Raw genomic sequence first — 54,644 nt, 5'->3', positions numbered from 1 at the left:
AACCAGTGACCCCCGCCTTGTAAGGGCGGTGCTCTCCCAGCTGAGCTAACAATCCGCTGGATAATCAATAAAAACGTTATGGTGGATTGTACTGGGTTCGAACCAGTGACCCCCGCCTTGTAAGGGCGATGCTCTCCCAGCTGAGCTAACAATCCGCTGCAACGTTCGGCCGTCATTATAGGGGGCAAGCAAATGCTGTCAATGATATTTTTTCATTTTGCAACTGTATGCTGTAAAAGTAAGCATTTTTGCCATTTTGCTGATAATTGGCGTGGATCTGTGGCTCAAGAGCAGTGCAAGAGCCGCCCCGGATTGTTACAATAGCGCCATTATTTGTTGCCTCAGATCTGGATGTATTATGTCGATTGTTACCCGTTTTGCGCCAAGCCCAACAGGTTATCTGCATGTTGGTGGTGCCCGTACTGCGTTATTCAGCTGGTTATATGCCAGAAAAACCGGTGGTACTTTTATTCTGCGTATTGAAGACACTGATTTAGAACGTTCAACACAAGAGTCCGTGGATGCCATTTTAGATGGCATGAACTGGCTGGGGCTGGACTGGGATCAGGGCCCGTTTTATCAAACCAAACGTTTTGATTTGTATAAAGAAGTGGTAGCTCAGCTGCTGGCTGAAGGCAAAGCTTATAAGTGTTTTTGCACAGTGGAAGAAGTAGACGCCATGCGTGAAGCACAAATGGCGGCTGGCGAAAAACCCAAATATAACGGTATGTGGCGTGATCGCACTGACCATCCAACCGACAAACCTTATGTGATCCGGTTTAAAAACCCACAAGAGGGTGTGGTGGTCATTGACGACCTGATCAAAGGCCGGATTGAAGTTGCCAACGCGGAACTGGACGATTTAATTATTGCCCGCAGTGACGGCACCCCAACTTACAACCTGACAGTCGTTGTTGACGACTGGAAAATGGGTGTGACCCACGTGATCCGTGGTGATGACCATGTGAACAATACACCACGTCAGATGAATATTCTGTCGGCGCTGGGCGCAGAGCTGCCAAAATACGCCCATGTGCCGATGATTTTGGGTGACGACGGTAAACGTTTATCCAAACGTCATGGTGCAGTGGGGGTGATGCAATACCGCGACAACGGTTATCTGCCACAGGCGCTGTTAAATTATCTGGTACGTTTAGGCTGGTCGCATGGCGATCAGGAAATTTTCAGCCTGGACGAGCTGGTGGAAATTTTTGATTTATCCGCCTGTAACCGTGCGCCTTCAGCTTTTAACACTGAAAAACTGCAATGGTTAAACCAGCATTACATCCGTACTCTGCCTGCTGCTGAAGTGGCAAAACATTTAGCGTGGCATATTCACGAGCAGAAGCTGGATATCAGCAAAGGGCCAAGCCTGGAGCAGGTGATTGCAGTGCAGGGCGAGCGGGTCAAAACCTTAAAAGAGCTGGTGGAAGTCAGCCGCTATTTTTATGAAGACTTCAGTGACTTTGAAGAAAATGCGGCGAAAAAACACTTACGCCCTGTGGCGGCTGAGCCACTGCAGGCAGTTGCTGCGCATTTAGCGGCGCTGACGGACTGGAATGCTGAAACTGTGCACGCAGCCATTAACGCAGCGGCTGAAAGCCTGGGCCTTGGCATGGGCAAAGTGGGTATGCCACTGCGGGTTGCGGTGACGGGCGGTGGTAATTCACCTTCGCTGGATGTAACCCTGGCGCTCATTGGCAAAGAGCGCAGCCTGGCCCGTATTGAGCAGGCGCTTGCCTTTATCAAAGCGCGCGGTGATGCCGCTTAAGTTGTAGTTTGCGACAAAAAAGCCAGTCGCTGACTGGCTTTTTTATATACCGAATCTCCTGTATGGCAAGCAATGCAGCAACATATGCTGCGCTGGCACAGGATGTTGGGCTATCAAAATAGCTGATTTGAAAGAAAAATTTGTAGTGTTGCTTTTACAAAGCAGCAAGCTGTGGTTCAGATGTGGTGGTTAAACTGCCCATCTTTGTCTGGATGTAAAAGGAAATGGGTATGTCGTTGCGCATGTGGGGAGCAACTTTGTGGTTGGGGGTGAGTGCCGTTTTTACGCTGCCGGCACAGGCTGCAACAGCAGTTTTATTCGATAATGTGGTGGCTTTGCCTTATGGTCAGAGTCAGTTGCCGCCGGAGCGGTTAAAGTCGGGGCAAACTTATCAGCAGTTAAAACAAGTTGATAACTTTGATGTTGGTTCCGCGGACGACTTTAAACCCTGGGCCGGTGATGTTGAGCTGGGCTTAGTGCTGAACAGCGGTAATACCGAATCAACAGCGATCCGTGTTAATACTGAACTGCTGCACGAAATGAAAGATTTCCGGAACAAATACCTGATCCAGACTTTATTACAGCGTAACAGCCAGTTTGATGATAAAACCAATACCAAAACCCGTTACACCACAGGCCAGCGGATCAATCTGGTGGGCCAGAGTAACTATAAGTTTTATCGCAGCGAACACAGTATCTTCGGCCGTGCAGCGTATTTAAATGACCGTTTTGGTGCTTTCCATGAGCAAGCTTCTGTGGCTGCAGGTTATGCCAAAAGGTTGTATGAACAAGGGGACAGCTATTGGGACTTTGAAACAGGCCCAGGTTTTGCCCATCAGGAAACCTCGGATGGCCAGCGCAGCACTGGTATTATCTGGTTTGTCGCAACAAACCTCGATTATGCCTTTAGCGAAACCAATAGTTTCCGCCAGGCATTGGAATGGTCGGTGTCCCTGGATGGTAAAAACTCCAGCTGGCAAAGCCGCAGTGTCTTAACCTCACAGGTTAGTGGTCAGCTGTCGATGCGGTTAAGTTTTGTGGTGAAATACGACTCCAGCCCCGGTGAATTCCGCCAAAAAACCGATACTGAAACCTCGGCCACTCTGGTGTATTCGTTCTGACCAGGTGGTTTGAAACTGAGTATAAAAAAAGGAGCTGAGATCAGCTCCTTTTTACTTGCTGTGACTCCAGCACCTGACTGCGTGCCAAGCCCAGCGTTAATTAATGCAACACCCGCGCTTTTAAAGTGCCAGGAATAGCTTTCAGTTCATTCAGCGCCAGCTCGTGATCCAGGCTGTCGATGTCGATCACGACATAACCAATTTCCGCATTGGTTTGCAGATACTGACCCGAAATGTTGATGCCATGTTTGGCAAAAGCTTCGTTAATTTTGGTCAGCATACCAGGCTGGTTTTTGTGGATATGCAATAAGCGTGAACGACCTTTGTGCTCTGGCAACGACACTTCCGGGAAATTGACCGCCGACAGGGTAGAGCCATTGTCGGAGTATTTCACCAGTTTACCTGCAACTTCATAACCGATGTTTTCCTGTGCTTCCTGAGTCGAACCACCGATATGCGGTGTTAAAATCACATTGTCAAAAGCACGCAGTGGCGATTCAAACTCTTCGTCATTGCCGGTAGGTTCAACCGGGAATACATCAATGGCAGCACCGGCCAGTTTTTTCTCGGCCAGAGCACGGGCTAAAGCGTCAATATCCACCACAGTGCCGCGGGAGGCGTTAATTAAAATAGCGCCGGCTTTCATCAGATCCAGCTCAGCTTCACCAATCATATTCTGGGTTTGTGGAGTTTCAGGCACGTGTAACGTAACAACGTCTGATGTTTTTAATAATGTAGATAAATCAACCTGAGTGGCGTTGCCCAGTACTAATTTGTCTTCAATATCATAGAATTGCACCCGCATGCCGATGTTCTCAGCCATAATCGACAGCTGAGTTCCAATGTGGCCATATCCAATAATACCCAGGGTTTTGCCACGGGCTTCATAAGACTGGGTGGCGGTTTTTTGCCATTCACCACGGTGGGCAGCAGCGTTACGTTGCGGAATACCGCGTAACAACATAATAATTTGCCCCAGCACCAGCTCAGCGACAGAGCGGGTATTGGAGAAAGGGGCGTTAAAAACCGGAATGGCACGTTTTAAAGCGGCGTCTAAGTCCACCTGATTGGTGCCGATACAAAAACAACCAATAGCCACCAGTTTACCGGCTTCTTCCAGCACTTTTTCAGTCAGCTGGGTGCGTGAGCGGATGCCAATAAAATGCACATCTTTGATTTTTTCAATCAGCTCTGCCTCAGACAAAGACGTCTTCAGATATTCGATATTGCTGTAACCCTGATTTTTAAAAGTTTGCACTGCACTCTGGTGCAGGCCTTCTAATAACAGGATTTTTATTTTGTCTTTGGGCAGTGAATATTTTTCCATTTTTCCTATCTCTTCAATGTTGCAAAATTTGGTGCAGCACAGGCGCTTTAAATAATTTTAATAAATCAGCGTCCTGCTTATTGTTATCGGGTGGACCCTGTTGTTGCTGCAAAAAGCCGGTCGCAATGACCGGCTTGGTCTGGCTATCTGATAAAAAATCCGCCTCAGGATAATACCTGAGTGCCTTCGGCAGTACCGACCAGCACCAGATCGGCGCGGCGCATCGCAAAAATACCATTACAAACCACACCGGTGATTTGATTAATTTGTTGCTCCAGTGCAATAGGGTCAACAATCTTTAAATCAAACACATCCAGAATAATATTGCCGTTGTCGGTAACGACTTTGTCACGCCACACCGGACGGCCGCCGAGCTTGGCAAGCTCACGCGCCACATAGTTGCGCGCCATTGGAATGACTTCGACCGGCAGTGGGAATTTACCCAGCACATCCACCTGTTTGCTGGCATCCACAATACAGATAAATTTATCCGCCACTGCAGCAACAATTTTTTCGCGGGTTAAAGCGGCGCCACCGCCTTTGATCATATGGTGCTGTGGGTTAATTTCGTCCGCACCGTCCACATACACACTAAAACTGTCGACATCGTTTAAGTCCAGTACTTCAATACCAAGGGCGCGCATTTTTTCGGTGGATTGTACTGAGCTCGACACCGCACCTTGGATCTCATCTTTGATGGTGGCTAAAGCGTCGATAAAATGATTGACGGTAGACCCGGTTCCAACACCCACCACAGTGTGGCGTGGCACGTAATCCAGCGCAGCCCAGGCTGCATTTTTTTTCATTTCATCCTGCGTCATTGGTACACCTGAAAGATTTAGCCATAAAGACGGATATTATATCGAAAGGGGGCTGTGACAAAAGCGCAATTTGGCTTGCTGCTGAGAAAAAAAACGCTGCCCTTGGAACAGTACTGGTAGAACCAGTAAATTGCAGCTGTTTTATGCTGATGAAGCATTCTGGTGCATAAAAAACGCTTCCGAAGAAGCGTTTTTAAAGCAGATGATCAATCAGGCGGCCTGACGTTTTTTCCTGAAGTCCCAGGCAAGGCTAACCAGCACATAAGCGATCACCAGCGGCACCAGACCATATAAAATACCGTCCTGCAGCTGTGCAAGGTAAGGTTTTTGTAGTGCAACAGCCACCAGATACCAGGTGTAAGCCACATAAAGCACCAGGAACATCGCACCTTCAATACGGTGTAACACCGCGCCAACAAAAAACAGCGGCACACAAAGAGCGGCAACAGCCACCATGACCGGTATATCAATACTGGCCAGTTGTTCGCCGGCCAGCAATGGCATAGGTGAGGCCAAACCGGACAAGCCAAGTACACAGAGAATATTAAAAATATTGCTGCCGACCACATTGCCAACGGCAATATCACGTTCGCCTTTAATGGCTGCAACAATAGAGGTGACCATTTCCGGCATTGAGGTGCCAACAGCCACTATCGTCAGGCCAATCACTGCTTCGCTGACGCCCCAGGCGCTGGCCAGTTGCACAGCACTGTCCACCAGTAAACCTGAGCCGTACACCAGCAAAGCTAAGCCTGCCACCACAAAAAGTGCGCTCTGCCAAGCCGGGTGCGGCTGATGCAGCATTTCTTCAACTTCTTCATCAATACATTCCACCCCTTGTTTTTTGCCTTGCCAGAACAAAAACCAGGTGTAAGCGAGTAAACCAACGGCCAGTACAGCTGCTTCAGTTTTATCCAGTGAGCCATCCTGTACCAGCCACATCACCAGCACCGACAATGCCACCATAATGGGCACATCCTGACGGATCAGCTGGCGGGAAATCGCCAGCGGCAGAATAATGGCCGATGCGCCGAGGATCAGCAGTATATTCGCAATATTACTGCCAACCACGTTCGCAATCGCAAGCTCGGCTTCACCGGAAAAAGCAGCCTTTACACTAACTGCCAGCTCAGGCGCGCTGGTGCCAAAAGCCACCACTGTTAAACCAATTACTAGGGTTGGGATACCAAAACTGGCGGCGAGACGGGCAGCACCCTTGACCAGCAAGTCGGCACCAACGATCAACAGCACCAGACCTGCGGCTAATAACAACCAAGTCATCATTGTTGTGTACTCACTCTGTTAAATAAATTGCGCACAGCCTACTGATTTGATGCCAAAAAAACAACGCTTAGCTGCGGTTGTACGGCTTCTGTTTTTAGCAGTTCCGGGCCTGCCTTATTAACACCAATGCTGGTTATCTGCCGGCAAGTCCGTTGAGATGCTTCCGTAACCCAAAACAAAAACCGCAACTTTGGCAACTGTTTAGCCTTCTGCTGTTGTACGCTGTTGCAGATGCTGTTTTTGCTGCAAAGCCCAAAGCCTGGCGTAATAACCGCCGAGCGCCAGCAATTGTTGATGTTGGCCTTGTTCCACCACTTTGCCTTGATCCAGCACCACAATATTGTCTGCATCTATCACTGTTGATAAACGGTGGGCGATCACCAGCGAGGTGTGGCCTGTCGCCACTTCACGCATCGCCTGCAAAATTGCGGCTTCACTCTGTGAGTCAAGCGCCGAGGTGGCTTCATCAAACACCAGAATTGGCGAGCGTTTAAGCAGCACCCTGGCAATGGCAATGCGCTGTTTTTCACCACCCGATACTTTTAAACCCCTCTCACCCACTATTGTGGCGTCTCCTTGTGGCAGGCTGTTAATAAAGCTGCGTAAATGTGCCATATCAATGGCTTGTTCTATGTCAGCATCAGTGGCGTTTGGGTTGCCATAAGCAATATTGTCGCGAATGCTGCTGTTAAACAGCACTGTGTCCTGCGGCACTATCGCAATGGCGCGGCGTAGGCTGTCCAGCGTCAATTCTTTGATATCCTGACCATCAAGCAAAATGTGCCCCTGCTGGATGTCGTAAAAACGATATAACAAACGCGCCAATGTGCTTTTGCCGGCGCCTGAGCTGCCGACCACTGCAACTTTCTGGCCCGGCAAAATAGTCAGGGTAAAATCCTGCAATATGGCTCTTTCGGTCTGGTAGCTAAAATGCACGTTTTGAAACTCAATTTTACCTTGTTGCAGTTGCAGCTTTTGGGCGTTGGCAGCTTCAGTGATTTGCGACTGACGATTCAAAAGCCCCAGCATATTTTCAAGGTCGGTCAGAGCCCTGCGGATTTCCCGGTAAACAAAACCCAAAAAGTTGAGCGGAATAAACAGCTGCAACATATAGGCATTCACCATAGCCACATCACCGAGCGTTAAGTCTTTGGTCACAGCGCCCTGTGCTGCCATCAGCATCATCAGCGTAATGGCCGCAGCAATAATCAGCGCCTGTCCTGAGTTTAATAACAGCAGCGACATGCGGTTTTTGAGTTTGGCTGTTTCCCATTTTTGTAAAAACTCATCATAAATCCGCGCTTCATAAGCTTCGTTATTAAAATATTTAACGGTTTCATAGTTGAGCAGACTATCTACAGCACGGCCGTTGGTGGCTGAGTCGGCCTGATTGGCGTCGCGGATAAACTGATTACGCCATTCGGTCACCTTCACGGTAAACCAGATATAACAAGCCACGGCAATAGCGGTGATTAGCGCATACCAGAACGAAAACAACCCCCAGAAAATAATGGCCACCAGCACAATTTCCAGCAGTGTTGGCACTATGTTAAACATTAAAAACCGCATTAAAAAACTCAGGCCATTGGTGCCCCGTTCAATATCGCGGCTGATGCCACCGGTATTACGCTCCAGATGAAAACTCAGCTCCTGCTGATGCAGATGGTTAAAAACCTTCAGGCCAATTTGCCGCATCGCATGTTCAGTGACCCGGCTAAAAAGCGCATCGCGCACCTCGCCAAAAAAGACCGAGCCAAAACGCATCAGACCATAAGCCAGTAATAACAACAGCGGTAGTACCACCACGGGTTGCAGGCTGCTGTCGAGGCTGTCGACAATCAGTTTCAGTAAATAAGGCAATAGCAGGGTAGCGGCTTTGGCTGCGACCAAAGCCAGCAAGGCCAAGATCACCCGGCCTTTAAAGGTCAACAGATAAGGCAACATGTACCGGATGGTTTGTTGCAGATTAAATGCCTGTGCCGAACGGCTGGCGTCGGGTCTTTTGGCTGCAGTGCCCATACCACGCATCACATATCCTCTGGCAGGGCTGTATCAGGTACGTTAAAACAAGGCCGCATCCTGAGGTTGCTGCGGCCTGGTAATTAAGCGTAGGTGCACAGATAAGCCGTGTCCTGTGTTACTTTTAACTGAAATTTTTGCTCTGCCGCCACTTCAAAGGATTGGCCGGCGCGAAATTGCTGCCAGTCTGACTGGCCCGGTAATTTGACTGTTAGTGCACCGCTGATGACGGTCAAAGTTTCGTGCTGGTTGGTGCCAAATTCATAATCACCTGGTGCCATCACGCCGACTGTGGCAGGAAGCTGTTCACCGGCAAAGGCAATAGAAGTTACTTTACCATCAAAATACTGATTTACTTTAAACATTGATCACTCCGTGCTGGGTTATGCAAAACAAAATCAGCCCAGTAAAACGGATTTTGGCAGTTTTGCCCAGCAAATTTTGGCTATTTAGATGGCTACTTTATGCGGCGTTCAGGCTCACTGCGGCTAAGATACAGATAACAAAGTAAAATCAGCGCCAATCAACTATGATTGGCCTGTATATTTGCCGGTGCCGTATACAATGATCACAGCAGCAGAGGTAAGGGTTTATCATCAGCATGAAAGGTAAACAATATCAGTCGCTTGTAAACTATATCGACTTATTGCTTGATATGGTTTGTGTGGTCGATCAACAAGGACGATTTGTGTTTGTCAGTGCCGGCGTGGAGCAGATCCTCGGTTATCAAAGTGGAGCGCTCATAGGCAAGCGCATGATTGATTATGTCTGGCCGGAAGACAAAGAAAAAACCCTGCAGCAGGCACAGCGTGTAATGGCGGGCGAGAGTGTCACTCATTTTGAAAACAGATACCGCCATCAGAACGGCCGGCCTGTCTGTTTGTCCTGGTCGGCACGTTGGTCTGAAACTGACGGGGTGCGGGTGGCTGTGGCCCGTGATATCAGCACCATCAAACAGGCACAGGCGCGACAGCACGCTGTGTACGCTATTTCAGAAGCCGCCCATCAAAGTCAGGATCCGGTGCAGTTATATCAGCAAATTGCGGTCATAGTAGCGGCGTTGTTGCCGGTACAGCATTTTATGATTGTAATGCTGGATCAGCATGCCAGATGGCAATGTATTTTTCAGCAACAACGACTGGCTGGTGCTGATGCTGAGCCTATCGTTTTACCTGATATTCATGCGCTTTGCAGCGAAGTGGCGCAAAAACAAGATGTTCAGCAATGGGAGCAGCAAAGTGCTGCTGGCTGGCTGGGGTTACCGCTGCAGGCAGGTGCAGTGCTGCAAGGGGTCTTGTTGTTACATCCGGGGCCGGATTTGCATTACAACGCCGATGATATTGCGTTATTAACTTTTGTCACAGCGCAAATTTCAACCGCTGTTGAGCGCAGCACTATGCTGGCGCGGTTGGAGCAACTGGCATTGCATGACAGCCTGACTGGCCTTGCCAACCGCACCCTATTGCACGACAGGCTGCAACTGGCGCTGCAAAGAGCAGGGCGAGAACATCGCTTGCTGGCGCTGTTGTATCTGGATCTGGATCGTTTTAAGCAGGTCAACGATACGGTCGGCCATCAGGCCGGTGATTTGTTATTACAACAAACAGCACAGCGGATTGTGCATGCTGTCAGGCAAACCGACACTGTGGCGCGCTTTGGCGGTGATGAATTTGTGATTTTGCTGGAACAGATTGATCAGAGTGGCACAGTACTGAAAATAGCCGAAAAAGTGCGTCAGGCCTTGCTGGCGCCTTTTATGCTGGCTGGTCAGCAATTTTATGTGTATCCCAGTATCGGCATTGCCATTTATCCTGAACATGGTGAAGACAGCAGGCAGTTGTTATTAAGCTCAGACGTTGCCATGTACAGCGCCAAACATAATGGTGGCAATCAAATCAAGCTGGCGGCTCCTCCCTCACCATAGGGCTACACAGGCTGACAGGTCGCTATACCTTAACTTTGCAGCATAAAAAAGCCCGCAGTTTAAAGCGGGCTTTGCATCTTAAAAACCACCTGCATTTCAGGTGGTTTTTACACTTGGACTATTAAGGTCTGTTGATGGTGATCACAGGTGAAGTCCAGGTATCCCAGTGAGCGGCATTGTTTGGATCACCCAGTGCTTTTAACACTTTCAGTTCCAGCACATAGCTGCCGTTTGGCACTTCTTTCACTTTACCTTTGCCACCATTGCTGTGGATACGGGTACCATCCCAGCCAAAGCTAAAGAAGCCAGTGGCAGTGCTGTTCCGTGGAATATATTCTTCCACATTGGTTTTATGGAACACAGGGTGCACAGGCATCATATTACCGGCATGCAGGATGTTCATTTCCATATACTGAGCCTGGTGTTCAAAATGCACCAGGAAGAATGGCATGTCATTGCCTTGCATGCTGAAGCTGCAATCAGCCACACACTTGGTGTACGACGCGCCGTTCAGTTTGGCCAGCCATGGGAAACCATTGGCAGTGGCAGTGACAGTCGGAATGGCCTGATAGTCCCCAACGTAACCGGCGAATGGGACGCGGTATACCTGACCTGCTGTGGTTGGTGTCAACACAACATAACCACCATACTGGCCATAAACAGGAGCTGTTGCAGGGGTAATGGTTACATCCACAGTAGCGCTGCCACCTGGTGCCACTTCAACTGAAGGACTGCTAAAGGTAACAGTGGCGTTGCTGAGATTCGCAGCAGGTGTCACTACACCACCGGTAGACAAGGCATTGACTGAACTCAGGTTATAAGTCACAGCTTCAGTGCCGTTGTTCTGAATGGTCAGACGTTGGGTATAGGGACCAGACTCACCTTCACCTGTGGCAATTTTGCCTGGTGTCACCAGTGTTGTTGCCTGAATACTGCCTGCGATATCCAGCATACCGGCACCTTGGCGATGCACGTGATCCAGGTAGCCTAAACCAGGGTTACCAAACCAGTTTTTCGGATCAGCACTGTTTTGCAGTATGTCACGCACCTGGGCAGGAGCTGTGTCAGGTTTAGCCTGCAGTAATAAAGCCACAGAACCAGCTACATGCGGAGATGACATTGAGGTGCCGCCTAAAGTGGCAAAAGCACCGCTTTCCAGTGGGTAAGTTGAATAAATATTGCCACCTGGTGCGCCAATATCCGGTTTTAACGCCAGGTCAGGCGACAAGCCATAAGAGCTGAAGCTGGAGATCAAACCACCTGTTGGGGAAGGGAAGCTACCGCTGCGATCAGTCCAGGTTAACACCGGAGATGCCATAGCACGGATGGCATTGCCATCGGCCAGCGAAATACCCACCACAGGTTTACCATTTGGAATTGCGGCGCCCAATGTGCCGCTCAGTGGGCCTGCTACGTTGTTTGATACCAGTACTGCATCAGCGCCGGCATTAATGGCATTGGTAGCCTTAATGCCAAAGGCACAGGTGCCGCGGGCTGCCAGCGCAATTTTACCTGTCAGCGAACCAGCTGGCAGTGCCGAACAAGCTTCACCTACAGCCACAACTTCACCACCGCCTGTGGTTGGAATTGGCGGAGAAAAGGTCATTGGGGCATAACCTATGTCACGACCGTTTACTGTGGCCACAGCTTGCAGCACATGGCTGTTGTCAAAAGATGCAACACCAATCACATCTTTACCAAGGCCTGGTGCGCCTGCTGAATATAAGCCGCTGGCACCGCTGTTACCTATAGAAGCCACCACCACCATGCCTTTGGCAACCATTCGGTCGGCCGCCTGAGCTGTTGGGTATTGTGGCCACTGGAAGGCGGAACCAATACTCATATTTAATACATGCATACCGTCGGTATAAGCACGTTCCATTGCCGCTATCATCACATCTGCTGTGGTGCTGCCGTTACAACCAAAGACGCGGTAAGCACCAAAAGTGACAGCAGGTGCCACCCCTTTGACAGTGCCATTGGCACCGACAATACCGGCAACGTGGGTACCGTGGCCACCACAGTCATCCGGGTTGTTATCTGGTGTGGTGACAGGGTTGTAGCTTGGGCTGCTGGAATCGGCGTTAAAGGCATCACCGACAAAGTCGTAACCATATTGCACCCGTGCTGTGGGGAAGGTGGTGCTGCCATTGGCACCGTTCCCACCAAAATCTGGGTGATCAATATCAATACCTGTGTCCATCACTGCCACTTTAATGCCGCTGCCGTCCAGACCTAAATTGTTTTGGGCAATATTGGCGCCTGTCATCGACAGCGCTGTGGCCATATCACCGACAATGCCGGTGCCAAGCACATCGGCTTTAGGGGCCTGGATCACTTCCACCGGATAAATGGCTTTTACCCCATCAATCTGCATTAACTTGGCGCGTTCGCCCGGGCTGATTTCAATGGAAAAACCGTTAAACAGGGTGTCAAAAGCGCGGCGTTCTTTAAAACGCACACCCGCTTCTGCTGCAGCTTGACGAAAAGCAGTTTTTGCTGCCTGAACATTTTTTTTGCTGTTGCCGGATGCAACAGGCTGGCTATTGAGTTCAACAAACCACAGGTTGCCGCCTTCAGCTTCAGTGACGCTGACGCTGTCGTTGGCCTGAGCCTGACCTAAGCTAAGACCGACCAGTAAGGCCAGGGCGCTGAGTTTTGTGAAGGTTTTATGGTGCTGGTTGTTTGAGGTATTGATATGACGCTGATTCAAAGTGCATTCCTCTATTGTTATGTTTTTATCGGCAGACGATGAACCCAACGGACCACAAGAATGGGCGGGCGCCCGATCCTTACCTGCTGAGTACATGAAGCGAAACGCTTGTGCATAAAATAAGCCATTTTCGCTTTATTAGACTTTTATAAAATACAAAACAATAAGTTAGCCTGTAACACTTTTTAAAAGCGTGATCACTTTGTCGGTATAACGCTGCTTAGTGTAAAAAAAACAGACAAATCAATATGTTATATTTGTTTTTATTTGGTTTTTAATGAGTTAAAAAAAGATTAAATATAATGATTGTGGGCGTAAAAACTGACCAAACGCCCATCACACTCAATGTTCAGTGGCGATCTAGCGGCAGGGGACATGACCAATAAAAAAGGCGCTGTGAACAGCGCCTTTATTCCTGTCACTACTTTGAATCGTGAACTTTTCCAACTGTGTTTTTTAGAACTGGGATTTTTTAAAACGACTGCGTCTGCGTTACAGCGGGCAGACAGCGGTCAATAACTCCGCTGTCTTATTGTTTTTAGGCCACACAGTCCACGTAATACACTTTTTTGCCGTCGATTTCGGTAGATGCCAGGCCGTGAATATAAGTTTCAAAACCAGGGAACTTGCCGTTAAATTCGCGGGCAAATTTTAAGTAGCTGACGATGGTGTCGTTAAATACTTCACCCGGTACCAACAGCGGAATTCCAGGTGGGTAAGGGGTTAACATTACAGCGGTAATGCGGCCGGTCAGTTCATCCAGTGGCACCCGTTCAATCTTTTTATGCGCCATTTTGGCAAAAGCATCGGCCGGTTTCATCGCTGGCACCATTTCTGACAGGTACATTTCTGTGGTCAGTTTGGCAATGTTATTGGCACGGTAAATGTCGTGGATTTGATCACACAAGTCTTTTAAGCCAATACGTTCATATTGTGGGAAAGCCTGAATAAATTCCGGCAATACCCGCCATAAAGGCGCGTTTTTGTCGTAGTCGTCTTTAAACTGCTGCAGCGCTGTCACCATGGTATTCCAGCGGCCTTTGGTAATGCCGATGGTAAACATAATAAAAAAGCTGTACAGACCGGTTTTTTCGATGACGACCCCATGTTCGGCCAGGTATTTGGCAACAATAGCCGCCGGAATACCAGAGTCGGAGAAGTCGCCGTCAACATTCAGGCCAGGCGTTAGAATAGTGGCTTTAATCGGATCCAGCAGGTTAAAACCTTCAGCGATAGGGCCAAAACCATGCCAGTTTTCATCGGCATGTAACATCCAGGCATCACGTTCATCCAAACCTTCAGCCGTTAAATCATCCGGGCCCCAGACTTTAAACCACCAGTCGTCACCGTATTCGTCGTCCACTTTGCGCATGGCACGGCGAAACTCCAAAGCTTCATCCAGCGATTCTTCCACCAGCGCAGTGCCGCCCGGTGCTTCCATCATGGCCGCAGCCACATCACAGGAAGCAATAATGGCGTATTGCGGGCTGGTGGAGGTGTGCATCAGATAAGCTTCGTTAAACAAATTGGTGTCGAGTTTATTCTGATTGGCGTCCTGCACCAGAATTTGCGACGCCTGCGAAATACCGGCTAAAAGTTTATGGGTTGATTGTGTTGAAAACACCATTGACGTGTCACAACGCGGACGGCCTTCACCAATGGCGTGGTAGTCGCCATAAAAGTCGTGGAAAGCGGCATGCGGCAACCAGGCTTCGTCAAAATGCAGGGTTTCAATTTCACCATCGAGTAAAGACTTAATTTCTTCAACGTTATATAAAATACCGTCATAAGTACTTTGGGTAATGGTCAGCACCCTTGGTTTTACGTCCGGGTTGGTTTTTAACACTTCGCGGATAAAAGGGTTGGCTGCCATTTTTTTACGGATGGTGGCGGGTTCAAATTCGCTGCGCGGAATAGGGCCGATAATGCCGTAGTGGTTGCGTGTTGGCATTAAAAACACCGGCAGCGCACCTGTCATCATAATGGCGTGCAAAATAGATTTATGACAGTTACGGTCTACCACCACAATGTCACCCGGCGCTACTGTGCTGTTCCAGACAATTTTGTTGGACGTTGAAGTACCGTTGGTAACAAAAAACAAATGGTCGGCATTAAAAATACGGGCAGCATTACGCTCAGATGCCGCCACCGGGCCTGTGTGATCCAGCAATTGGCCAAGCTCATCCACCGCATTACACACATCGGCACGCAGCATATTTTCACCAAAAAACTGGTGGAACATGCGGCCAACCGGCGATTTTAAAAAGGCAACACCACCAGAGTGACCCGGGCAGTGCCAGCTGTAAGAGCCGTCCTGTGCATAGTGGGTCAGGGCGCGGAAGAACGGTGGTGCCAGCGAATCTAAATAACTTTTGGCTTCGCGGATAATATGGCGCGCCACAAACTCCGGTGTGTCTTCATGCATATGAATAAAACCATGCAGCTCACGCAGAATGTCGTTCGGAATATGGCGGGCGGTGCGGGTTTCACCGTACAGGTAAATTGGAATATCCGGGTTACGGTGGCGGATTTGTTCAACAAAACTACGCAGCTGCGCCAGCACCGACTGACTTTCTTCTTTACTGCCGCTGCCAAATTCTTCGTCGTCAATCGACAAAATAAAACCTGCTGCACGGCTTTGTTGTTGGGCGAATGAGGTTAAATCACCATAACTGGTGTAACCCACCACATCCATACCGGCCTTTTCAATGGCAGACGCCAGTTCGCGAATGCCGGAGCCGCTGGTGTTTTCCGAGCGGAAATCTTCGTCAATAATGACCAGAGGAAAATAAAAACGCATGGTGGTGTTTCCTTAATGAAGGAGCAAAAATAACGGCAACAACAACAGACTAGCAGCTTTGCCAAAGCAAATATCCAGGCTGCATTGCTATGCAGTCCGGCAACAAACTTCAGCTGGGTTTTAGTCTTGTGTGCCCCCGGCAGTTCTGGGGCTAAAAAAGCCTGCACACCATACCTGAAATCTGAGTTTTTTCCAGTAAAAATCTACTGAAATCGGCAAATTTCCGTCACGTTGCTTTGATAGGCAAGGCGCTGAAACTCCGCTTTGCTGATGGTTTTGGTGGCAACATAGATATGCCAGAATTATGACTTGGCATGCAATTTTGTTTCAAAACTCCCGTTGCTCTGCAGTTTGCGGCTAACCATTCGGCGCGCTGCCGCTTACGCGGCGAGTGTCGCCCTACGAATCGCAGATGCTTTTGCAATTTAATTAATGGAATAAGCAACTAAAAACAGGACTGTTACATGTTGCTATTGATAGCTAAAGCCGGATGCTGCGACTGTATCGACCAGAACCCGCAGACGATAGTGATTCGACATCAACGCAAAAGCGGCGATATCAATAGCAAATATCTGCGTGAGCAGATGTAACCGCTCTAAAATCCAGCCGCGCGGTGCTCAAAGTTATAAGTCTCTGTACTGCCGAATAAAAATGCTCGCCGGACACAGCTGCTAATCAGGAGGCAATAAGGTGATTCTTTGATCGCGATTTCTTGCTTCCGTGGTTTAGGCATGATGTCATCCTGACAGTCAAAAATCCCCAAGCTTTAAATTTGGTTGCAAAAAGGTTAATGTCAAGAAGGTGTTTTAAATTGGTGGGTGTCTGGTTATACCTCATTAATGCAGTTACACCAGCCAGTGTCCCCGGTACTCAAATTAATTTGGGAATTGCAGGTTGGAATAACATCGGGAACATGTGCAAGGCAATGGGAGCATCATGTTAAATAAAATCATTTACAGACTTGTTTTTTCTTGTGTGGCGTTTACCGCTGGATGTAGCGCTGAAAATAATTTGTCGGGCACAAAACAGAATTACGAAAAAAAAGTGACAGAAACCATTTTAATTCACATGGATTTAGAAACAATGTTTCCATCGGACAAACTTCGAGAGTTAGCGAAAGCAGCTGGGAAAGGGCAGCTAGCTACTGTTGATAAGCTGGTTCAAGACGGTGTCGATGTGAATGCCAAAGGCAGAGAAAATGCGACTGCTCTTTTCTGGTCGATGAGAAATGAAAAAGGTTTTAATCATTTACTAAAATTGGGTGCCAATCCAAATGTTGTTTTTGGTGACGGAAGCAGTGTAATGCATTGGGCTGCCAGAAAGTCAGAGTGCAGCCTTCTGAAAACTGCGCTTTCGTACGGCGGTAATCCGAATCTAAAAGCTGGTCTGTTTGGGGGCTCTCCGGCATTTAACACCATAACTGCGGGTAAAAATACAGGGGTTCCTGATTGTTTAAAATTACTTCTTGTTAATCATGCAGATATTGAATTTCGGGATGAGAATGGGAAAACATTATTGTTACGTGCTGCTGCACTAGGTCGCTATGATATTGTCCTATTTTTGTTGGGGGAAGGTGCAAGTTCAAATGTGAAGGATTTAAAAGGTCGGACACTAAGAACGATTCTGAGCGAAGACAAGGATGCCTTTCTTAAAGGAAGTGTTACACAGATAAATTGGTTTAAAGTTAAAGAATGGCTCGACAAGAATAATCAGGAGCAATAGTGGAAGAAAAACAGAACTAAACAACAGGGTCGCGTCTTGTGTTTTGCCTTTTTAATAAAACAAATAAAATCAATGAGAAAAAAGCAGGACAGCCAAAATACGCTGTGATACGCAGCTTAGCTGTGAACTAAGTTTTGGCTTCGGTAGAGTTTTTTACAGCGACGGCAGCAAGTGGCTGCATCAGAAGCCACTTTGCCCGAATCGTCAGTCGAAAAAAGAACCGTCACTTTGCTGTTTTATGCTGAAGCACCACAGAGCCCAACGGCGCTAACTCGATTGTCAACAACGCCTGCTGTGAATTGGCTTCACCTTGCACTTTTATAGGCCAGTTCTGACCTGTTAACGCGTCGGTCAGTTGATAATCACCTTGTTGCCAGCCCCATTGTTGGAGCAGCTCACCTGGCAGCTTTAGTTCGACATTGGCAGCAGTATCAGCGAAGTTCGCCACAATTATGAGTTTTTCTGTTTGATTCCAGCGGGCGAAACTGAGTTGTTGTTCAGAGTAATAGTTTTTGCGGGTTGAGTCCTGCTGGGTATTGTTTTGTGCTGCCACGCCGCCCACTAAATTAACCTGATGCAGGTTATAAAACTCCCCCTGAAGTGCCGTACTGGTGCTACTAAAACTAAGCAGTTTTTGGTAAAAATCCCGCAGCTGTTGTTGTTCTGCTGTTAAGCCGCCACCGTCATATTTGCCGCCATTAAGCCAGCCCTGATGGGCAGGTACACCAACATAATCAAAAATGCTGGTGCGGCTGGCTTTGCCAAAACCTGCATCCAGCGCCGCTGCTTCACCAACTTCCTGGCCAAAATAAATCAGGGTAGGGGCTTTACCTATCAGGGTAGACACCACCATGGCCGGTTTGCCTTTGTCGGCAGCACCTGCAAACTCCGGGCTCGCGATACGCTGCTCGTCGTGGTTTTCTAAAAATTTCAGCATATGCTGGTCAATATCGGCCACTTCGGCTTGTTTGCTGAGTACATCCGATGCCGTGCCTTTGCCTTGCATCAACAGTTTCAGGCTGTCGTAAACACCCACTTTGTCGTACAGATAATCCATTTTGCCAAGGCCAACATAATCGCGGTACAGTGCGGGCTGATACACTTCGGCCAGCAGCACTGCATCCGGGTTTTTCAGTTTGATCTGGCTGTTTAAATAACTCCAGAATTCGACCGGCACCATTTCGGCCATATCATAACGAAAACCATCCACACCCAAATCCAGCCAGAACTGGGTGATATCCCGAAACTTCAGCCAGGAATCCGGCAGCTCTTTGCCTTGCCAGAAAGCGGCGTGTTCGGCATAACTTTTTGTGTTGTATGCAGCGGGGAGGCGGTCAAAATCGTAGCTGCCGTCTGGCTTCACACCGTAGTTAATTTTCACCGTTTCATACCAGTCGTTTTGATCAGGTTTTGCCGAACGTGCGCCATTGCCTGTCCATTTGGCCGGCATTTCGGCAAATTTGCCATCAGCAAGCGGGTGAGGCTCACCGCCAAGTGGCTTCACATCTGTGTCGGGCACCACAAAAGCCTGACCCGGCACATAATAAAAATTGTTGTGTTTGTGATATTCCAAAGACGTGTTGTCGTCGGCGCCAAAATCACGCACCCCCTCTGGTTTACCTAAAGACTGATAATGGCGCGCCACATGGTTGGGCACTATGTCGATCATCACTTTGATGCCGTGCTGGTGGGCGCGGTTGAGCAAAGCTTTAAATTCGTCCATTCGTTTGGCGGGATCCACCGCCAGGTCCGGGTTCACGCTGTAATAATCTTTCACCGCATAAGGCGAGCCGGCGCGGCCTTTGACCACATCAGGGTCGTCATGGCTGATGCCATAAGCGCTGTAGTCGGCCACCAAAGCATGGTGTGGCACGCCGGTTAACCATAAATGGCTGACGCCCATGGCTTTTAATGACAACAGGGCTGCGTCATTAATGTCATTTAATTTACCCACACCATTTTGCGCCACTGTGCCCCAGGGCAAATTGTGACTGTTGCTGTTGCCAAACAACCGGGTAAAGGCCTGATAAATCACTATTTTGCCTTGTGGTTTTTCAGCTGTTTGATTTTTATTTTGCTGAACCTGCTGTGGCTTAGTCATTTGCGCTTCGGCCTGTGGTTCTAGAGCCGGCTGACAGCCCAGCAGCAATAAAGTGGCAAGTGTTGATTTTAAGTGTTTGAATTTGTTCATTTATATAGTTCATTCGGCTAACCTGAGCTCCATGCTAGCACAAAGGTTGTTGCCGGCGTTGTTCCTGCAAACGTATGCAGGCCACCAGAGCGGTGAGGTGCCTTTAGGCCGGGTTTAACTGGTAAAACGCCGGTCTATGGCGCTGATTTTGTCCAGTAGCGGGCTATTTTGCCAGTGCTCCGGCTCTGCAAAACTCAGTTGAGTGTCACTTTCCAACACCAGCACAGCACCCTGATAACCAAAATAGACATGGTGGCCAAAAAACTAACCGCCACCTGCAAATCATCCAGCTGATAACCCACCCCAAAGGGGGGGTCGGCAATTTGACCAAAAGTTTCCACTTTGGCAAATACACTCAGCAGCAGTTGCGGCGCGGGCATGATCAGCATAAAAACAGGTTCTTTGCGTCAGTAAGCTTTGAGTATGGGTGACAGCAAGATCCCTTGCCAATACCCGTGAGTGGGAACAAAGGCTTGATCCGGCGATCGTTTTGGCGTGCTGACCGCTTTTATTTGCAGCCTAAAAATGCACTTTGTATAGTCGGTGCAACTAAACAGGAGTATTTATGATTTTTTCCCGCTTTTTTAACCACAAAGTTTTACTCAGTTCGCTGCTGTTAAGCTGCAGCGCCACAGCGCTTGCCGACACTGCCGCGGCACAACAACAATTTTTTCAGCAGCTTAGCACCCTCTGTGGCAAAGCTTTTGCTGGCAAGGTGGTGAAAGGCAACGCCAGTGACGACAAAATGCGTAGCCAGCAGTTGCTGATGCATGTACGTGAATGCAGCGACACTGAAATTAAAGTGCCGTTTCATGTGGGTGAAGACAGATCCCGCACCTGGGTGATCACCAAAACCAACACTGGCCTTAGATTAAAACATGACCACCGCCATAAAGATGGCAGCTCAGATAAAGTCACTATGTATGGTGGCGACACTCAAAGTGCTGGCACAGCGCAGCAGCAACTGTTTCCGGCCGATCAATACTCCAAAGAGATGTTCACCGCTAACAATATGGCGGTGTCCAACGGCAATACCTGGCTGGTGGAAATTCTGCCAGGTAAAAGTTACCGCTACGGTTTAAGCCGGCAAGGCCGCGAATTTATGGTGGAATTTGATTTAACCAAAGAAGTCACACCACCACCGGCGCCCTGGGGGCATCCATAACAACGCTGGTTGCAGCTAAACACTGCCATCAGCCGCCCGTTATCACTGTGGTTGCGTTGGATGACCTAGCCAGCCACCAGTGAGCTTTGTTAACATCAGGCAGCCTGTGTTGAGCCTTGCCGATTTTTAGCCGGTATATTTTTGCTTCTGCAAAAACACCCCTAAACATCAGCAGCTTTTGCCAGAGCTTATTCTAATAACAATCCACCGGAGCTTTTATGAAAGCGAATTTTTGGTTATCAGGAACATCGCTGGCGCTTTCTGCCTGCCTTGGCCTGGCTGCTTGTTCCAAGCCGCCAACGCCTGCAGAAGAAAACAAAGCCGCACCAGCAGTTGCCACAGCAGAGCAGGCTGCTGCGCCTGCAGACAGCAAGGCAGCCGCTGCGACAACGGCGCTGCCAGACACTTTAATGAACCCAAAACTGGGTGAATATATTAAAACTTTGTCGTCAGATGAATTTCAGGGCCGTGCCCCCGCCACCAAAGGTGAAGAACTCACTCTGGCTTATATTTCTGAGCATTTTAAAAATATCGGTTTAAAACCGCTGGTGGGTGACAGTTTTGTGCAACCGGTACAACTGGTGCAAATTGACCCGAAAGAAGTGTCAGCCATGACCTTCAGCGGTGACAAAGCGCCGGCAGCTTTTAAATACCGTGACCAGATGTTTACCTGGACCACCCGTGTGACTGAGCTTTCTGAAGTGAAAGGATCTGACATGGTGTTTGTCGGTTACGGTATTGTCGCGCCTGAATACAACTGGAACGACTATGAAGGCCTGGACGTCAAAGGCAAAACAGTGGTGATGTTTGTTAACGATCCTGGTTTTGCCACTAAAGATCCGGCGCTTTTTACCGGCGAAGCCATGACTTATTACGGTCGTTGGACTTACAAGTTTGAAGAAGCAGCCCGTCAGGGCGCGGCGATGGCACTGATAGTGCACGAAACCGATGCTGCTTCTTATGGCTGGCATGTAGTAGCAGGTGGTTCAGCCACCAAGTTTGACTTAATTAACCCGAACAAAAACGCCGACCGCGCTGCAGTGGAAGGTTGGGTAACCACTGAGTCTGCCAATACGTTGTTTGCCACTATTGGCGAAGATATTGAGTCTATGCGTAAAAAAGCGCTGAGCAAAGACTTTGCACCAATTCCGCTGAATATCAAAGCTTCAGTGTCGGTGAAAAACAACGTGCGTGAGCTGACTTCAGGCAACGTGGCGGGTTTTATCGAAGGCACAGAAAAACCGGATGAAGTGGTGCTGTATATGGCGCACTGGGACCATCTGGGTGTGGATTTTTCCAATCCGAAAAACAAAGTCTTTAACGGCGCCGTGGATAACGCTTCTGGCACCGGTGGTTTAATGGCGCTGGCTGAATATTATGCCTCTCAGCCAAAACCAAAACGCAGTGTGGCTTTTGTGGCTGTGACAGCCGAAGAGCGTGGTTTATTAGGCTCGGCCTGGTATGCGAAAAACCCCTTGTTCCCGCTGAATAAAACTATCGCCGGTATCAATATGGACGTGATGAACGTCAATGGTCCGATGAAAGATATGGTGGTGGTTGGCCATGGCAACTCTGAGCTTGAAGTGATTTTAGAAAAATACACCAAAGAGCAGGGCCGTTATATTGCGCCTGAGCCAAATCCGGCAGCTGGCTCTTATTACCGTTCAGACCACTTTAACCTGGCCAAAGCCGGTGTACCTATGTTGTACGCCAAAGGTGGTGTGGATAGTGTGGCGCACGGCAAAGAGTGGGGGTTGGAGCAAGCGAAAAACTTTAACACCTGCTGTTACCACAAAGTGGAAGATGAATATAACGACAGCTGGGATTTAAGCGGTGCGCAGCAGGATTTATTCCTGTACTACCGTGTAGGCCGTGAGCTGGCTGACTCCAACGCCTGGCCAAACTGGTATCAAGGCAAAGAGTTTAAAGCGGCGCGTGATGCCTCTTTAGCGGGTAAATAACAGCCTCATCAGGTGTAAAACCGAAAGTTGGATAAAAAAACGCGCTTTTAAGCGCGTTTTTTTTTCGCTGATGCAAAGCCCTGAAGTTGATGTTTAGGGTGACGGCCTGTTTGGCCGGTTTTGGCCGTCGCTCCCTGGTTTATATTGCACCCTGATAATCTCCAGGATCTGAAAATACAGCTGCTTGCCAAACAGCTGAACCTTTACCACATCACCACATTCTTTCCCAGGCAAGGCGGCACCAAGTGGTGACAACAGCGAAATTAAACCCTGTTCAGGTTGCTCCGCTTCGCCTGGCAGCACCAGTTTGATCCAGCTTTGTTGTGCCGTGGCAAGGTCAAGTAGCAACACTGAGCAGCCGGGCTGAATGCCGGACTGGCTTAATCTGCTGGTTTTTTTCTGCTTTTCAAGCTGACTAAAAAGCTGCAGCAGCTGCCAGGCTTTAAGCGGCTGCAAATTACGTTCAGCCAGTTTATGCAACAGACGGTTGTGTTTGGTAAAAGCCATAAGCTCAGCACCCGGCAGGGCGGGTGGTTCGGTATTTTTGGGAGTCATCACTGTTCCTGTAAAGTTTGATGCTGAAATAACAAACAATAACAAGGCCGGCCCTGAGCTTTCAGGACCGGCTTAGTGATGGAAGGCGGTAACGGAATTCCGCTTGGAGAAGGCAATAAGTGGCAAGGCAAATTTAAACAAAATAAACCTCCCACACAGGAGTTGGCTAAAGTTGGCCGCACCATAGCCCATTTTGCCGCGAAGTTCAAATCCTGGGCGCTGCTGTCCCAATATAGTTGTCCGACTTATGGCATCACCTTCAACAGCGGCCAAAGTTCAAGCCAGCCTTTGTCTTTGATTCTCTGCCGGAAAAGTTCTGGTCTTGGATAAAGTGGATTTACACGAAGCGACAAAGACCAGTTTTCCGCCAACCCAAAGGTACTGTAAAAATCAAAGTGGCCGCTGTGATCAAGTCGTACTCCAACACAGGTGGGAACCTCCACCCAACGTGAAATGCCATCAGCACAGTTTTGGTAAGGTGCATGCTGATGAAACAGATGCATTCTGGCCTGATTTTTTACTTCCCATTGCACTTGTGGCACCAGAGCGCTGAGCTGCTGTACATAACGCTGCTCTGTGTTGCGGTTGAGATCTGTGTTGTCAAAATACACCAGATCCACATCATTCAGCGGTGTCGGCTTTGGGTATTGGTGCAGTGCATCCCAAATCAGGTTTCGCAAAAATCCAGCGCCCAGATACCAGTCGTGAAGACCGAGCGACAATGCCGCCTGCAGGCAGCGCAGGCGAAGTGCATCCTGTTGCAACAATGCCGAGGTGGCGGCCTGATGATCCATCTGTCCATCATCTTTATTCCATCTGTGCATCATCTTTACTCTGGCTGGGGCGCGCTTGGCAAGAGGCGGATTGTAATAACGGCTGGCGTTTCAGTGCAAGGCCGCTGTGGCTGTTTGCGCCCGGATCAGCTACACCTATGCCAGCACAGGTACAGTCAGAGCGACAGGAGGCGGGATGTCAACAACAGACTTATTTGTAGAACTGATAGTTGTCGGTTGTGGTGCTTTTACCGCCTTGTTGCTGTTATTGCTGGCGATCTTTGGGGTGGACAGCAGCTTGCTGCAACAACTGACAGCCATGCCGGTACTGGCCTTGCCGGCGCTGGTGCTGATTTATCTGCTGGGTATTCTGACCGACCGTTTTGCCGACCGGCTCTTTAATCTGTATTGGGTGAATCAAAAACAACAGCAACAATATCCGGGCGGGCAGGCCCGCTTTCATCAGGACAAAACCCTGGTGCTGGCAAAGTCGGAGCGTTTTGCCGCTCTTTATGAATACAGCCGCAGCCGTCAGCGTATTTGCCGTGGTTGGGCGCTGAATTCGCTACTGCTGTTATTCAGTGCTGAACTGTTGTTATTCAGCAGGTTTTGGCATTGGCCGCAATCGTGGCTGCTGGCTGTCACCTTGCTGCTGTTGCTGGTGCTACTTTGCTGCTGTTGCTGCTATGCCTGGCTGCAGATGCTGGACACTGAACTGCGCCGGGTGCAGGAACAGGCCACTTTGTTACGATCTACAGAAGGCCCTGACTGAGTCGGCTCAGCAACAGCTCATTTTTATCGATGCACTTTGGCTGAAAAATAAGCAAACAGTTATTTTTCGTTAAAAATCAGACTTTATCAGCAAAATCAGAACTATCTTTACAACATCAGAAAACCGCTGTGACTTGGTGTTGTGTTTTATGTTGGAAAAATTGGCTGAACCTGCAGAGACTGCAAATCCATTGCAGCAACTTGATGGTTTTCGTTTAAAGCGCCTGCTGCAGATTATTGCCGTCTCTTTTGTTGGCCTGGTGCTGGCCATGGCCGTGGCTTCTGGCACCACTAAATTTTGGCTGCTTGGTGGCAGCCTGGCGCTGGCGCTGGCCGGCGTGGTGGCCTGTTATCATAAAACCCTGCTGGCGGCTTATATTCTGCTCTGGTCGCTGGCGCTGATGTTGTCTGGCCTGGCTTATAGCAATGGCGGTCTGCACGACATTGCCATCTTTGGTTTTCCCTGTGTACTGGTCTATGCCGCTATTCTGGGCAGCAACGGGCTGTTTTTATCGTTATTGCTGTATTGCCTTGGCTTTTGTGGTGTGCTGGCATTTTTAAGTATGCAGGGACTGCTGGTGCAGCAAATCCCCGCTGTTGGCTGGAACAGCGTGGTTTATGTGGCCGTCATTCTGCTGGTGACAGGTTTTAGTGTGTTTTTGCTGACCAAAGATCTGCGCCGGTTATTACATTCATTGCAGCGGGAAAACGAAAGAGTCAGGCAAAGTCAGCTGGAAATTGAACGGCTGGCGCATCATGACAGGTTAACTACTTTACCCAACCGCATTCTGGCGGAGCTGAGTTATCAGCAGTTGTTAAAACAATGCCGCGAGCAGCAGCAGCGCCTGGCCGTGTTGTTTTTGGATTTGGATAACTTTAAGCCGGTCAATGATTCTTTGGGCCATTCGGCCGGTGATTTGGTGCTGCAGCAACTGGCGCAGCGGCTGTTGTCGGTGATGCCGGAAGATGCGGTGTTAAGCCGGTTTGGCGGTGATGAATTTCTGGTGCTGGTGCCCGCCTGTAGCGACGACGGCAAGCTGGCGCTGTTGGCCAAGGCCATGATCAACCAAACCTGCAGCCCTTTTTATGTGATGCAAACCCATATTGAAATTTCCGGCTCTGTCGGCATTGCAGTGGTACCGCGTGATGGCGTTGAATTTAATATGCTGTGCAAAAAAGCCGACCTTGCCATGTACAAAGCCAAAGATGATGGCCGCAATACCTGGCGTTTTTATGATGAGGAAATCGACAAAGCCAATATCGACAAATTTAACCTGTTGCAGGGCATTCGCCAGGCACTGAAAGAACAACAATTCCAGTTGTATTACCAACCCAAAGTGGATTTAACCACGGGCCAGATCGTCGGTGCTGAGGCGCTGGTGCGCTGGCCTCAGGCCGATGGTTCTATGATAAGCCCAATGCAGTTTATTCCGCTTTGTGAAGAAAGTGGTTTAATTCTGGAACTGGGCGCTTTTGTGATCCACGAAGCCTGTCAGGCCTGCCGGCGCTGGCAACGTTTGGGTTATGCCGATATCAGCGTGGCGGTGAATTTGTCTTTTGTGCAGTTTCGCGATAATTCACTCGAAGGCCTGGTGCGCCAGGCTCTGAAAGACGCTGAGCTCAGTCCATCAGCGCTGGAGCTGGAACTGACCGAGTCTTTGTTAATTGGGGAAGGTGACCATGTGCAGCAGCAGCTGGATGCTTTAAGTAGTTTAGGCCTGACCTTTGCTATTGACGATTTTGGCACTGGTTATTCTAACCTCGGCTATTTGCGCCGTTTTAATGCCACCACCTTAAAAATTGATAAATCTTTTATCAGCTCTTTGTATCTGTCCAGCCGCGATGAACCGCTGGTGCGCGCCATTATTCAGTTGGCGAAAAGTCTGGGTTTAATCACAGTGGCCGAAGGAGTAGAGGATGCACAGACCATGCAGCTACTCAAAGACATTGGCTGTGAACAGGCGCAGGGTTATTTTTGGTCAGCACCGGTCACTGAGCAGAAATTTGTCAGTTTATTGCCACTGCAACAGCAGGCGCCGGGGGAAGATGTATATTAAGTCGCAGTGTTTTGTTTTTTCAGCTCGGCCGCCAGTGGGGCGACTAACGCCTGATGTTTTTTATGCAAAAAATGAAATAACTGCTCTGTTGCCAGCACCTGGGGCAAACGACGCAGTTTTGCCTCTGCCAGACTTGGCTCTACCTGTAATACCGAAGCCACATCATCCAGCATCAGATCCACTTTGCCTTGTTTGAGCATCTCTATGGCTTGCCTGGTGGTGGTGACCGCCACTCTGCTGCCTTTTAACGGATATTGTTCGGCCATTTTAAACCCCCGCACATAACCAATACGCAGTTTGGGGTTTTGCTGCCATCCGCCATCATCATCCGGGTTTTGCACCTCGTCCCTGACAAAAGCATAAAGCGCCAGCGAAGTCAGCGGCTCAGGCACCAGCAGCAGGTTAGGGTAGTTGGCGGCCACTGTTTTAATCCGGAACAGCTCACCGTCATAGTCGCCTTTATTGCTCATTAATAAAGAGCGGCCGGCCGGTAAATGTTCAACCTGCAGCTGATAACCCAGGGCCAGATAAGCTTTCGCCAGTCGGTTTTCAATCATCCGGGTGAGTGCCGACTGATTCACACTGCTGGCGATCCGCATTGGCGTTAACGGTGCTGCGGTTGATTGAGTTGGCAGTAACGGAGCTGTAGTGAAAGGCGCGGCGGTGAAAGACGTAGCGGTGAAAGACGCGCTGTTTAATTGATCCGGGGTGAATGGCGTCGGGGTTGCCGGCCATTGCTGCGCTGCAGCGCTGTTGCCAAGCCAAAACAGGCTCAACAGCAACAGTCTAAGGTATTGCTGGTGCAGTATAAACTGCAGATGAGTCCACAACATCAGAACCAGCTCCCTGATCTGCCTTAAGTGCAACTTAGCACAGCTTCCCTGATTGCGCTGTAGCCAGAGCAGCTACAGCGCGGACTTTATTTACTGATGATTTGATTATGGTTTTTCCTGCTGCGGATAAGTCACCACAGGCCAGCCTGATTTTTGCAGTTGTGGTGTTAAGGTTTTGGCATCTCCTACCACCAAAATCAGCATAGAGGACGGATCCAGATGTTTGGCCGCCAGAGCGTTGATCTCCTGCGCGCTGATGTTTTGCACTATATGATTGCGGGTTTTTACAAAATCAGGGCTTAACTGATATTCCAGAATTTGGCTCATAAAACCCAGCTTGGCCTGAGGTGTTTCATATTGCAGTGCGTCCGACTGATGAATGGCCTGGCGCATAAACTCCAGTTCATCGTTTTGGATCCCCAAAGTGCGGTATTTGTTCAGCTCAGCTAAAAACTGCTCAATGGCAGCACCGGCCACATCAGTGCGCACCGCAGCAGAGGCAATAAAGGTACCGGCAAACTTGTCGCCGCTAAAGCCGGTAAAGGCCCCATAGGTGTAACCTTTGTCTTCCCGCAGGTTCAGGTTAATACGGCTGTTAAAATTGCCACCCAGCACAAAGTTCATCAGGTTGGCGCGGAAAAACTCGCCGCTGATATCCATCGGCAGACTGCGTTTGGCAATGCGGATCTCGGCCTGCGGCGCATCGGCTTTATCCACCAGATAAATCACGCCATGTTGAGCTTTGGCAGGCGGAATTTGCGTGTTCAGCACCTTGGCTTCACCTTGCCAGCCCTGAAATAACGACGACAGTTGCTGTTCGACTGTTTCTTTGGGTAAATCCGACGCCACTATTAACATGCTTCCTTTGGGTTTAACCTGCTGCTGGTAATAGGCTTTTAATTGTGCCGGAGTCAGCTTGCTCAGGGTCTCAATGCTGCCTTCAGACGGATAAGCGCGGATATGGTCGGCAAACAATAAACGGCGAAGGTGTTTACGCGCCAGGTAGGCCGCACTTTTTTCGGCATGTTGCAAACCCTGCAGGCTTTGTTGTTGTAGCCGGCTAAAGTCATCGCTGGCAAAAGCCGGACGCAGCAGTTTTTCTTCCAGCAGTGTCAGGGTCTGTTGCAGGTTTTTGCTTAAGGTCGACACAAACACCGTCATATATTGATCACCTGCGCTAAAACTGATGCTGCTGCCCAGTTTTTCAAGCGCCAGACTCATTTCTTCAGTGCTGTAGTTTTGCGTGCTTTCATTGAGCATGGCGGCCAATAACGACGAAATGCCAAGCTGCTCTGGCGTCTCAAAATACAGCCCCAGCGGAATTTTTAACATCAGTGCCGTGGTTGGGGTTTCTGTAGTTTGCGCACCCAGTACTTTGATGCCATTGCCAAGCTCGGTTTGCCAGGTTTGTGGCAAAGTCACCGCCGGGTTGGTGCCCGCTTTGGGCATCTGGCTGCGGTCAAAGTTGTCTGTGGCTTTACGCTCAACCAGATCGGCCGCGCTGGTGGTCGATTTTTCAGTAAAATCCGGCCTTTTAAACACAAAATTGTCGGCTTTGGCGCATAGCTGAGCAGCACCTTTTGGCACCACACTCATCACTACGGCGTGTTTATCTTTTAAATATTGTTGATAGACCCTAAGCACATCGGCTTTGGTCACGCTTTGATAACGCTGAATATCAGCCGCAACTAAATCTGGTTTGGCAAAAAAGGTTTCGTTATGCGCCAGCTGAGTCACTTTGCCCTGCACCGATTGCAAACCAAACACACTTTGGGCCTCAATTTGCGCTTTGACTTTGGCCAAATCGTCGTCTGTGACACCGCGTTTTTCAAAATCAAGCAGGCTCTGGCGGATGAGCTTCTCAATATCCGCCAGCGTCTTGCCGGACGCCGGATGGGGCAGCGCCAGCAAGGTAAATTCACAGGCCAGCTCCATACAGCTGTGGCTGGCCTGGGCCTGCACTGCCAGCTGGTTTTTCAGCAGGTTCTGGTATAGCAGCGAGCTATTGGAGCCCCCTAAAATTTCCGCCAGAATATCCAGTGCCGCTTCGTCCGGATGACGGGCATACACAGTTGGCAACGCCAGATACAACAATGGCAGATGGACATTGTCTTCAAAAGACACATATCTGTCTTCCGTTAAGCTAAACAGCTGTTTTGGCGCCGGTGCTACATCCGGTCCTTTGGGAATAGCACCAAAGTACTTTTGTACCAGAGGTAAAATCTGTTCTGCTGTTACCGCACCACCTATGGTCAGGGTGGCGTTATTCGGGCCATACCAGCGCAGGAAAAAGGCTTTAACATCATTCACATTGGCGCGGTTTAAATCGTCCATATAACCAATGACCGGCCAGGAATAAGGATGACCGGCCGGGTATAAAGCTTCGGCCACTTTTTCCGATAAACGGCCATAAGGCTGATTATCAATACGCTGGCCACGTTCGTTTTTCACCGTTTCACGTTGTACTTCAAACTTTTTCTCGGTAACTGCGTCCAGCAAAAAGCCCATCCGGTCGGCTTCCAGCCACAACACTTTTTCCAGCTGATTGACCGGAACTGTCTGGTAATAATTAGTGCGGTCGTTGTCTGTGGTGCCGTTTAGTTCACCACCTGCGGCTGTAATGATCTGAAAGTGCTGCTCGTCTGCCACATGCTCAGAGCCCTGAAACATCATGTGCTCAAAAAAATGGGCAAAACCGGATTTACCTGCTTCTTCGCGGGCTGAACCAACATGATAGGTGACGTCCACATGCACCAGTGGGTCTGAATTGTCTTCATGCACCAATACAGTTAAACCATTGGCCAGTCTGTATTTTTTATAAGGAATGGCCGGCGTGCCCAAAGCTGGATTGTGAGTTTCTACCAGTTGAATGCCAGCTGGCAAACTGCTTTGTTGTTTGCTATCTGGGCTGCTGTTGCAGGCAGCAAGCAACAGGGCAACAGCAACAGATAAGGCTGTGGGCAGAAAAGTTTTGTAGGCAGCGAACCTGCTTTTGCCGTTGTTTCGGAAGAATGTCTGCATAAAGTTCTCATCTATCAGGGCAGCCAGAGGCTGCAGAATATAACAACACTAGTGTTTAGCTAAGCCTGCAGCGGCCAGACGACATAGTGAGGGCAATCATTGAACACAACTTTTTATCACAATTTTTGATCGTATTGGCTTAACGCACAGGCGTGGCTGCACTTTCCCCGGCCACTGTATGCCAGGGCAAAATACGGTAACTTTTGACCAGGCCTTGGATAACATAAGGATCGGCTTTGGCAAAAGCATCTACTTTGGCAATATCGTCAACGTTAAATAACAACAGCGCACTTTCCACCGGATCTCCAACAGCCCCTCCCAGAATCAGCTCGCCCTGTTCCACAGCGCGCCAGGCTAATGCCAGATGGCTACTACGAAATTCGGCACGCCTTGTCAGGTAATCATCGGCCAATTGGTAACTTAATAAATAATGCATCAAAACCCCCGGGGCAGTGGTGAACCAAAGGCCGAGCTTAGAGCCATTTTCACCGGCTTGCCAGTTGTTTAGCCTTGTTGTTTTGCACTCTGGTCTTTTGCCTGCTCTGTTGTTGCATTGTGGTTTTGTTTGTCTTGTGGTCTTGGCTGCGTGGGCGGCTTAAGTTGTGATACGGACATTTATTCGGCTGTCCGCAGGCCCCTGGCGGACAGTTTTTCTGTCCGCGGACAGGTGGCTATTATAAAGGATTTATAAAAATATCATTGAAAACAGATGCTTAATAAAAATTTTTTGCTGGCACGGCTCCTGCTATACAGAGGGCAGTTCAGTGATACAGATTTGTCAGCATAAGGAATCACCATGATCCAGGGCACCGAAAATCAGGACATTCAGCGCAAACAAAGTTCAGGCTCCCGTTTTGGTCACAAAAGTAAAGCTGTGGTGGCTTTTGCTGCCATCAGCCTGATGCTGTGGGGCAGTTATCAGCTGATGTTTAATCAGGCGCAGGCCAGTTTAGTGATGCCAAGAGCCGGGGTGCAGCTTGGCACTGTCAGCCGTGGTGATTTTGTGCGGGATTTGGCGGTGCAGGGCAAAGTAGTGGCCGCCAATGCGCCCACTTTATTCAGCCAGCAAGCCGGTCAAATCCGGTTGTTAAAACAACCGGGTGAGCCTGTCACCATTGGCGATCTGCTGGCGGTGATTGCAAGCCCAAGCCTGGAAAACGACTTAAAACAGCAGCAGGCGCTGCTGTCCAGCATGCAGTCTGAAGTGGAGCGCTCCGCGCTGCAGGCACGCGAGCAGCAACTGGATATGGAACAAATTCAGAACAGTGCTCAGGTTAATTTACTGGCCGCCAAACGTGAGCTGGCTCGCGCCAAACAGTCGCTGCAATTGGGGGTGTTGCGCCAGATTGATTTAGATATGGCCAACGACAAGCTCAGCCAGGCTGAACTGGAGTTCAGTCATGCCAAACGCAAAGTGGCGCTGGCGGCAGACAAACTGAGCTTTGAGCAAAAATCCGGTGCCCAGGCGCTGGAACGTCAGCAGCTGGTGGTGGCAGAGCTCAGCCGCAAGCTCGAAGCGCTGCAAATTAAAGCACCGGTAACAGGCCAGGTGGGCAGCTGGCTGGTGGAGCAGCAAAACCATGTGCTGGAAGGTCAGGGGTTACTCACAGTGATTGATTTAAGCCGTTATGAAGCTGAGCTCAGTGTGCCGGAGAACTATGCCGGTGAGCTGACGCCTGGTCAGCTGGTGGATGTCAGTGTCAATGGTCAGCAGCTTAAAGGTGAGCTGAGCCATGTCGCGCCTGAAGTGGTGGAAGGTAATGTGCGGGCCAGGGTGCGCTTTAACAGCCAGGACGCGGCCAGTTTAAGGCAGAACCAGCGGTTGTCGGCCCGTATTGTGTTTGAAGAACGCCACAATGTGCTCAAAGTGGCACGTGGTGATTTTATTGCGTCCGGTGGTGGCCGTCAGGCTTATCGGCTTGAGGACAATGTGGCGGTGAAAACCCCGGTGCAGTTGGGTGCTTTGTCAGTGCAGTGGGTAGAAATTTTATCCGGTGCCAAAGAAGGGGATCAGCTGGTGATTTCCAATACCAGCGAATTTAAAGATGCGGCGCGGGTGCGGCTGAATTAACAGTGGCAGCAACACCCCACAGAGCAGCCAGGCAACAACTGAAAAGGCACAGCTGCAAAGGTACAACAGCAACGGTTTGGCCGTTTAAAAAAAGGAATAAATAAATGATTCAACTGAAAAATTTAAGCAAAGTGTTTCGCACCGAGCTGATTGAAACCCATGCCCTGCGTCAGATTGAGTTGCAGGTCAGTGAAGGGGAGTTTGTGGCTTTAACAGGGCCATCCGGCTCGGGAAAGTCGACTTTGCTCAATGTGCTGGGCACGCTGGAGCATTTTGACGAAGGGGATTATCTGCTGGACGGTCAGTCGGTCAGAGGTTTGTCAGACCGGCAGTTGTCGGCGCTGAGAAATGAAAAAATTGGTTTTATTTTTCAGGGCTTTAACCTGATTAAAGATTACAGCCTGCTCGATAATATCGAACTGCCGCTGCGCTACCGGGGCATCAGTGCCAGTGAGCGTAAACGCCGTGCTTTAGAGGCGCTGGAGCTGGTGGGCCTGGCGGCGCGCAAAGATTATCACCCAAGCCAGTTGTCCGGTGGTCAGCAGCAACGCGTGGCCATAGCCCGGGCCATTGCCGGTCAGCCGCGTATTCTGCTGGCGGATGAACCCACAGGGAACCTGGATTCTTTAATGGCCAGGCAGGTGATGGAGCTCTTGGAGCAAATTAACCGCCAGGGCTGCACCATTCTCATGGTAACCCATGACCCGGATCAGGCACGCCGCGCCAGCCGTCAGGTACAGATAGTAGACGGCCAGTTGAGTGACGCCGCCATGTACGACCCGCTTGCGGTGAAGCTGGCTTAAGGAGAGCGCACATGGAACAGATTTTATACTATGTCAAAGTGAGCTGGGTCAGCATTAAAAGAGCGCCGCTGCCTTATGCCCTGACAGTGTTTATTTTAAGCCTGGGGCTTGGCGTATTTTTTGCCAATGCCACTTTTTATTACCAGATGAACTCGGATCCTCTGCCGCATAAAAGCGACAAGCTGTTTTACCCCATGACGCTGATGGTGCCTTATGAGTGCACTGACTGTCTGCCGCCCAGAATTTTAAGTTACGCCAATGTGCAAAAACTCAGCCAAAGTGATATTCCAAGCGCCAAAGTGGCGATGTATAGCAGCGATGGGTATTTACGGTTAAACAGCAATTCGGAACCAACTCCGGTCTGGGTCCGTATTACCCAGCCTGAGTTTTTCCGCATGTTTGAAGTGCCGCTGTTACACGGCAGTATCTGGAGCGATGATAAAGCGCGGCAGGAGCTTATTTTAGGCAAACAAATGGCGGAAAAAATCTTTGGCCGCAGCGATGTGGTGGGCGAAAACATTCTGCTGGATGACCGTCACTACACAGTGATTGGCGTGCTGGATAACTGGCAGATGTTGCCAAGGTTATATGACGCTAATAACCGCAACTACACGGCCGACACTGAGCAGGTGTTTATGCCGCTGGAAACAGGTTATGACTATAACTATTTGTCGAATAGTCAGTCCCATACTTTTGATGATGCCGACTACCGGAAGCTGGCAACGGATGGCCGCACTATGGCCATCCATCAGTTGCAGTATTGGGTGCAGCTGGATACTGAAGCACAACAAAAAGCCTATCGGCAGTTTATGGACAATCTGGTGGCCGATGAAAAGAAAGCTGGCCGCCACCCAAGTACCCCCAATAACCAGCTGGTTGCTATGCGCGACATAGTACGGTTTTTTGGTGGTGAATCGGCCGATATCAAAGCTTTTGCTTTAGTGACTTTGTTGTTTTTAGGCGTTTGTTTATTTAATGCCAGCCATTTGTCGCTCAACCGTTATTTAAGCAATCAATATGAATTTAGTTTGCGCCGTGCTTTGGGTGCCAGCAGGTTACAGCTACAACAACAGATGTTGGCTGATGTGCTGCTGATGACGTTGTTTTGTACTCTGTGCGGATTGTTGATTGCCTGGGGCGGCGTTGAATTATTGAATTATTTATGGCCTGCCAACCGCTTGTTTGGCCGTTGGGATCCAACACTATTATTGTTGCTGCTTGGCCTGACGCTGAGCTCCAGTTATTTGGTGACTTTATATCCGTCTTTGCGTGCCTCATTTGGCGGCTTAAATCAGCAACTCAAGGAATAACTTTATGTCATTGCATTTATTACTGAAATCTTTGTTGCGCCGCAAAGTGGTAACTTTATTGCTGTTGGTGCAACTGGCGTTAACACTGGCGTTGCTGGTGAATAGCTTGTTGTTGGCAAGCCAGACCAGAGACAAATTAAATGAGCCGACCGGCCTTGATTTACCGCATATTTTGCAGGTGCAGTTAAAACCAACCACCACGGATTTACGGGCGCAGCCGTTATTGGCTGACTTGCTGGAGCGGCAACTGGCGGCAGTGCGCACTTTGCCAGGAGTGAAGGCTGTGGCTTATGCCAATCAGGGGCCGGTGCGTCAGGGCGGAAACCAGGGCAATTTATATGACCCCGATGACGAAGCCAGAACCAATGTGCCTTCTATTCCATCTTACATGGTGTCGCCGGATTTTTTTGCCGCCCTTGGTTTAACCCTGCTGGAAGGGCAATTACCACAAACGGCAGTGCCACTGGATGGTAATGTCAGATCGCCTATGGTGTTAACCCGCAGTCTGGCAGCAAAAATATTTCCAAACCGTTCAGCTGTGGGTTTAGAGACGAACTACGCACCTGTTGCCGCTGTGGTGGAAGACTTTTTTGGCCATAGTATGGCAACGCATATGATGTATAACCGCATTCAGGTCTCGCCTTTGCTGGGGGTTGACTGGGGTTATGCCTTGCTCATTAACACTGAACCTTCAGCCACGGAAAATATCAGGCAACAGCTGCCGGATTTGTTGCGCAAAGTAGATGCCAATATCGAAGTTTTTTTTGTGCGTACACTGAAAGAACAACATCAGCGGCTTTATCGCAATGAGTTTGGCCTTGCTACTTTGCTTGGCATTTTAAGTGCGTTAATGCTGCTGGTGGCTATGGTGTCGAGTTACAGCAACGCGCATTTTCATGCGTTAAAACAACAGCAGGAAATTGGCATTAAACGCGCATTGGGTGCCAGTAAATGGCTGATATTTATCGAGCTTCTAAGTGAAAATTGGTTAACAACAGTCTTGGGAGCCCTGTTGGGGGTTGTGGCTGCGCTGGTGCTGAATGAAGCCTTGGCCAGTGTGATTAGCCTTGATGCGCTCAACTGGTGGTTACCGCTGCTGGTGAGTCTGGTGTTGCTGGTTTGTGTCACAGTTGCAACATGGTATCCTGCCCGTATTGCAACCTCGGTATCGCCGGCTACAGCCACTAAGACTTTATAAAATATGGCAAATATTCTGATTATTGATGACAACGACGCTGTCTGTACCGCCTTAAAAACCCTGTTTATGTTGCAGGGTTACCAGGCGCACAGTGTGGCTTCTGAGACGCAGGCGCTGGCTTATCTGGCCACTGCGCAGGTGGATTTAATTTTGCAGGATATGAATTTTGCCAAAGGCGAAATGACAGGCAGCCAGGGCAAGGCGCTGTTTTATCAGCTGCGTGCGCTGCTGCCCGATACCGCCATTATTCTGATGACGGCCTGGACTTCGATTGACATGGTGGTGGAGCTGGTGAAAGCCGGTGCCTGCGACTATATCGCCAAACCCTGGGATGACGAGCGGTTACTCACCACTGTTGCCAAAGCGCTGCAGCTGAGTCAGTTGCAGCAGTCTCAGCAGCGGCTGGCGCAAAAACAACAGGCTCGCTTAAGTGCTTTTGCCGGCAAGGATCTCTGTGGTTTGGTGTTTGCCAGCAGCGCCATGGAGCAGTTGCTGCAGATGGCGCTGCAGTTGGCGCCGTCCAATGCGGCAGTGCTTATCACCGGCGAAAACGGCACCGGCAAAGAAGGCATAGCCCAGGTGCTGCATGCCAATTCACCACGTAAACACAAAGCGCTGGTGAAAGTGAATATGGGCGCTTTACCAAGCGACTTAATGGAAGCTGAGCTATTTGGTGCCGAAGCCGGTGCTTACAGTGGCCTTGGCAAAACCCGTATTGGCCGGTTTGAAGCGGCCGATGGGGGTACTATTTTCCTTGATGAAATTGGCAATCTGTCGTTATCAGGCCAGATGAAACTGCTGCGGGTGTTACAAACCGGCGAGTTTGAACGTTTAGGCTCCAGCCAGACACGCAAAGTGGATGTGCGGGTGCTCAGTGCCACCAATGCAGATTTAACCAAGGCGATTAGCAGCGGTGCCTTTCGGCAGGATTTGTATTACCGGCTGAATGTGGTAGAGCTGCATCTGCAGGAACTGAAAAACCGGCGTGACGATATTCTGCCATTGGCGCGGCTGTTTTTACGGGGTGAAAAAACGCTGAGTAAAGAGGCTGAACAGGCACTGCTGGGGTACAGCTGGCCTGGTAATGTGCGTGAGCTGCAAAATATCTGTCAGCGGGCATTATTGTTAGCGCCCGGCGCACAAATTCAGCCAGCAGACTTAGCCTTGCCGCAGGAAGAGCAGCCCGGCAAAAGGGCACTGGATGATTTTGAGCAGCAGCAAATAGAGCAGGCACTCAAAGATGCCGGTGGTGTGATAGCCAGAGCCGCCAAACAGCTTGGCATCAGCCGTCAGGCCTTGTACCGGCGCATGGAGTTTTATGGTATTGCCACGCCTTAGTTTGTCGCAAAAAATCGGCGGCAGTTTTGTGTTTTTTGCCGCTGCTTTATTGGCGCTGATCAGTTGGTTGGCGCCAGAGCCGTTGTTATTGGCCACAACGGCAGTGTTATTGCTGCTGTTTGCTCTGTTGCTGCTACGCAGCCTGAAAAGCCTGGCACTGGAGCTTTCGGCGCTGAATCTGTATGCCGCTAATTTGCAGGATCAGGCGTATCAGTGCAGCGCCAATAAAGCGGTATTGTCTGAGCTGATGCCGCTGGCCGTCACTTTAGATACCATGGCCGCTGAACTTCGCCGCCAGCGTGCCGGTTTATATCAGCGTGAGCTGTTGCTCGATACTGTATTACAAAGTAGTCCAAGCGCCATTTTATTAACCGACGAGCAGGGCAGAGTGCTCTTGAGTAACCCGGCAGCGCGGCAGTTGCTCAGTCAGGGCCGGCGTTTTGAAGGTTTGTTATTAAGCGAAGTGCTGCAACATTTGCCGCAACTGGCCGCTGCCTTGCCGGCTTTTTTGGCCAGCCAGCAGCAGGGCTTAATCCATCTGGGCGAACCTGCGGCCATCTGGCACTTATCGGCCAGTCAGTTTTTGCTGAATCAGCGCCGCCATCAGCTGTATATTTTTAAGCCGATGACCCAGGAAATTCAGCGTGAAGAGCTCAGCGCCTGGAAAAAATTATTAAGAGTCATCGGCCATGAGCTTAATAACAGCCTGGCACCTTTGTCATCGCTGGCTTATTCGGCGCAGCAACTGGCCCCGGAGCCTGAGCTCGTACAAATTTTGCAAACCATCAGTGAACGTTGCCATCACCTGAACCAGTTTTTACAGGCTTATATTCAGTTTGCCAAATTGCCGCCGCCCAGTCTGGCGGAAGTGAACTGGCCGAGGCTGATTAATCAGTTACATGATCATTATGAGTTTGAGCTGGTGGGGGAGCTGCCCGCCGGGCGCTGGTGGCTGGATCAATCCCAGCTGATGCAGCTTCTGTTAAATCTGCTGAAAAATGCTCACGAAGCAGGCGCCGATGCGACAAAAATTGAACTGGAATTCAGTGAGCAGCCCCAATTTCTGCAAATATCGCTTAGAGACAACGGCGGTGGCATCAGCCCGGCGTTACTGGAACATGCGTTATTGCCGTTTTTTACCACCAAGCAGCAGGGCTCTGGTATTGGCCTGACCTTATGCCGCGACATAGTTGAAGCCCATGGTGGCCAGCTGCTGCTGAAAAATATGAATGCAGGTTTATTGGTGCAAATTCAGCTGCCGCGGCACAAAGTTGCGTCAGCTGCTGAAACCCAGGCATTTTAGCCTGTTGTCAAAAGGCAAAATCGCTGTAGCTGCCAGACTTTGCTCCTGGCTTTACCTGCTCTTACTGATCCGACTGGCTGCATCACAGCGGCTTTTGTTAAGATACAAGACTTCAGCCATATAGCCATCCGGTGTATTTATGCAAGTTCAGCAACAGCAACTGATTTTACCTACAGCCACAGGGCCTATGTTGTGCCGGTTGTTCCAACCGTCGCAGCCCTTGTTATCACCGCAAAAGATACAGGATGACGAGACTGGCAGTGTTCAAACCTATCCGGCGATTTTGTTTTATTCAGAAATTTTTCAGATCACAGGCCCTATTGCCCGCGCCGCCACTTTGCTGTCAGGGTTGGGTTTTCTTGTGCTGGTGCCGGAAATTTTCCATGAACTCAATCCTCAGGGCACAGTGCTGCCTTATGATGAAGCGGGTAAAAACAAAGGCAATCAGGATAAATGGCAAAAACCTTTGCCGGCGCATGACAGCGACCTGGTGGCCATGCTGGATTATTTGCGTAGCCTGCGTACTTTTAACGGCAAAGTGATGAGTTATGGTGTTTGTATTGGCGGCCATCTGGCGTTTCGCGCTGCGCTCAATCCGGCCATCAGCGCGGCCTGTTGTTTATACGCCACCGACTTACATTCCGACACTTTACCCGCTTTGGTGGGCGACCAAACCCTGGAGCGCGCCGGGGAAATTAAAGCAGAGCTGATGCTGATTTGGGGCAAACAAGACCCACATATTCCCGCCGAAGGACGGGCCAAAATTTATCGGGAGCTCACAGCCAAACAGGTGAATTTCAGCTGGTTTGAAGTGAATGCAGAGCATGCGTTTATGCGCGATGAAGGCGAAAGATACGATCCGGCGCTGGCGCTTTGGGTGTACCAGCAAGCCAGGGATTTGTTTTTACGCCAATAAGGCAGTTGGCCAGTGAGTCGTGGTTTAGCTGCCAGAGTGGACAGAGCCTGCTGTCCCTGACAGTGTTGAATGTCGGAGACTTTTTGACAACAAGTGGTGAACAGCTGTGAATGGCCGAACTGCTTTTGCATAACTAGCTGAAATAAAACAGCTAACCGCCTATACTGTCGGCTGTTGTCATATTTATTTCAACTGATGGGCGCAGAATGCAACAAGGCAAGCTGGCTCCAGCCTGGTGAGTATATCCATGTCTTTGTTTGAACATTTATTCGTCATTTTATTATTGATTAGTGTCAGTGCCTTTTTTTCGATGTCGGAAATTGCGCTGGCGGCGGCGCGCAAATTACGTTTGCGCCAGCTGGTGTCTGAAGGTGAACCCCGCGCCAAACTGGTGCTGGATTTGCAGGAACATCCGGGCAACTTTTTTACCATTATTCAGATTGGCCTCAATGCCGTGGCCATTCTGGGTGGTATTTTAGGTGAAGCCGCTTTTACCCCCACTTTTGTTGAGTTGTTGCAGCTGGTGTATCAGGGGCCGGCACTGCAGTCTTTAGGTTTTGGTTTGTCGGTGTTTTTTGTCACTGCACTCTTTATTTTGTTTGCGGATTTAATGCCAAAACGGCTGGCGATGTTAGCGCCTGAGCAGGTGGCGATTACAGTGGTGCGACCGATTTTATGGCTGTTGGTGATTCTCAAACCGCTGGTGCTGCTGTTTAACGGTGTGGCCAATGGTGTGTTTAAACTCTTTAATGTGCCAATAGCGCGCAAAGATCAAATTACCCCTGAAGATATTATTTCAATGATGGACGAAGGGGCAGAGGCCGGCGTGCTGCGCCAGCAGGAGCATACCTTGCTGGAAAACGTCTTTGATATGGACCAGCGCACTGTTACCTCGGCGATGACACCACGCGAAAGTCTGATTTATTTTTTATTAAAAGAATCCACTGACAGTATCAAAGCCAAAATTGCTGAACATCCACATGCCAAGTTTATTGTTTGTGATGAGGCGCTCGACAGAGTGGTGGGTTACGTCGACACCCGCGACATTCTGATGCAGGTGCTGCATGAACAATCGATTTCGTTAACCCGCGAAGGCGTGCTGCGAACCCCGCTGATCATTCCCGATACTTTGTCTTTGTATGAAGTGCTGGCGCATTTTAAATCCAGCGGCGTGGACTTTGCCGTGATCTTAAATGAATACGCGCTGGTGGTAGGCATGATCACGCTGAACGATGTGATGAGCATTGTAATGGGCGAGCTGGTGAATTCTGAAGAAGATCAAATTGTTAAACGCGATGACGAGTCCTGGCTGGTGGAAGGTTTAACCCCACTGGATGATGTGATGCGGGTGCTGGCCATTGACCATTTCCCGGATCAGGAAAATTACGAAACCATCGCCGGTTTTATGATGTATATGCTGCGTAAAATTCCAAAACGCACTGACTTTGTGCTGCATCAGGGTTACAAATTTGAAGTGGTGGATATCGACAGTTATAAAATTGACCAGCTGTTGGTGACCCGGGTGAAAACGCCTGGGGATACGCCCTCTGTTTAACTGAAGCTTGCTGTTTTTGCTGACAAAAAATAAAGGCCGGTCTTACACCGGCCTTTGTGTTTATTCACTTTGTTGTGAATTGATCGTCATTGTTATTGTGCTGTCACCACCAGCGTGGTCTGGCCGCGGCTTGGGTTGCCTTTCACCCCAATATAACTCCAGCCAACCGGCAGCGGGTTGGTGATGATCTGCTCTGTGCTGTCGTTATTGACTGAACGTTGCTGATAACTGTCGCTGGTTGGCCAGTTGGCATTGCTGAAATATAAATCAGCATTGCCTTCAACGCCGCCGTACAGGTTGAGCTTTAATCGGGCATTGGCGGTGGCGTTGTAATAATAGAAGTAGGTGTAGTTGCTGCTGCCAGCCACAACACAATACATCTGGCCGGCCTGAACTGCGATGTAATCAACTGGCGCTTGTGTGGCACAGGCATCGGGTTGTGGTGGTCTTGCGGTCAGGGTGGCTGTTACACTGACATTGTTAAAGCTGGTGTAACCAAAACTCGACACATACCAGCGCCCGGCGGCCGGATTGTTGATGGTGCAGCTTTCAGCATTGCCACCCACATAAGGCCGGCACTGATAACTTTGTAAGGTCGGTTGTGCTGCGTGTTGCAGATATAAATCGGCATCACCGCTGCCGCCACCTTGCACCACTTCCAGTTTGGCCTGATTGGCCGGTACCTCAATATAATGATGCAACCAGCTGTCTTTGGCGCCGGACAAACCGGTTTTGGCCACGCCACTTTGTAAAGCGGCATTGTCGTCACCGGTCTGGCCTATGGTCACCTGAGGTGTGGTGTCGTTACTTTGCACTGTGTTCAGCCAGTTGTACCACTGAGTATCCAGGCTGGTGCCAATGGCATTCACTGCTGCTAAATAAGCGTCATAGTTACCGGCACGGAAATGCCTGAGCAAGTTTGTCACTGTGGCGCCCTGGGTTTCAAACATAAAACGCACGGCCAGATAACCCCAGCGATACACTCTGTCCTGACCGCTGCTGTAGGTGTTGGCCAGAATTTCACTCAGTGCAAACTGGCGGCTGCGTGCCAGATTGATGGCGGCGTCATTGCGGTTTTTCTTTGACACATATTCGGCTAAACCTTCAATCCACCATACGGTTTTATGGCTGTCGACTCTGGCCGCGCCAAAATCACCTTTGAGGTTAAAACGGCCATCCAGGTAATGCACCATTTCGTGGGTCAGGTTCCAGACATGGAATTCTGGCCTGAGCCATTCGGCTTCATAAGCAATAAACCTGGCCTGATTGCCACTTTGTGCCGGGTTGCCTTCCAGATACATACCACCGTTATTGGTGTCGATGCCAAAAAACAGCCCGGCGTACTGGCCGTAGTCTGAGCTTGAATCAAACACCACCATTTCCAGATTGCTGTTCAGATCATCAGCCACGGGCCGGTTTTGCGTGCGCAGGAAGTTGTGGAAAAAACTTTCCTGTGTGGTCACTGCGTTACAGGAAGCGCTGAATTCTGCCGGACTCATTTGTTGGGCGCGGAATTTCATTGAGCTGCTGCAGGCATGTTGCTGGCTGAGCACCTGTTGCTCCAGCTGCGCCTGAAAACCACAGATATTATATTCGGCGCACTTGCCGTAATAATCCACTGCAGAAGCTGCCCGCAGCCAAACTGCTGAGCCTGTGCCATTCATGCTGTATTGGCTCAAAATGGCGGAAACCTGAGATTTTACGTCAGCGGCGATAGCGGCGTTGGGATACTGTAAAAAACGCGCCAGTTCGGCAGCAGCGTTTTCCTGCAAAAATGATGCGTCTGTGCCAATCATCCAGCTTTGGCGGGCAAAATTACCGAGGCGGTTAATCAGCACTGTGTCACTGGCAATCGCCTGGGCAAAATCTGCGTTTTGGTGGCCTCGGAATAAAATGGTAAAAATCTGGTTGACCGCGCCGCGCATATACCATTCGCTGGCATAGTTAGTATTCCAGCGCTGCAGCCATTCTTTGACCACAGGCAAATAACGCACATTCTCACCTGCGCTGTCGATCAAGGTCAGCGCATCCTGGATATTCATGCCATTCACTGCCGAGTTTTGATAAAACACCGGATTGTTGACCAGATTATCCAGCGCGGCGCGGATGGCGGTTTTTACACTTTGTGGGTAAGCCGGAATTTTGCTGCTGTTGTAATACTGCACGTAATAACCGGCGCGCAGGAAATAATAGAGTTTACCTATGCTAACTTCAGTGCCGCTGGCGTTGTAACTGCTGGCAAGGCTTGCTGTGGCGTTGGCAACAAAAGCCATATTAGTGGCGCTAAAAGCGCTGATGGAATTGGCTTCGCCGTTAAATAAACCGTTAATACAATGATTTGGATTATTCAGAATATGGTCAACCAAAGCCTGACCGGTTTTGCTGCCATAACCGGATAAAGCGCTGGCACAAACATCAGCGCTTTGTGCTTCGTCGGCCGCCAGCTGTTGCGCTTTACTGTGTGCGCGGAAATAACTGTCTTCGTCGGTGATTTTTTCTGACAAATGCTCAGGTAAGGCTTCAACAGGGGCGTTGATCACAGTGTGATCCTGAGCGTGTTTAGGCACCCACTGGCTTTGTTGTGACAGTTGTTTTGGTTGCGACTGGGGCTGAGCTGGTGCTGGTTGCAGATGTTTGCGCTCTGCAGAATCTGCCAAAAGTGCCGGGCTGCATAATGCCAGGCTGATCGCAGCGGCGAGCAGCGCCGGTTTGGTGCCGCTATGCCAGGCGCTTTGGGTTACTGTTGTGTTCATACGAAGTTCCTGCTGAGAATATGGTTATTATTTATATTTTTGCCATAAGGCTGTCACATCTTAGTAATAATGGATACTGTATACAATATAACCAATAAGCACATTTAGGAATATTGACTGCTTTTTTGCTTGTTTTTAAAACTAACCAAAGTAGGGACAATGTTGGGGGAACCCAGCAATAATAAGGAATGGACACCCGGAAACCGGATATAAATATTGGGGCAACAATCAGGGAGCGGCGACAACAGGGCGCCAGCTACAGGAGGATAGTTTTAATAAACGGCCATTCATGACACATAAAAAAGGCAGCCATAGCTGCCTTTATGTATTTTGTGTTGTTGTTGCTCTGTTAGAGACTCAGTTGCAGGGTTTTAGTTAAAATGCCGTACCAGGCTGGCGCCCAGCAAAATAACATAAGTGACAGCCACAGTGGGTTTTACACTGTTTTTCAGATAATCGGTTAATAACTGCAGCAAGCCGCCTCTTTGTTGTTGCCAGCTGTGATGCCATAAACAACCAATATCCTGCGCTTGTTGGGTGGCCTGTTCCAGCGCATATAACCTGCTTTCAGTGCGGCTTTGCTGGGTTTTCCACAGGGTTTCATGTAACCAGAACAACAACACCAGACCAAGTTGCAGCAACAAACCACTCTGGTTCTGTACCAGATAAAGCCAGAGCACAATAGCGACCACTTTGAGCCACAGCGCCTGTTTTTCCATCTGATCATAACTTTGTTGCAGTAGCAGCCATTCGGCCTGATTGTTATTGCTCATGGTACAAATCCTTCTGAACAGCAGGGGCTGGGAGCCGCCAGCCCCTGATGGCTTTAGTTTGCAGCAGCGCTGGCTTTTTGTGCGGCCACCCAGCTTTTTACTTTTTGTTCCAGCACTGCCATTGGCACTGCGCCCGTTAATAACACTAAATCGTGGAAAGCCCGAATATCAAAGGTATCACCAAGTTCAGTTTTGGCAAACTGGCGTAATTCAACAATTTTCAGCATGCCCAGTTTGTAACCCAAAGCTTGTCCGGGCCAGGCCATATAACGTTCAATTTCGGAAATCACGTCGGATGATGCCGTGCCTGTGGTTTGTGCCATATATTGCACCGCCTGTTCGCGGCTCCACTTTTTAGCGTGCAGACCCGTATCCACCACCAGACGCACAGCACGGAACAATTCAGCTTTTAACCGGCCGAGGTTGCCAAAAGCATCATCTTTGTACATGCCCATTTCATAAGCCACCAGCTCGGAATATAAACCCCAGCCTTCGGAATAAGCATTATAAGAGGCCAGCCGGCGCAGCAGTGGCAGCTGATCCTGTGCCAGATTCAGGGCGATCTGCCAGTGATGACCTGGGTTGGCTTCATGGTAGGTTAATGATTTTAAATCAAATTTTGCATTGGCTTTCATATCAGCCAGGTTGATCCAATAAATACCGGGTTTGCTGCCGTCAATCGAAGGGCTTGTGTATTGCCCGCCAGGTGCACTGTCCTGAATTTCTACTGGAATACGGCGCACTTCGACGTTATAAGGCGGGCGGGTGGCAAACTGTTCGCCAATACGTTTGTCCATTTCGGCAATATAACCGTTTAAATCGGATAACAGCTGCGCCCGGCCTTCGTCTGAGTCTTCATATAAAAAGCGGCTTTCTTCGTTCAGTGCCGTCATGCGGTCGCCAACTGTGCCTTCATGGTAACCATTGGCTTTTAAAATGCTGTCCATTTCCTGGCTGATGCGGGCCACTTCATCCAGACCAATCTGATGGATTTGATCCGGGGTTAGGTTGGTATCGCCCAGTTGTTTGACCGAATAAGCATAAAAGTCGCTGCCGTTTGGCTGAGCCCAGATGCCGGCTTCACTGCGGCCATGAGGTAAAGTGGCTACCACGTCATTGACCAGTTGCTGGTAAGCAGGGGCAACCACAGTGCTGATAAGATTGGCGGCTTTTTGCAGCAGCTGCTGTTTTTGCTCCGGATTCAGCGCGGCAACTTTGTCCACTTTGGCGGCAAAATCTTTATAAAGCGCATGGTTGGTGCTGCTGTCGCTGTAACTTTGCAAAATAGGGCGGGCTTTATCCAACAGCACACGGGGCGGGATAAAACCGTTTTTGACATCGGTATTAAATTTATCACTGACGGCTTTCAGCGCAGGGCCAAACTTTTCCAGCCGGCTTAAATAAGCTTCGGCATCGGTCTGGTTATTGATGGGATGTGAATTCAGTAAAGCACCGGCCATATCAATGGTTGGGCCATTGATTTGATTGATAATAAAAGGCGAGTGTCCCATCCAGACATCAATATAACCCTGCGGGAAACGACTGTCGCCGGCGTAAAAATTCAGAATATTGGCCATCACGGCCAGATTATCAGCTTGCTGGGCGTCAGTTGGTTGTGGCATGGCCAATAATTGGGCAGCAAGCGCTGCCATTTTGCTGCGAAGTTCGGCTTCGGCTGCGCTGTTATAGATGTCCATGTCAGCCTGATACGCTTTGCCCACCTGTTCCACACTCAGGTTGTAAGCCGATGCACTGAGCGGTCTGGCCTGAAACAGCACTTGTGTGGCTTCCTGATAAACGGCTTGTGCCGCTTCAGCGGAAAAAGCCGCGGCCTGGGCTTGCTCTGCAGTCGCAGCCTTGCTGGCGGAACTATCAGGGGCCACAGGCGCTTCAGTACATTGGGTCAGCAGCAAACTGCTGGCAATTGCCAGACTTAACAGAGATAAACGCATCAGAACATCCTCAGAATTCAGGGGGGCAAAAAACCGCTCTATGATACACAATGGCCATCTGAATGCAGCTGCTTTTTGTATACAATCTGGCGAAGTGACCTTGCTGTACTCGCCTAACATGGCGCAAGCCGTTACAATAAAACCACTTTTTACTTTGGCAGTTTTGTGATGCCCCAATCCTTAACAGCAGCACCTTATGAAAAATCCAGCAGCGGTTATCGGTGTATCACCTGGGTGTTAAGTTTTGCCGCTGTGGTGGTGTTTGCCAATTTACACGCCCTGCAACCTTTATTGCCTGAACTCAGCCGCAGTTTTGCGTTAAGTCCGCTACAAACCAGCTGGAGTTATGCCATTGGCACCCTGGCGCTTGGGGTGAGTTTATTATTTTATGGTGCTTTGTCGGACGCGGTGGGCCGGCGTAATGTGCTGCTCTGGACTTTATTGGGCATGCTGGTGGCCACTGTTGCCATCACTCAGGTGCAGTCTTACCAGAGTTTATTATTCTGGCGGGCGCTGCAGGGGTTTTGCCTCGGCGGTCTGCCGGCTATTGCCATTGCTTATATGGGCGAGGAGCTCAGTAAGCCGGCGCTTCTGGCCGCAGTGGGTTATTACATTAGCGCCAGCTCTTTGGGCGGCATATCTGGCCGGGTGTTGGCCGGTTTTTCGGCAGAGCTCGGGCACTGGCAATGGGCCTTCTGGCCTATGGCACTGCTGAGTTTGCTTCTGGTGCTGCTGTTGTGGCGTTATTTGCCTGAGTCCCGCCATTTTATTGCCAAGCCTTTTTCCTGGCGCCAGGCCCTTGCCGACAATGGGTTTCACCTGAGGCAAAAAGTACTGCTCTTGACTTACCTGATTGGCGGGCTTAACTTTTTTATCTATTTAAATCAATATACTTATATTAGTTTTGCGCTATCGCTAGAGCCTTATAATCTATCCTCCGGCTGGATAGGGTTATTGTTTTTAACTTATCTCACCGGCACTGTAGGCTCGGCGATGTCGGGCAAAGTCAGTAAAAGGCTGGCGCCGCCCGAAGGCATGGCGCTGGGTATTCTGATTATGATTTTGGGCACCTTAGTCACTTTATTGCCGTTTTTAACCGGCATAGTGCTGGGCTTTTTTATCAATGCTTTTGGCTTTTTTTTAACCCACAGTCTGGCTACCGGCTGGGTGAATCAACATGCCAGCCGCGCTAAAGCCAGCGCCAGTGCACTTTATCTGGTGTTTTATTATGTCGGAGCCAGCACCGGCAGTTTTTACCTGCATCCATTCTGGAGTTATGCCAAATGGCCAGGTGTGGTGCTGGGCTCCATCTTGATGTTATTGCTGACCTTGTGGCTCAGTCTGAAGCTCAGGCCCTTTATTGCGGCCAAAGCGGCCTGAAGGTTGAAGTTTTATGGTGCTCTGGGCTTGGTTCTGGACTGCAAAGAGCCTTTTAATAACTGCAGCTCGGCTTGGGTTAACTGTCGCAGTTGACCTTCGGCTAAGTCCCCCAGCGCCAGCTGATTGATATGGGTACGTTGTAAATGCTGCACTTTCAGCCCGACTTCACGGCACATATAACGGATTTGCCGGTTCAGGCCCTGTGTCAGGGTGATTTGAAAGCTGTGTTCAGTCAGGCGCTGCACCTGACAGGGCAAAGTCTGATACTGATGGGGTCCCACCTGATAACTTAACCCCTGAGCTAAACGCTGTAACATCACGTCCTGCAATGTTTTATCGACGCTCACCTGATAGGTTTTTTGATGGGCAAAAGTGGGGTGCATCAGTTGTTGTGTCAAAGCACCGTCGTTACTGAGCAGCAATAAACCACAACTGTCTTTATCAAGGCGTCCCAGCGGAAATAACCGCAGCGGCAGGCTATCAAGCAGGTGTTTTAAGCTGTCTTTTTTGTTATTCAGATTGCAGTCAATACCAACGGGTTTGTGATACAGCCAATATTGTAAAGGGGCAGGTTCGGGCAGTGGCTTGCCATCCAGCAAAATCATATCGCCGTTTTTTACCTGATAGTGGTGCGGCTGCTGTTGGCCATTGACGGTCACTCTTTGCTCAGAAATCAGCCTTGCCGCAGCTTTACGTGAACAAAGGCCACTTTGCGCCAGCGCCTGATTTAATCGAAGGCCAATCAGAGCGGCTGCTTTATCCGTGCTGTTGCTGTTGTCTGAGCTGGCAGGGCTGGATGGCATGATGCTTTGCATGTATTGGCTTAAAAAAAATTATGCAGAGGATAATACCTAAGCCTGAGGTTTCAGGCTTAGGTATTTCAGCAACAACTTAAGCTTGTGAAGCTGCCGGTTTAGCTGCTCTTGGTGCTGTGCTGGCACCTGACTGATCGCTGCGGCGCTGGCCACTGCTGTGTTGGCCTTGTGAGCTATTTTCGCTGCGACGTGGTGCCGGTTTACCATGATTGGCTCTGTTGTCACCGCCATTGTTGCTCTGATTGCCATTGGCTTGCGGGCTGCGGCCCGGGCGTTGACCACCAGCTGGTTTGTCGCCGTTTTTTCCGGCAATTTGGCCGCCATTGCCAGCTTGGCCTTGTGCGGCCTGTGGCCGGCGCGGCTGGCCTGAACGGGCATTCGCCTGGCCATTGGCGCCTGCTGGTTTTTTCTGTTGTGGCCGTGGCGGGCGCGGTGGACGTACTGTTAAATCGTGATCGTTGGGCGCATTGCTGACAATACCGCTCAGTTCTGCCACCGGTATTTTCATCCCAATCAGTTTTTCCACTTGTTTTAACTGTGGCATCTCATCCGGACAGACCAAAGAAACCGCTAAACCGGCGTTACCGGCACGACCGGTGCGGCCAATACGGTGTACATAATCTGCAGCTGAACGTGGCAGCGCAAAGTTCACCACAAAAGGCAGCTCGGCAATATCAATACCACGGGCGGCAACGTCTGATGCCACCAATACCCGCACTGAATTATTTTTAAAACCTGCTAAAGCGGCGGTGCGGGCATTCTGGCTTTTATTACCATGAATAGCTGCAGCGCTGATGCCAGCGGCTTCCAGTTTTTCGGTCAGGCGATTGGCTTCGTGTTTGGTGGCCATAAACACCAGCACTTGCTGCCAGTTGTTTTGTTCAATCAAAGTGATCAAAGCACCGGTTTTTTGGCCTTTGCTGACGTGATAGACCTTTTGTTCAATTTTTTCCGCTGTGCTGTTTTGTGGCGCCACGTTGATCATCAATGGATCTTTTAGCAGCTTATTGGTCAGTTGTTTGATTTCATTGTCAAAAGTGGCTGAAAACAGCAGGTTCTGGCGGATTTTTGGCAGCAGATTCAGAATTTTCTGAATATCGCGGATAAAACCCATATCCAGCATCCGGTCGGCTTCATCCAGTACCAGAATTTCCACTTCGTTAATTTTAACGGCGTTCTGGCCAATTAAATCCAATAAACGGCCAGGAGTAGCCGTCAGAATATCCACACCACCGCGCAGCGCCATCATTTGTGGATTGATGTTAACCCCACCAAATACCACCAGATGTTTTAATTTGGGATCGAGCAACTTGCTGTATTTGGTAATTTGTTCACCGATCTGCGCTGCCAGCTCGCGGGTCGGCGTCAGAATAAGGGCGCGGGTAGGGCGCGGATGTCTGGATTTGGTTTGGCTCAGTTTTTGTAAAATAGGCAGCACAAAACCAGCGGTTTTGCCGGTACCGGTCTGAGCTGCAGCCAATAAGTCGCGGCCGGCCAGCACTGCAGGAATCGCCTGTTGCTGGATAGGTGTTGGCTGGGTATAACCTGCCTGTTCAACAGCTTGTAAAATGGCTGGTTGTAACCCTAATAACGAAAATGACATCAATAACCCCACATATTGTCAGCACGCCGAAATTGGGGGGCTGTACAAAAAAGTCGCGCATTCTAACCGGTATCGGCTCCAAGTGCTATCAGAATGCTCAGGCCTTTGCTAACACACTGATTTGTGGTGCCTGTTCAGCACAACTTGTGCCTTAGGCAAAATGCCGGGCGGCAATAGTACATAAACCTTTGCCAACAGAGCCAAAGCGGTCGCCATGCACCAGTGGCACATCGGGCAACAGTTGTTGCAGTAGCTGAATAATACCTTTGGCTGCTGAAGCGCCACCTGTTAAAAAAATCACATCAGGCTTAGCTGCAGCGCTGGCCAGGCTATGTTCTATCAGCTTTTTAATGCCGTTCAGTTCAATATAAATGGCCTGATCCAACATCATCAGGTCAATCTGCTGCGTAAGTTCTGCTTCCAGCCGGTTCAGCTCAACCTGCACCCGGGCATGTTCTGCCAGGGCAATTTTGGCTTGTTCGGCCTTTTGCACCAGGTAATAACTTAAATGTTGCTGATAGAGTGTCCGCAAACGGCTGACTTTGTGGGGTTCATTCGCAAGCTGAATTAAACTCTGAATTTCAGACGCACTTTGTTCACGGTAGAAATTTTCCTGCGCCTGAATATCAATAATATTGACCGCATCACTAAACAGCGTGTTGGGTAAAGGCCGGCCGGTTGTGGCCAGACTGCCACGGCCCAGCAGTGGCATTAAACTGTAAATGGCTAGTTTAATATCCATATCCACACCGCCAATACGGCGCCCGGCATGGCCGAGTAAGTCGTTACTGCGATCGGTTTGCAGGGCCAGTTTGGGGCCAAGCCGGATCAAACTGATATCGCTGGTACCACCGCCAATATCCACCACCAGCACCAGTTGTTCTTTGGTTAAGCTGCGCTCGTACTCAACAGCGGCGGCTACCGGTTCATAGGCAAACTGAATGTCCTGAAAACCCACATCTTTGGCCGCTGAGCGCAAAATAGCTTCGGCTCTGTCATCCCCCAAAGCGCCGTCTATGCCCTGAAAATGCACGGGGCGGCCCAGCACGGCATAAGGCAGCTCAGCACCCCGCGCCAATTCTGCTTTTTGTTTAATGTCTTTGAGCAGCAAGGTGCAAATTTGCCGGTAAATCTGGCTTTGAGCCGGCGTTAATCTGGAACCGAGCATTGATTTTGGCGAGCGGATAAAAACGCCAGCCAGCGGATTGCTGCTGTAGCTCTGGTGGGCGCTTTGGCCCAGCTGCACTTTGGCTTGTTGTTGTAATAACCGGCTTAAACTTTCGTTGATATAAGGCTCGTCGTCGTCCTGATCATCACTGCGGTTCTTTTCAATATAAAGCGCCGAGCTTAAATAAGGGCTGTCACCGTCCAGCGGCGCCAGCACAGGCTCGTTGTGATCTAACCAACCGGCAGTACAGTTGGAAGTGCCAAAATCAATTCCGGTATAACAAGCTTGCATCATGGGTTCCTGAAAATTCTGCGCTGCAGCACCAGGCCGGTCGGACCCGGCAAAAAAGCCGCACAGTATAACCAGAGCGCCGCCAGGCGTCAGCACAAGCTGGCACTGATTTTGCAAAATTCGCAGATATCTGGCCCCCACCAGAGCAGCAGGCAACACCAGTGCCGGCTGCCGGGATAGCAAATCTGAGGTAGATAACTGATGAATACCGCCAAAGCCGCTTTAATGCTGGGCACAGCCTTGTTCACAACCGCCTGTGTGCAGCTGCCGGAACCCTCTGAGCAGCGGCAGCAAACTGCCGTGCTGCAGCCAGAAGTTGCCGTGACACCGCTGTTGTATTACACCGAACGTATTGCTGACAGGTTGTTTCAGGATTTAAAACCTATTACACCTGGCGCTATTGCCGTGGTGAGTTTTACCGACGTCAAATCTCTGGCGCCGGATCCTTATAATTTATCGATGAATTTATTGGGTTTGCAGTTGCAGGAAAGCATGCTGACGGTTGCCAGTCAGCTGGGATATCAGGTGAAAGAGCTGCGCCTGGCCTCGTCGGTAAAAATTTATGCCGATCATGAGCGGATGTTAAGCCGGGACATCAGCGAGCTGGCGACACAGCAGTCGGTGCGTTATGTGATTGCCGGTACACTGAATCAATCTGAAAATTACACTACAGTAAATGCCCGGCTGGTCGATATCCAGACCAATACAGTAATAGCCGCAGCGTCGGATTTAGTGCCAAGTTCGGTGCTTGGCAGTGCAGAGCAGGTGCAGCTGCGCCAGCAAATGTTATATCGCAATAGCCAATAATGGCGTTACCGGCATCAGGCTTTTGCGGCGAAATGGGGATGATTATGACAGCTAAATTAATGATGTTGACACTGTGCCTGGGGTTAACGGCCTGCGCATCAATAGATAAATGGAACCAGACCGTGGCTGAAAAGCATCTGGCTGAAGATAAAGCACGGGCACAGATGCAGCTGAAAAACACGCCTCAAGCGACAGTGCCTGTGGTTCCTGCAGGGACGGGCAATTCACCTTTATATGTCACACCAGCTTTATATGATGGCGCTGCTTATCAGGCCACCCGGATGGCGGCACAAAAAACACTGCCAACTTATCTGCCACAGGCGCAGGTGACGGTGAATCATTATATTCAGGGCATGATGCATGACTTAGTGGCCAATTTAGATTTGGTCAAAGACGGTATGATTATTGGTGTCACCAGTTTTGTTTATCTGGATGGTGCTTATGATCAAGCCGACTTGCTGGGCAATCAGCTTTCTGAAGGTTTTATGCATGAAATTCATCAGTTTGGTTTAAGTGTGGTCGACTTTAAAACCACAGACTTTATCCGTGTTACACCTAAGGGCGATTTTGTGTTCAGCCGCGATTTTATGGAGTTGCGTGAAGAGCAGCCGATCGAATTTGTGTTGGGCGGCACTTTAGTGGCGCACCAGGGCGGCACTTTGGTTAATGCCCGGATAGTGTCTGTTGCCAGTAAAAAAGTGTTGGCGACAGCCCAGAGTTTTATTCCGCAAAATGTGGCCAATGCGGTGTTGCCGTCGGCAACACAAGGCAAACTTTATTTAAAGCAGGGTGAATAACATGCGTGTTATAGCAGTGCTGTTGTTACTGACATTAAGCGGTTGCAGCCAGTTATGTGATTGTCAGAATGCTCAGGCGGAGCAGACTGACAACAGGGCCAGCAGCCACAGCGAAGCAAGTTTGTCGGAGCAAATGCAGCAGGAGCAACAAAGCCTGGCTTCAACGAGTGTCGCTACCGACGGTACTGTGATTGAAGACAGGATGATGCCGGAAGCGCCGCCCGTACAGTCCACACCAACTGTGTCGCAGCTGGATAAAATTATGGCGGAACCGGGCGCCAAGCCAATTTGGCCTGTGGTGCAAAAAGCGCCGCTGCAGCGTAAAAACCTGCCGTCCGAACAGCAAGCGGCTTACCAGCAGGGGACTCATCAGCAGAGCGTGCCTCATCGCGTGCCTTTGTCGCCTTACCCTGAGTTGCCGCAAAGCCGCAAGGAGCTGACCGACTATGCCGCCCAGCTGGCCTTTAAGCTGGCTGGTTTTGATGAGCTCAAAGGTGCCAAAGTGGGTGTTACCAGTTTTGTTGAATTTGACGACAGCCTGGAGCAAACCACGGCACTGGGCAATCAGTTTGCAGAAGCCATGGTGACTTTGCTGCCGCAATATGGGGTTGATGTGATTGAATATAAATTGACCCGGCATATTGACGTGAGTCCAAGGGGAGATATTGCGCTGTCGCGCGACGTGCTGAAACTGCAGCAAAAAGTCGGGATGGATTATGTGATGACCGGCACCCTGGTAGCCACCCGCCGTGGTATTCAGATTAACAGCAGAATAGTGTCGGTGCAGGGGCAAAAAGTGATAGCTGCAGCCAGCACTATGGTGCCGCATCTGGTGTTACAACAAATTCAGCCTTAACCGGCATCTGGGTGTTCAACCCGAACCCTCTTTTAGGGGGGCAAAAGGCAAAACGGCAGTGACAGACTGCCGTTTTTTTTATTGTCAATTTAAAACCACCTCCTATGGAGGTGGTGATCGGCTCTG

Annotated in this window: 41 protein-coding genes and 1 tRNA gene; 21 read left to right on the top strand and 21 right to left on the bottom strand. The window is 49.8% G+C overall.

The genetic code is table 11. The features are described from left to right. Positions 1-79: 79 nt before the first annotated feature. A tRNA-Val gene (locus V7P87_RS15280) sits at positions 80-155 on the bottom strand. Positions 156-358: 203 nt separating this feature from the next. Between V7P87_RS15280 and gltX the strand changes: the two genes are divergently transcribed. Together gltX and V7P87_RS15270 are read left to right on the top strand one after the other, a co-directional pair. Beyond that, positions 359-1,771, top strand: a complete 1,413-nt coding sequence (gene gltX, locus V7P87_RS15275; RefSeq protein WP_333798204.1) for a glutamate--tRNA ligase — start codon at positions 359-361, stop codon at positions 1,769-1,771. Positions 1,772-2,001: 230 nt separating this feature from the next. Beyond that, on the top strand, positions 2,002-2,892 hold the full coding sequence (locus V7P87_RS15270) for a DUF481 domain-containing protein (RefSeq protein WP_333798203.1): 891 nt from the start codon (positions 2,002-2,004) through the stop codon (positions 2,890-2,892). A 100-nt stretch (positions 2,893-2,992) separates the two neighbouring features. Here V7P87_RS15270 and serA read toward each other — a convergent pair whose 3' ends face one another. From serA to ppnP, 5 genes are all read right to left on the bottom strand, one after another. After that, on the bottom strand, positions 2,993-4,219 hold the full coding sequence (gene serA, locus V7P87_RS15265) for a phosphoglycerate dehydrogenase (protein ID WP_333798202.1): 1,227 nt from the start codon (positions 4,217-4,219) through the stop codon (positions 2,993-2,995). 164 nt (positions 4,220-4,383) lie between these two features. Next, positions 4,384-5,040, bottom strand: a complete 657-nt coding sequence (rpiA, locus tag V7P87_RS15260; RefSeq protein WP_333798201.1) for a ribose-5-phosphate isomerase RpiA — start codon at positions 5,038-5,040, stop codon at positions 4,384-4,386. Positions 5,041-5,250: 210 nt separating this feature from the next. Continuing rightward, positions 5,251-6,324, bottom strand: coding sequence for a calcium/sodium antiporter (locus tag V7P87_RS15255; protein WP_333798200.1), 1,074 nt, complete (start codon positions 6,322-6,324; stop codon positions 5,251-5,253). A 201-nt stretch (positions 6,325-6,525) separates the two neighbouring features. Beyond that, a complete protein-coding gene (locus V7P87_RS15250) occupies positions 6,526-8,352 on the bottom strand; it encodes an ABCB family ABC transporter ATP-binding protein/permease (RefSeq protein ID WP_442967979.1) in 1,827 nt (608 codons plus the stop codon). A 74-nt stretch (positions 8,353-8,426) separates the two neighbouring features. Beyond that, entirely contained in the window at positions 8,427-8,708 is a 282-nt protein-coding gene (gene ppnP, locus V7P87_RS15245; RefSeq protein WP_333798199.1) for a pyrimidine/purine nucleoside phosphorylase, read from the bottom strand. A gap of 236 nt (positions 8,709-8,944) precedes the next feature. Between ppnP and V7P87_RS15240 the strand changes: the two genes are divergently transcribed. After that, positions 8,945-10,267, top strand: a complete 1,323-nt coding sequence (locus V7P87_RS15240) for a diguanylate cyclase domain-containing protein (RefSeq protein ID WP_333798198.1) — start codon at positions 8,945-8,947, stop codon at positions 10,265-10,267. Between the two features lie 121 nt (positions 10,268-10,388). On the opposite strand, the gene V7P87_RS15235 is transcribed toward V7P87_RS15240, so the two are convergent. After that, positions 10,389-12,980, bottom strand: a complete 2,592-nt coding sequence (locus tag V7P87_RS15235) for a S8 family serine peptidase (RefSeq protein ID WP_333798197.1) — start codon at positions 12,978-12,980, stop codon at positions 10,389-10,391. Between the two features lie 538 nt (positions 12,981-13,518). Continuing rightward, positions 13,519-15,780 (bottom strand): arginine/lysine/ornithine decarboxylase, encoded by a 2,262-nt coding sequence (locus V7P87_RS15230; RefSeq protein ID WP_333798196.1) that lies wholly within the window; start codon positions 15,778-15,780, stop codon positions 13,519-13,521. Positions 15,781-16,244: 464 nt separating this feature from the next. On the opposite strand from V7P87_RS15230, the gene V7P87_RS15225 reads away from it, so the two are divergent. Together V7P87_RS15225 and V7P87_RS15220 are read left to right on the top strand one after the other, a co-directional pair. Further along, complete coding sequence (locus V7P87_RS15225) at positions 16,245-16,370, top strand: hypothetical protein (RefSeq protein ID WP_333798195.1); 126 nt, start codon at positions 16,245-16,247, stop codon at positions 16,368-16,370. Between the two features lie 346 nt (positions 16,371-16,716). Then, a complete protein-coding gene (locus tag V7P87_RS15220; RefSeq protein ID WP_296299245.1) occupies positions 16,717-17,502 on the top strand; it encodes an ankyrin repeat domain-containing protein in 786 nt (261 codons plus the stop codon). A 223-nt stretch (positions 17,503-17,725) separates the two neighbouring features. Here the strand turns inward: V7P87_RS15220 and V7P87_RS15215 are convergent, their stop codons facing one another. Beyond that, positions 17,726-19,693: an alpha-amylase family glycosyl hydrolase gene (locus V7P87_RS15215; RefSeq protein ID WP_333798194.1), complete on the bottom strand. Its 1,968-nt coding sequence runs from the start codon at positions 19,691-19,693 to the stop codon at positions 17,726-17,728. Between the two features lie 194 nt (positions 19,694-19,887). Further along, the gene (locus tag V7P87_RS15210; protein WP_333798193.1) at positions 19,888-20,082 is read right to left on the bottom strand and encodes a hypothetical protein; all 195 of its coding nucleotides are present in this window, start codon (positions 20,080-20,082) and stop codon (positions 19,888-19,890) included. Between the two features lie 176 nt (positions 20,083-20,258). Here V7P87_RS15210 and V7P87_RS15205 point away from each other — a divergent pair, with 176 nt between their 5' ends. Together V7P87_RS15205 and V7P87_RS15200 are read left to right on the top strand one after the other, a co-directional pair. After that, positions 20,259-20,858 (top strand): hypothetical protein, encoded by a 600-nt coding sequence (locus tag V7P87_RS15205; protein WP_333798192.1) that lies wholly within the window; start codon positions 20,259-20,261, stop codon positions 20,856-20,858. A 218-nt stretch (positions 20,859-21,076) separates the two neighbouring features. Beyond that, positions 21,077-22,819 (top strand): M28 family metallopeptidase, encoded by a 1,743-nt coding sequence (locus V7P87_RS15200; protein ID WP_333798191.1) that lies wholly within the window; start codon positions 21,077-21,079, stop codon positions 22,817-22,819. A gap of 93 nt (positions 22,820-22,912) precedes the next feature. Here the strand turns inward: V7P87_RS15200 and V7P87_RS15195 are convergent, their stop codons facing one another. Together V7P87_RS15195 and V7P87_RS15190 are read right to left on the bottom strand one after the other, a co-directional pair. Then, positions 22,913-23,374: a GreA/GreB family elongation factor gene (locus V7P87_RS15195; RefSeq protein ID WP_333798190.1), complete on the bottom strand. Its 462-nt coding sequence runs from the start codon at positions 23,372-23,374 to the stop codon at positions 22,913-22,915. Between the two features lie 245 nt (positions 23,375-23,619). Continuing rightward, complete coding sequence (locus tag V7P87_RS15190; protein ID WP_333798189.1) at positions 23,620-24,201, bottom strand: nucleotidyltransferase family protein; 582 nt, start codon at positions 24,199-24,201, stop codon at positions 23,620-23,622. Positions 24,202-24,343: 142 nt separating this feature from the next. Between V7P87_RS15190 and V7P87_RS15185 the strand changes: the two genes are divergently transcribed. Together V7P87_RS15185 and V7P87_RS15180 are read left to right on the top strand one after the other, a co-directional pair. Continuing rightward, positions 24,344-24,919: a hypothetical protein gene (locus V7P87_RS15185; RefSeq protein ID WP_333798188.1), complete on the top strand. Its 576-nt coding sequence runs from the start codon at positions 24,344-24,346 to the stop codon at positions 24,917-24,919. 148 nt (positions 24,920-25,067) lie between these two features. Then, the gene (locus V7P87_RS15180) at positions 25,068-26,975 is read left to right on the top strand and encodes a putative bifunctional diguanylate cyclase/phosphodiesterase (RefSeq protein ID WP_333798187.1); all 1,908 of its coding nucleotides are present in this window, start codon (positions 25,068-25,070) and stop codon (positions 26,973-26,975) included. Here the strand turns inward: V7P87_RS15180 and V7P87_RS15175 are convergent. The 3 genes from V7P87_RS15175 to V7P87_RS15165 all read right to left on the bottom strand — a co-directional run bounded on the left by V7P87_RS15175 (position 26,972) and on the right by V7P87_RS15165 (position 31,265). Then, positions 26,972-27,808, bottom strand: a complete 837-nt coding sequence (locus tag V7P87_RS15175; RefSeq protein WP_333798186.1) for a hypothetical protein — start codon at positions 27,806-27,808, stop codon at positions 26,972-26,974. The genes V7P87_RS15180 and V7P87_RS15175 overlap by 4 nt on opposite strands. A 105-nt stretch (positions 27,809-27,913) precedes the next feature. Continuing rightward, a complete protein-coding gene (locus tag V7P87_RS15170; RefSeq protein WP_333798185.1) occupies positions 27,914-30,829 on the bottom strand; it encodes a M16 family metallopeptidase in 2,916 nt (971 codons plus the stop codon). A 139-nt stretch (positions 30,830-30,968) separates the two neighbouring features. Continuing rightward, on the bottom strand, positions 30,969-31,265 hold the full coding sequence (locus V7P87_RS15165) for a YciI-like protein (RefSeq protein ID WP_333798184.1): 297 nt from the start codon (positions 31,263-31,265) through the stop codon (positions 30,969-30,971). Between the two features lie 360 nt (positions 31,266-31,625). On the opposite strand from V7P87_RS15165, the gene V7P87_RS15160 reads away from it, so the two are divergent. The 8 genes from V7P87_RS15160 (at position 31,626) to V7P87_RS15125 (ending at position 41,323) form a co-directional block, all read left to right on the top strand. Next, positions 31,626-32,900, top strand: a complete 1,275-nt coding sequence (locus V7P87_RS15160; protein WP_333798183.1) for an efflux RND transporter periplasmic adaptor subunit — start codon at positions 31,626-31,628, stop codon at positions 32,898-32,900. Between the two features lie 104 nt (positions 32,901-33,004). After that, the gene (locus tag V7P87_RS15155; RefSeq protein ID WP_296299261.1) at positions 33,005-33,703 is read left to right on the top strand and encodes an ABC transporter ATP-binding protein; all 699 of its coding nucleotides are present in this window, start codon (positions 33,005-33,007) and stop codon (positions 33,701-33,703) included. A gap of 11 nt (positions 33,704-33,714) precedes the next feature. Further along, the gene (locus V7P87_RS15150) at positions 33,715-35,013 is read left to right on the top strand and encodes an ABC transporter permease (RefSeq protein WP_333798182.1); all 1,299 of its coding nucleotides are present in this window, start codon (positions 33,715-33,717) and stop codon (positions 35,011-35,013) included. 4 nt (positions 35,014-35,017) lie between these two features. Next, the gene (locus V7P87_RS15145; RefSeq protein WP_333798181.1) at positions 35,018-36,211 is read left to right on the top strand and encodes an ABC transporter permease; all 1,194 of its coding nucleotides are present in this window, start codon (positions 35,018-35,020) and stop codon (positions 36,209-36,211) included. Positions 36,212-36,214: 3 nt separating this feature from the next. Continuing rightward, positions 36,215-37,549, top strand: a complete 1,335-nt coding sequence (locus V7P87_RS15140) for a sigma-54-dependent transcriptional regulator (protein ID WP_333798180.1) — start codon at positions 36,215-36,217, stop codon at positions 37,547-37,549. After that, entirely contained in the window at positions 37,530-38,852 is a 1,323-nt protein-coding gene (locus tag V7P87_RS15135; RefSeq protein WP_333798179.1) for a sensor histidine kinase, read from the top strand. The genes V7P87_RS15140 and V7P87_RS15135 overlap by 20 nt, the downstream gene beginning before the upstream one ends. 139 nt (positions 38,853-38,991) lie before the next feature. Continuing rightward, on the top strand, positions 38,992-39,768 hold the full coding sequence (locus tag V7P87_RS15130) for a dienelactone hydrolase family protein (RefSeq protein ID WP_333798178.1): 777 nt from the start codon (positions 38,992-38,994) through the stop codon (positions 39,766-39,768). Between the two features lie 247 nt (positions 39,769-40,015). Beyond that, positions 40,016-41,323 (top strand): hemolysin family protein, encoded by a 1,308-nt coding sequence (locus V7P87_RS15125; RefSeq protein ID WP_333798177.1) that lies wholly within the window; start codon positions 40,016-40,018, stop codon positions 41,321-41,323. Positions 41,324-41,415: 92 nt separating this feature from the next. Here V7P87_RS15125 and V7P87_RS15120 read toward each other — a convergent pair whose 3' ends face one another. The 3 genes from V7P87_RS15120 to V7P87_RS15110 all read right to left on the bottom strand — a co-directional run bounded on the left by V7P87_RS15120 (position 41,416) and on the right by V7P87_RS15110 (position 46,801). Beyond that, entirely contained in the window at positions 41,416-44,076 is a 2,661-nt protein-coding gene (locus V7P87_RS15120; RefSeq protein WP_333798176.1) for a M9 family metallopeptidase, read from the bottom strand. Between the two features lie 371 nt (positions 44,077-44,447). Next, complete coding sequence (locus tag V7P87_RS15115) at positions 44,448-44,849, bottom strand: hypothetical protein (protein ID WP_333798175.1); 402 nt, start codon at positions 44,847-44,849, stop codon at positions 44,448-44,450. Between the two features lie 53 nt (positions 44,850-44,902). Next, complete coding sequence (locus V7P87_RS15110) at positions 44,903-46,801, bottom strand: DUF885 domain-containing protein (protein ID WP_333798174.1); 1,899 nt, start codon at positions 46,799-46,801, stop codon at positions 44,903-44,905. A 168-nt stretch (positions 46,802-46,969) separates the two neighbouring features. Here V7P87_RS15110 and V7P87_RS15105 point away from each other — a divergent pair, with 168 nt between their 5' ends. After that, on the top strand, positions 46,970-48,181 hold the full coding sequence (locus tag V7P87_RS15105) for an MFS transporter (RefSeq protein ID WP_333798173.1): 1,212 nt from the start codon (positions 46,970-46,972) through the stop codon (positions 48,179-48,181). An 11-nt stretch (positions 48,182-48,192) separates the two neighbouring features. Here the strand turns inward: V7P87_RS15105 and V7P87_RS15100 are convergent, their stop codons facing one another. The 3 genes from V7P87_RS15100 to yegD all read right to left on the bottom strand — a co-directional run bounded on the left by V7P87_RS15100 (position 48,193) and on the right by yegD (position 52,058). Further along, positions 48,193-48,984, bottom strand: a complete 792-nt coding sequence (locus V7P87_RS15100; RefSeq protein WP_333798172.1) for a pseudouridine synthase — start codon at positions 48,982-48,984, stop codon at positions 48,193-48,195. A gap of 88 nt (positions 48,985-49,072) precedes the next feature. Then, the gene (locus V7P87_RS15095; protein WP_333798171.1) at positions 49,073-50,599 is read right to left on the bottom strand and encodes a DEAD/DEAH box helicase; all 1,527 of its coding nucleotides are present in this window, start codon (positions 50,597-50,599) and stop codon (positions 49,073-49,075) included. Positions 50,600-50,750: 151 nt separating this feature from the next. After that, complete coding sequence (gene yegD, locus V7P87_RS15090) at positions 50,751-52,058, bottom strand: molecular chaperone (RefSeq protein WP_333798170.1); 1,308 nt, start codon at positions 52,056-52,058, stop codon at positions 50,751-50,753. Positions 52,059-52,259: 201 nt separating this feature from the next. Between yegD and V7P87_RS15085 the strand changes: the two genes are divergently transcribed. From V7P87_RS15085 to V7P87_RS15075, 3 genes are read left to right on the top strand one after another with little or no spacing between them, the layout of a single operon-like run. Next, positions 52,260-52,865 carry a FlgO family outer membrane protein gene (locus V7P87_RS15085; protein WP_333798169.1) on the top strand — a complete coding sequence of 202 codons (606 nt, stop codon included), beginning with the start codon at positions 52,260-52,262 and terminating at the stop codon, positions 52,863-52,865. Positions 52,866-52,909: 44 nt separating this feature from the next. Further along, a complete protein-coding gene (locus V7P87_RS15080; RefSeq protein WP_333798168.1) occupies positions 52,910-53,662 on the top strand; it encodes a FlgO family outer membrane protein in 753 nt (250 codons plus the stop codon). A 1-nt stretch (position 53,663) separates the two neighbouring features. Further along, positions 53,664-54,518: a FlgO family outer membrane protein gene (locus V7P87_RS15075; protein WP_333798167.1), complete on the top strand. Its 855-nt coding sequence runs from the start codon at positions 53,664-53,666 to the stop codon at positions 54,516-54,518. The last annotated feature ends 126 nt before the right edge of the window (positions 54,519-54,644 follow it).

The sequence above is a fragment of the Rheinheimera sp. genome, from assembly GCF_036782235.1.
Lineage (GTDB): Bacteria > Pseudomonadota > Gammaproteobacteria > Enterobacterales > Alteromonadaceae > Pararheinheimera.
This window is presented reverse-complemented; position numbering and strand designations above follow the sequence as displayed.

What these genes read in the sequence shown, in the direction of transcription:
- V7P87_RS15135 (WP_333798179.1), top strand. Translation starts at nt 37,530, where the DNA reads ATGGTATTGCCACGCCTTAGTTTGTCGCAAAAAATCGGCGGCAGTTTT.
- V7P87_RS15145 (WP_333798181.1), top strand. Translation starts at nt 35,018, where the DNA reads ATGTCATTGCATTTATTACTGAAATCTTTGTTGCGCCGCAAAGTGGTA.
- V7P87_RS15095 (WP_333798171.1), bottom strand. Translation starts at nt 50,599, where the DNA reads ATGTCATTTTCGTTATTAGGGTTACAACCAGCCATTTTACAAGCTGTT.
- V7P87_RS15075 (WP_333798167.1), top strand. Translation starts at nt 53,664, where the DNA reads ATGCGTGTTATAGCAGTGCTGTTGTTACTGACATTAAGCGGTTGCAGC.
- V7P87_RS15080 (WP_333798168.1), top strand. Translation starts at nt 52,910, where the DNA reads ATGACAGCTAAATTAATGATGTTGACACTGTGCCTGGGGTTAACGGCC.
- V7P87_RS15120 (WP_333798176.1), bottom strand. Translation starts at nt 44,076, where the DNA reads ATGAACACAACAGTAACCCAAAGCGCCTGGCATAGCGGCACCAAACCG.
- V7P87_RS15175 (WP_333798186.1), bottom strand. Translation starts at nt 27,808, where the DNA reads ATGTTGTGGACTCATCTGCAGTTTATACTGCACCAGCAATACCTTAGA.
- V7P87_RS15205 (WP_333798192.1), top strand. Translation starts at nt 20,259, where the DNA reads ATGATTTTTTCCCGCTTTTTTAACCACAAAGTTTTACTCAGTTCGCTG.
- V7P87_RS15215 (WP_333798194.1), bottom strand. Translation starts at nt 19,693, where the DNA reads ATGAACAAATTCAAACACTTAAAATCAACACTTGCCACTTTATTGCTG.
- V7P87_RS15110 (WP_333798174.1), bottom strand. Translation starts at nt 46,801, where the DNA reads ATGCGTTTATCTCTGTTAAGTCTGGCAATTGCCAGCAGTTTGCTGCTG.
- V7P87_RS15105 (WP_333798173.1), top strand. Translation starts at nt 46,970, where the DNA reads ATGCCCCAATCCTTAACAGCAGCACCTTATGAAAAATCCAGCAGCGGT.
- V7P87_RS15100 (WP_333798172.1), bottom strand. Translation starts at nt 48,984, where the DNA reads ATGCCATCCAGCCCTGCCAGCTCAGACAACAGCAACAGCACGGATAAA.
- V7P87_RS15115 (WP_333798175.1), bottom strand. Translation starts at nt 44,849, where the DNA reads ATGAGCAATAACAATCAGGCCGAATGGCTGCTACTGCAACAAAGTTAT.
- V7P87_RS15225 (WP_333798195.1), top strand. Translation starts at nt 16,245, where the DNA reads ATGTTGCTATTGATAGCTAAAGCCGGATGCTGCGACTGTATCGACCAG.
- rpiA (WP_333798201.1), bottom strand. Translation starts at nt 5,040, where the DNA reads ATGACGCAGGATGAAATGAAAAAAAATGCAGCCTGGGCTGCGCTGGAT.
- V7P87_RS15250 (WP_442967979.1), bottom strand. Translation starts at nt 8,352, where the DNA reads ATGCGTGGTATGGGCACTGCAGCCAAAAGACCCGACGCCAGCCGTTCG.
- V7P87_RS15085 (WP_333798169.1), top strand. Translation starts at nt 52,260, where the DNA reads ATGAATACCGCCAAAGCCGCTTTAATGCTGGGCACAGCCTTGTTCACA.
- V7P87_RS15230 (WP_333798196.1), bottom strand. Translation starts at nt 15,780, where the DNA reads ATGCGTTTTTATTTTCCTCTGGTCATTATTGACGAAGATTTCCGCTCG.
- yegD (WP_333798170.1), bottom strand. Translation starts at nt 52,058, where the DNA reads ATGCAAGCTTGTTATACCGGAATTGATTTTGGCACTTCCAACTGTACT.
- V7P87_RS15160 (WP_333798183.1), top strand. Translation starts at nt 31,626, where the DNA reads ATGATCCAGGGCACCGAAAATCAGGACATTCAGCGCAAACAAAGTTCA.
- V7P87_RS15255 (WP_333798200.1), bottom strand. Translation starts at nt 6,324, where the DNA reads ATGATGACTTGGTTGTTATTAGCCGCAGGTCTGGTGCTGTTGATCGTT.
- serA (WP_333798202.1), bottom strand. Translation starts at nt 4,219, where the DNA reads ATGGAAAAATATTCACTGCCCAAAGACAAAATAAAAATCCTGTTATTA.
- V7P87_RS15220 (WP_296299245.1), top strand. Translation starts at nt 16,717, where the DNA reads ATGTTAAATAAAATCATTTACAGACTTGTTTTTTCTTGTGTGGCGTTT.
- V7P87_RS15200 (WP_333798191.1), top strand. Translation starts at nt 21,077, where the DNA reads ATGAAAGCGAATTTTTGGTTATCAGGAACATCGCTGGCGCTTTCTGCC.
- V7P87_RS15130 (WP_333798178.1), top strand. Translation starts at nt 38,992, where the DNA reads ATGCAAGTTCAGCAACAGCAACTGATTTTACCTACAGCCACAGGGCCT.
- V7P87_RS15165 (WP_333798184.1), bottom strand. Translation starts at nt 31,265, where the DNA reads ATGCATTATTTATTAAGTTACCAATTGGCCGATGATTACCTGACAAGG.
- ppnP (WP_333798199.1), bottom strand. Translation starts at nt 8,708, where the DNA reads ATGTTTAAAGTAAATCAGTATTTTGATGGTAAAGTAACTTCTATTGCC.
- V7P87_RS15185 (WP_333798188.1), top strand. Translation starts at nt 24,344, where the DNA reads ATGTCAACAACAGACTTATTTGTAGAACTGATAGTTGTCGGTTGTGGT.
- V7P87_RS15150 (WP_333798182.1), top strand. Translation starts at nt 33,715, where the DNA reads ATGGAACAGATTTTATACTATGTCAAAGTGAGCTGGGTCAGCATTAAA.
- V7P87_RS15195 (WP_333798190.1), bottom strand. Translation starts at nt 23,374, where the DNA reads ATGACTCCCAAAAATACCGAACCACCCGCCCTGCCGGGTGCTGAGCTT.
- V7P87_RS15180 (WP_333798187.1), top strand. Translation starts at nt 25,068, where the DNA reads ATGTTGGAAAAATTGGCTGAACCTGCAGAGACTGCAAATCCATTGCAG.
- gltX (WP_333798204.1), top strand. Translation starts at nt 359, where the DNA reads ATGTCGATTGTTACCCGTTTTGCGCCAAGCCCAACAGGTTATCTGCAT.
- V7P87_RS15210 (WP_333798193.1), bottom strand. Translation starts at nt 20,082, where the DNA reads ATGCTGATCATGCCCGCGCCGCAACTGCTGCTGAGTGTATTTGCCAAA.
- V7P87_RS15125 (WP_333798177.1), top strand. Translation starts at nt 40,016, where the DNA reads ATGTCTTTGTTTGAACATTTATTCGTCATTTTATTATTGATTAGTGTC.
- V7P87_RS15240 (WP_333798198.1), top strand. Translation starts at nt 8,945, where the DNA reads ATGAAAGGTAAACAATATCAGTCGCTTGTAAACTATATCGACTTATTG.
- V7P87_RS15155 (WP_296299261.1), top strand. Translation starts at nt 33,005, where the DNA reads ATGATTCAACTGAAAAATTTAAGCAAAGTGTTTCGCACCGAGCTGATT.
- V7P87_RS15170 (WP_333798185.1), bottom strand. Translation starts at nt 30,829, where the DNA reads ATGCAGACATTCTTCCGAAACAACGGCAAAAGCAGGTTCGCTGCCTAC.
- V7P87_RS15140 (WP_333798180.1), top strand. Translation starts at nt 36,215, where the DNA reads ATGGCAAATATTCTGATTATTGATGACAACGACGCTGTCTGTACCGCC.
- V7P87_RS15270 (WP_333798203.1), top strand. Translation starts at nt 2,002, where the DNA reads ATGTCGTTGCGCATGTGGGGAGCAACTTTGTGGTTGGGGGTGAGTGCC.
- V7P87_RS15190 (WP_333798189.1), bottom strand. Translation starts at nt 24,201, where the DNA reads ATGATGCACAGATGGAATAAAGATGATGGACAGATGGATCATCAGGCC.